54 protein-coding genes and 4 tRNA genes (1 of these 58 running past the window's edge) are annotated in these 55316 nt (G+C 70.1%); 30 read left to right on the plus strand and 28 right to left on the minus strand.

Annotated features, from left to right (window positions below):
• Positions 1 to 88: 88 nt before the first annotated feature.
• Genes ISU10_RS03980 through ISU10_RS03995 form a run of 4 tightly spaced genes read right to left on the minus strand, consistent with a single transcriptional unit; the run spans position 89 to position 2231 of the window.
• Positions 89 to 286 carry a ferredoxin gene (locus ISU10_RS03980; protein ID WP_194695084.1) on the minus strand — a complete coding sequence of 66 codons (198 nt, stop codon included), beginning with the start codon at positions 284 to 286 and terminating at the stop codon, positions 89 to 91.
• Between the two features lie 25 nt (positions 287 to 311).
• Positions 312 to 881 (minus strand): DUF8596 domain-containing protein, encoded by a 570-nt coding sequence (locus tag ISU10_RS03985; RefSeq protein ID WP_194695085.1) that lies wholly within the window; start codon positions 879 to 881, stop codon positions 312 to 314.
• Complete coding sequence (locus tag ISU10_RS03990) at positions 878 to 1807, minus strand: FAD:protein FMN transferase (protein WP_194695086.1); 930 nt, start codon at positions 1805 to 1807, stop codon at positions 878 to 880. The genes ISU10_RS03985 and ISU10_RS03990 overlap by 4 nt, the downstream gene beginning before the upstream one ends.
• Before the next feature lies 1 nt (position 1808).
• Positions 1809 to 2231, minus strand: a complete 423-nt coding sequence (locus ISU10_RS03995) for a hypothetical protein (RefSeq protein ID WP_194695087.1) — start codon at positions 2229 to 2231, stop codon at positions 1809 to 1811.
• Positions 2232 to 2362: 131 nt separating this feature from the next.
• On the opposite strand from ISU10_RS03995, the gene ISU10_RS04000 reads away from it, so the two are divergent.
• On the plus strand, positions 2363 to 2839 hold the full coding sequence (locus tag ISU10_RS04000; RefSeq protein ID WP_194695088.1) for a hypothetical protein: 477 nt from the start codon (positions 2363 to 2365) through the stop codon (positions 2837 to 2839).
• 30 nt (positions 2840 to 2869) lie between these two features.
• Here the strand turns inward: ISU10_RS04000 and ISU10_RS04005 are convergent, their stop codons facing one another.
• Positions 2870 to 4117 carry a sensor histidine kinase gene (locus ISU10_RS04005; RefSeq protein ID WP_194695089.1) on the minus strand — a complete coding sequence of 416 codons (1248 nt, stop codon included), beginning with the start codon at positions 4115 to 4117 and terminating at the stop codon, positions 2870 to 2872.
• Positions 4117 to 4809 carry a response regulator transcription factor gene (locus tag ISU10_RS04010; protein WP_194695090.1) on the minus strand — a complete coding sequence of 231 codons (693 nt, stop codon included), beginning with the start codon at positions 4807 to 4809 and terminating at the stop codon, positions 4117 to 4119. Before ISU10_RS04010 ends, ISU10_RS04005 begins: the two co-directional genes overlap by 1 nt.
• A gap of 50 nt (positions 4810 to 4859) precedes the next feature.
• Here ISU10_RS04010 and ISU10_RS04015 point away from each other — a divergent pair, with 50 nt between their 5' ends.
• On the plus strand, positions 4860 to 5441 hold the full coding sequence (locus ISU10_RS04015) for a hypothetical protein (RefSeq protein WP_194695091.1): 582 nt from the start codon (positions 4860 to 4862) through the stop codon (positions 5439 to 5441).
• A 50-nt stretch (positions 5442 to 5491) separates the two neighbouring features.
• On the opposite strand, the gene ISU10_RS04020 is transcribed toward ISU10_RS04015, so the two are convergent.
• Genes ISU10_RS04020 through thrS form a run of 3 tightly spaced genes read right to left on the minus strand, consistent with a single transcriptional unit; the run spans position 5492 to position 9228 of the window.
• A complete protein-coding gene (locus tag ISU10_RS04020; protein WP_194695092.1) occupies positions 5492 to 6046 on the minus strand; it encodes an HIT family protein in 555 nt (184 codons plus the stop codon).
• Positions 6043 to 7236, minus strand: coding sequence for an acyl-CoA thioesterase/bile acid-CoA:amino acid N-acyltransferase family protein (locus ISU10_RS04025; protein WP_194695093.1), 1194 nt, complete (start codon positions 7234 to 7236; stop codon positions 6043 to 6045). The genes ISU10_RS04020 and ISU10_RS04025 overlap by 4 nt, the downstream gene beginning before the upstream one ends.
• A gap of 3 nt (positions 7237 to 7239) precedes the next feature.
• Positions 7240 to 9228 (minus strand): threonine--tRNA ligase, encoded by a 1989-nt coding sequence (thrS, locus tag ISU10_RS04030; RefSeq protein ID WP_194695094.1) that lies wholly within the window; start codon positions 9226 to 9228, stop codon positions 7240 to 7242.
• Positions 9229 to 9407: 179 nt separating this feature from the next.
• Here thrS and ISU10_RS04035 point away from each other — a divergent pair, with 179 nt between their 5' ends.
• Positions 9408 to 11333: a DUF4012 domain-containing protein gene (locus ISU10_RS04035; RefSeq protein ID WP_194695095.1), complete on the plus strand. Its 1926-nt coding sequence runs from the start codon at positions 9408 to 9410 to the stop codon at positions 11331 to 11333.
• 3 nt (positions 11334 to 11336) lie between these two features.
• Here ISU10_RS04035 and ISU10_RS04040 read toward each other — a convergent pair whose 3' ends face one another.
• The 4 genes from ISU10_RS04040 to ISU10_RS04055 all read right to left on the minus strand — a co-directional run bounded on the left by ISU10_RS04040 (position 11337) and on the right by ISU10_RS04055 (position 14610).
• Positions 11337 to 11666 (minus strand): hypothetical protein, encoded by a 330-nt coding sequence (locus tag ISU10_RS04040; RefSeq protein WP_370864715.1) that lies wholly within the window; start codon positions 11664 to 11666, stop codon positions 11337 to 11339.
• A 102-nt stretch (positions 11667 to 11768) separates the two neighbouring features.
• Entirely contained in the window at positions 11769 to 12851 is a 1083-nt protein-coding gene (locus ISU10_RS04045; protein ID WP_194695096.1) for a zinc metalloprotease, read from the minus strand.
• Positions 12852 to 13582: 731 nt separating this feature from the next.
• A tRNA-Val gene (locus ISU10_RS04050) sits at positions 13583 to 13654 on the minus strand.
• A gap of 134 nt (positions 13655 to 13788) precedes the next feature.
• The gene (locus ISU10_RS04055) at positions 13789 to 14610 is read right to left on the minus strand and encodes an aminotransferase class IV (protein WP_194695097.1); all 822 of its coding nucleotides are present in this window, start codon (positions 14608 to 14610) and stop codon (positions 13789 to 13791) included.
• A 113-nt stretch (positions 14611 to 14723) separates the two neighbouring features.
• Between ISU10_RS04055 and ISU10_RS04060 the strand changes: the two genes are divergently transcribed.
• The 3 genes from ISU10_RS04060 to ISU10_RS04070 all read left to right on the plus strand — a co-directional run bounded on the left by ISU10_RS04060 (position 14724) and on the right by ISU10_RS04070 (position 15000).
• Positions 14724 to 14796 (plus strand) — tRNA-Gly (locus tag ISU10_RS04060).
• Positions 14797 to 14826: 30 nt separating this feature from the next.
• A tRNA-Cys gene (locus ISU10_RS04065) sits at positions 14827 to 14897 on the plus strand.
• A gap of 28 nt (positions 14898 to 14925) precedes the next feature.
• A tRNA-Val gene (locus ISU10_RS04070) sits at positions 14926 to 15000 on the plus strand.
• 107 nt (positions 15001 to 15107) lie between these two features.
• On the opposite strand, the gene ISU10_RS04075 is transcribed toward ISU10_RS04070, so the two are convergent.
• Complete coding sequence (locus ISU10_RS04075; RefSeq protein WP_194695098.1) at positions 15108 to 15683, minus strand: DUF7255 family protein; 576 nt, start codon at positions 15681 to 15683, stop codon at positions 15108 to 15110.
• Positions 15684 to 15856: 173 nt separating this feature from the next.
• Between ISU10_RS04075 and ISU10_RS04080 the strand changes: the two genes are divergently transcribed.
• Positions 15857 to 15994 (plus strand): hypothetical protein, encoded by a 138-nt coding sequence (locus ISU10_RS04080; RefSeq protein WP_194695099.1) that lies wholly within the window; start codon positions 15857 to 15859, stop codon positions 15992 to 15994.
• A gap of 53 nt (positions 15995 to 16047) precedes the next feature.
• Here ISU10_RS04080 and ISU10_RS04085 read toward each other — a convergent pair whose 3' ends face one another.
• Both ISU10_RS04085 and ISU10_RS04090 read right to left on the minus strand, forming a co-directional pair.
• Positions 16048 to 17139 carry a PGN_0703 family putative restriction endonuclease gene (locus ISU10_RS04085; RefSeq protein ID WP_194695100.1) on the minus strand — a complete coding sequence of 364 codons (1092 nt, stop codon included), beginning with the start codon at positions 17137 to 17139 and terminating at the stop codon, positions 16048 to 16050.
• Positions 17136 to 18428: a PDDEXK family nuclease gene (locus tag ISU10_RS04090; protein WP_194695101.1), complete on the minus strand. Its 1293-nt coding sequence runs from the start codon at positions 18426 to 18428 to the stop codon at positions 17136 to 17138. The genes ISU10_RS04085 and ISU10_RS04090 overlap by 4 nt, the downstream gene beginning before the upstream one ends.
• A gap of 215 nt (positions 18429 to 18643) precedes the next feature.
• Here ISU10_RS04090 and ISU10_RS24325 point away from each other — a divergent pair, with 215 nt between their 5' ends.
• The 9 genes from ISU10_RS24325 to ISU10_RS04135 all read left to right on the plus strand — a co-directional run bounded on the left by ISU10_RS24325 (position 18644) and on the right by ISU10_RS04135 (position 29133).
• A complete protein-coding gene (locus tag ISU10_RS24325; protein WP_442417785.1) occupies positions 18644 to 19144 on the plus strand; it encodes a hypothetical protein in 501 nt (166 codons plus the stop codon).
• An 87-nt stretch (positions 19145 to 19231) separates the two neighbouring features.
• Positions 19232 to 19903: a Type 1 glutamine amidotransferase-like domain-containing protein gene (locus ISU10_RS04100; RefSeq protein WP_194695102.1), complete on the plus strand. Its 672-nt coding sequence runs from the start codon at positions 19232 to 19234 to the stop codon at positions 19901 to 19903.
• Between the two features lie 158 nt (positions 19904 to 20061).
• Positions 20062 to 20151, plus strand: coding sequence for a K(+)-transporting ATPase subunit F (gene kdpF / locus ISU10_RS04105; RefSeq protein ID WP_194695103.1), 90 nt, complete (start codon positions 20062 to 20064; stop codon positions 20149 to 20151).
• 1 nt (position 20152) lies between these two features.
• Positions 20153 to 21814, plus strand: a complete 1662-nt coding sequence (gene kdpA, locus ISU10_RS04110) for a potassium-transporting ATPase subunit KdpA (protein WP_194695104.1) — start codon at positions 20153 to 20155, stop codon at positions 21812 to 21814.
• Complete coding sequence (gene kdpB, locus ISU10_RS04115) at positions 21814 to 23865, plus strand: potassium-transporting ATPase subunit KdpB (RefSeq protein WP_194695105.1); 2052 nt, start codon at positions 21814 to 21816, stop codon at positions 23863 to 23865. The genes kdpA and kdpB overlap by 1 nt, the downstream gene beginning before the upstream one ends.
• Positions 23866 to 23954: 89 nt before the next feature.
• Entirely contained in the window at positions 23955 to 24536 is a 582-nt protein-coding gene (gene kdpC, locus ISU10_RS04120; protein WP_194695106.1) for a potassium-transporting ATPase subunit KdpC, read from the plus strand.
• 31 nt (positions 24537 to 24567) lie between these two features.
• On the plus strand, positions 24568 to 27105 hold the full coding sequence (locus ISU10_RS04125) for a DUF4118 domain-containing protein (protein ID WP_370864757.1): 2538 nt from the start codon (positions 24568 to 24570) through the stop codon (positions 27103 to 27105).
• Complete coding sequence (locus tag ISU10_RS04130) at positions 27102 to 27794, plus strand: response regulator (RefSeq protein ID WP_194695108.1); 693 nt, start codon at positions 27102 to 27104, stop codon at positions 27792 to 27794. Before ISU10_RS04125 ends, ISU10_RS04130 begins: the two co-directional genes overlap by 4 nt.
• 502 nt (positions 27795 to 28296) lie before the next feature.
• Positions 28297 to 29133, plus strand: a complete 837-nt coding sequence (locus ISU10_RS04135) for an SCO6745 family protein (protein ID WP_194695109.1) — start codon at positions 28297 to 28299, stop codon at positions 29131 to 29133.
• Between the two features lie 112 nt (positions 29134 to 29245).
• On the opposite strand, the gene ISU10_RS04140 is transcribed toward ISU10_RS04135, so the two are convergent.
• From ISU10_RS04140 to ISU10_RS04150, 3 genes are all read right to left on the minus strand, one after another.
• Positions 29246 to 30382 (minus strand): RDD family protein, encoded by a 1137-nt coding sequence (locus ISU10_RS04140; protein ID WP_194695110.1) that lies wholly within the window; start codon positions 30380 to 30382, stop codon positions 29246 to 29248.
• Positions 30383 to 30498: 116 nt separating this feature from the next.
• A complete protein-coding gene (locus ISU10_RS04145; protein ID WP_194695111.1) occupies positions 30499 to 31437 on the minus strand; it encodes a PASTA domain-containing protein in 939 nt (312 codons plus the stop codon).
• A gap of 185 nt (positions 31438 to 31622) precedes the next feature.
• Complete coding sequence (locus ISU10_RS04150) at positions 31623 to 32033, minus strand: hypothetical protein (RefSeq protein WP_194695112.1); 411 nt, start codon at positions 32031 to 32033, stop codon at positions 31623 to 31625.
• A gap of 142 nt (positions 32034 to 32175) precedes the next feature.
• Here ISU10_RS04150 and ISU10_RS04155 point away from each other — a divergent pair, with 142 nt between their 5' ends.
• The 6 genes from ISU10_RS04155 (at position 32176) to ISU10_RS04180 (ending at position 36870) form a co-directional block, all read left to right on the plus strand.
• A complete protein-coding gene (locus ISU10_RS04155) occupies positions 32176 to 33156 on the plus strand; it encodes an NAD-dependent epimerase/dehydratase family protein (protein WP_194695113.1) in 981 nt (326 codons plus the stop codon).
• A 116-nt stretch (positions 33157 to 33272) separates the two neighbouring features.
• Positions 33273 to 33719, plus strand: a complete 447-nt coding sequence (locus ISU10_RS04160) for a hypothetical protein (RefSeq protein WP_194695114.1) — start codon at positions 33273 to 33275, stop codon at positions 33717 to 33719.
• An 11-nt stretch (positions 33720 to 33730) separates the two neighbouring features.
• A complete protein-coding gene (locus tag ISU10_RS04165; protein WP_194695115.1) occupies positions 33731 to 33970 on the plus strand; it encodes a hypothetical protein in 240 nt (79 codons plus the stop codon).
• A gap of 21 nt (positions 33971 to 33991) precedes the next feature.
• Positions 33992 to 34510 carry a hypothetical protein gene (locus ISU10_RS04170; RefSeq protein ID WP_194695116.1) on the plus strand — a complete coding sequence of 173 codons (519 nt, stop codon included), beginning with the start codon at positions 33992 to 33994 and terminating at the stop codon, positions 34508 to 34510.
• A 57-nt stretch (positions 34511 to 34567) separates the two neighbouring features.
• Positions 34568 to 35242 (plus strand): YcnI family copper-binding membrane protein, encoded by a 675-nt coding sequence (locus tag ISU10_RS04175; protein ID WP_194695117.1) that lies wholly within the window; start codon positions 34568 to 34570, stop codon positions 35240 to 35242.
• Entirely contained in the window at positions 35239 to 36870 is a 1632-nt protein-coding gene (locus ISU10_RS04180; protein WP_194695118.1) for a copper resistance CopC/CopD family protein, read from the plus strand. The genes ISU10_RS04175 and ISU10_RS04180 overlap by 4 nt, the downstream gene beginning before the upstream one ends.
• Positions 36871 to 36955: 85 nt before the next feature.
• Here the strand turns inward: ISU10_RS04180 and ISU10_RS04185 are convergent, their stop codons facing one another.
• Positions 36956 to 38260, minus strand: coding sequence for a TolB-like translocation protein (locus ISU10_RS04185; RefSeq protein ID WP_194695119.1), 1305 nt, complete (start codon positions 38258 to 38260; stop codon positions 36956 to 36958).
• A gap of 227 nt (positions 38261 to 38487) precedes the next feature.
• Here ISU10_RS04185 and ISU10_RS04190 point away from each other — a divergent pair, with 227 nt between their 5' ends.
• The 3 genes from ISU10_RS04190 to ISU10_RS04200 all read left to right on the plus strand — a co-directional run bounded on the left by ISU10_RS04190 (position 38488) and on the right by ISU10_RS04200 (position 40073).
• Positions 38488 to 39144, plus strand: a complete 657-nt coding sequence (locus tag ISU10_RS04190; protein ID WP_194695120.1) for an SRPBCC family protein — start codon at positions 38488 to 38490, stop codon at positions 39142 to 39144.
• Positions 39141 to 39524, plus strand: a complete 384-nt coding sequence (locus ISU10_RS04195; protein ID WP_194695260.1) for an ArsR/SmtB family transcription factor — start codon at positions 39141 to 39143, stop codon at positions 39522 to 39524. The genes ISU10_RS04190 and ISU10_RS04195 overlap by 4 nt, the downstream gene beginning before the upstream one ends.
• Positions 39525 to 39593: 69 nt before the next feature.
• Positions 39594 to 40073 carry a hypothetical protein gene (locus ISU10_RS04200; protein WP_194695121.1) on the plus strand — a complete coding sequence of 160 codons (480 nt, stop codon included), beginning with the start codon at positions 39594 to 39596 and terminating at the stop codon, positions 40071 to 40073.
• On the opposite strand, the gene ISU10_RS04205 is transcribed toward ISU10_RS04200, so the two are convergent.
• Genes ISU10_RS04205 through ISU10_RS24030 form a run of 3 tightly spaced genes read right to left on the minus strand, consistent with a single transcriptional unit; the run spans position 40061 to position 41528 of the window.
• Complete coding sequence (locus tag ISU10_RS04205; RefSeq protein WP_194695122.1) at positions 40061 to 40717, minus strand: SDR family NAD(P)-dependent oxidoreductase; 657 nt, start codon at positions 40715 to 40717, stop codon at positions 40061 to 40063. The genes ISU10_RS04200 and ISU10_RS04205 overlap by 13 nt on opposite strands.
• Positions 40714 to 41172 carry a PGPGW domain-containing protein gene (locus tag ISU10_RS04210; protein ID WP_194695123.1) on the minus strand — a complete coding sequence of 153 codons (459 nt, stop codon included), beginning with the start codon at positions 41170 to 41172 and terminating at the stop codon, positions 40714 to 40716. The genes ISU10_RS04205 and ISU10_RS04210 overlap by 4 nt, the downstream gene beginning before the upstream one ends.
• Entirely contained in the window at positions 41169 to 41528 is a 360-nt protein-coding gene (locus ISU10_RS24030; RefSeq protein ID WP_370864722.1) for a lipopolysaccharide assembly protein LapA domain-containing protein, read from the minus strand. Before ISU10_RS24030 ends, ISU10_RS04210 begins: the two co-directional genes overlap by 4 nt.
• Positions 41529 to 41629: 101 nt before the next feature.
• On the opposite strand from ISU10_RS24030, the gene ISU10_RS04220 reads away from it, so the two are divergent.
• The gene (locus tag ISU10_RS04220; protein ID WP_194695124.1) at positions 41630 to 44074 is read left to right on the plus strand and encodes a GNAT family N-acetyltransferase; all 2445 of its coding nucleotides are present in this window, start codon (positions 41630 to 41632) and stop codon (positions 44072 to 44074) included.
• A gap of 52 nt (positions 44075 to 44126) precedes the next feature.
• On the opposite strand, the gene ISU10_RS04225 is transcribed toward ISU10_RS04220, so the two are convergent.
• Together ISU10_RS04225 and pta are read right to left on the minus strand one after the other, a co-directional pair.
• The gene (locus ISU10_RS04225) at positions 44127 to 45329 is read right to left on the minus strand and encodes an acetate/propionate family kinase (protein ID WP_194695125.1); all 1203 of its coding nucleotides are present in this window, start codon (positions 45327 to 45329) and stop codon (positions 44127 to 44129) included.
• Entirely contained in the window at positions 45326 to 47398 is a 2073-nt protein-coding gene (pta, locus tag ISU10_RS04230) for a phosphate acetyltransferase (protein ID WP_194695126.1), read from the minus strand. The genes ISU10_RS04225 and pta overlap by 4 nt, the downstream gene beginning before the upstream one ends.
• A gap of 96 nt (positions 47399 to 47494) precedes the next feature.
• Between pta and ISU10_RS04235 the strand changes: the two genes are divergently transcribed.
• Both ISU10_RS04235 and ISU10_RS04240 read left to right on the plus strand, forming a co-directional pair.
• The gene (locus ISU10_RS04235; RefSeq protein WP_194695127.1) at positions 47495 to 48034 is read left to right on the plus strand and encodes a type 1 glutamine amidotransferase domain-containing protein; all 540 of its coding nucleotides are present in this window, start codon (positions 47495 to 47497) and stop codon (positions 48032 to 48034) included.
• Between the two features lie 8 nt (positions 48035 to 48042).
• Positions 48043 to 49137 carry a carboxylate-amine ligase gene (locus tag ISU10_RS04240; protein ID WP_194695128.1) on the plus strand — a complete coding sequence of 365 codons (1095 nt, stop codon included), beginning with the start codon at positions 48043 to 48045 and terminating at the stop codon, positions 49135 to 49137.
• A gap of 42 nt (positions 49138 to 49179) precedes the next feature.
• On the opposite strand, the gene ISU10_RS04245 is transcribed toward ISU10_RS04240, so the two are convergent.
• From ISU10_RS04245 to ISU10_RS04255, 3 genes are read right to left on the minus strand one after another with little or no spacing between them, the layout of a single operon-like run.
• Positions 49180 to 51141, minus strand: a complete 1962-nt coding sequence (locus ISU10_RS04245; protein WP_194695129.1) for a sensor histidine kinase — start codon at positions 51139 to 51141, stop codon at positions 49180 to 49182.
• A 2-nt stretch (positions 51142 to 51143) separates the two neighbouring features.
• Complete coding sequence (locus ISU10_RS04250) at positions 51144 to 52262, minus strand: potassium channel family protein (protein WP_370864725.1); 1119 nt, start codon at positions 52260 to 52262, stop codon at positions 51144 to 51146.
• Positions 52243 to 53340: a YihY/virulence factor BrkB family protein gene (locus ISU10_RS04255; RefSeq protein WP_194695130.1), complete on the minus strand. Its 1098-nt coding sequence runs from the start codon at positions 53338 to 53340 to the stop codon at positions 52243 to 52245. Before ISU10_RS04255 ends, ISU10_RS04250 begins: the two co-directional genes overlap by 20 nt.
• A 41-nt stretch (positions 53341 to 53381) precedes the next feature.
• On the opposite strand from ISU10_RS04255, the gene ISU10_RS04260 reads away from it, so the two are divergent.
• Together ISU10_RS04260 and ISU10_RS04265 are read left to right on the plus strand one after the other, a co-directional pair.
• The gene (locus tag ISU10_RS04260; protein WP_194695131.1) at positions 53382 to 55043 is read left to right on the plus strand and encodes an acyl-CoA dehydrogenase family protein; all 1662 of its coding nucleotides are present in this window, start codon (positions 53382 to 53384) and stop codon (positions 55041 to 55043) included.
• A 12-nt stretch (positions 55044 to 55055) separates the two neighbouring features.
• Positions 55056 to 55316, plus strand: the start of a protein-coding gene (locus ISU10_RS04265; RefSeq protein ID WP_194695132.1) for a hypothetical protein. Its footprint extends 405 nt past the window's final position; the window shows 261 of its 666 coding nt (coding positions 1-261); it begins with the start codon at positions 55056 to 55058; the stop codon falls past the right edge of the window.

A 55316-nucleotide genomic window follows, 5' to 3' on the forward strand; every position in this document is an offset into this window, starting at 1 on the left:
CGACGAAGCACGAGGCGCCCGCCCCGAGCGATCGAGACGGGCGCCTCACCCTGCCACTTGACAGGAATCGCCTACATATCAGCTGCGGTCACCGCTGGTCGAGCCTGAGCGCCAGTCGGGGGCACCCGCGGACTGCCGCACGAGCAGCGGGCAACAGGTCGTCGGACACCAGGTCCGCCACGATCGGATAGCCCCACTCATCCAGCGTGACGATCTCCGGCAGCAGCTCGCGGCACAACCCCCGAGCGCGGCAGGCCGGCCAGTCGACAAGCAGCGCGTGGCTCATGGCTCCAGCCCTCTCGGTGCCATGCTCACGCGACGCTCCGCACGGAGTGCGGGGGTTCGGGGCGACGAGCCCAAGAGGCACGCACGATGAAGGCCGCCAGCACGGCCACACAGCACCCGAGGGTGGGCAGCACCGCCAGCCCACCGGGCTGGCGCAGGTCTGTCCCGATGCCGATGCCGTGCACGACGGAGAGGCACCACGCGACCCATGCCGACAAGTGGACGGCTCGCCAGGAGCGATGACCCAGTCGGGTCCGGACCAGGCTCGTGACGACCAGGACGAGCAGGAAGTCGAAGGCCAGCGCACCCAGACCGAGCCACACCGGCTCGTAGGTCGCCCCGGCCGGCACCAGGGCCTGCCACCAGCGGATGTCCACGTAGCTGTCGACCACCGCGGAAGCGATGTGCACGCCCAACATGACGACCCCCAACAGCGCCAGGTTGCGATGGAGGTCCTGGGTCACGAACGCCGGCAGCCGGCGTCCGTGACTCCCGCGCACACTCAGCACGCCGAGCACCACCGTCAGCGTCAGCAGAAGCAGGAGTACGACGCCGGTGGCGCGGTTGACGTACCAGAGCAGCGGCCCGTCGGTCATGCCGCCCGCCTCCCCTCTGGCCAGGCCCCGACCCTGTGCACGGAGCCGTCGGCCGCCACCAGCCTCGCGCTGACGCCGCGTGACTCGAGCCAACCAGGTGCGGCGGTGCCGAGGACGACCGCTGCGGTGGTCGCCGTGTTCGCCGACGAGCAGGTAGCGCCTGTCGACGTCACGGTGCGCCACACCTCGGGGGCGGGACGTCCGGTGCGCGGATCCAGCAGGTGGTGGAGCCGCGCGCCCCTCAGCGTCCAGCGGCGTACGCAGGTGCTGGAGGTCGCCATGCCGCCCGCATCGAGGTGGACGACCTCGTCGGGAACGGACCCGGGACGCTCGGCGATGGCGATCGGCCACGGCTCCGGGTCCCGCTGCGCGATCCGGACGTCTCCTCCGACGCTCACCACGGCAGATCCACGCAGGTGCTCCTCGTACGCCGCCGCCACCAGATCGGCGACCCACGCCTTGCCGGTCGCCCCGAGGTCGAGTGAGGTCCCTGGCGGGATCCGGATCCCACCGGAGGGGTCGAGCCCGATCCGCTGCCAGGCGTCGAGATCCGACACCTCCGTCTCGACGACCTCTGCGCCGTCGCGATCCACGAGGGCCCCGAAGTCACGGTCGTATCCCAAGGCGACCAGCTGGCGTCCGAGCAGCGGATGGACCAGGCCGCCGGTCTCCCTCGCGGCCCCGATCGCCACGTCGACCGCCGCGACGAGGAGCGGGTCGACCTCGACCCACTCGCCTGGGTGCGCATTGACGCGCGAGAGGTCGGAGTCCGCACGGAACCGGCTACACGTCTCGTCGACGTCGACGACCACGCGAACGGCCAGACCTCTCGCCGCGGCCAGCTCGGCCGGGTCACGGACGGCGACGAACACGGTGCACCCCAGAGCCTCGAAGGTCGTGGTCGTATCGCTGGAGGCCGTGGACACGTCAGGACCCGTTCGACGGAGCCGGGGGCGGAGGCGGTTGTGGCGGTGCGGGTGGCGGGGCCGGTGCCGCGTGCGGCGCGGGTGCTGGTCGGGTCTGGGTCGGCCCCGCACTCACGGTTCCCCCCACGCCAGGGACTCCGGACGCGGCCGTGACGTAGCGCAAGGTGACCCGGGTCTTGATCGGCCGCTGGCGGAGCACCGTCCGAGGACGAGGGCCGCGGACGTCCGGGCTGGCGACCCGACCTGCGTCCCCCTGCTGTGCGGTGGCCTCGCTGGTCGCCTGCGTGGCCGCTTCCTCCTGTGCGTCCTGCGCCACGACCCCGGCCACCCACCCGGTTGCCGTGATCGCCGTTGCCCCGACGACCCCCGTCATGACACTGACCGTGCCTCGGTAGCGATCGCGGGTGCGGGCGTCGTAGCTCATGCTCGCCAGGATCATCGGGCCCGTGACAAGCACGTCTCATCGCCGCGTTAAGAGCTGGTCATGGAAAGTCTTGAGAGTTCCTTGATGTTCTCGCGAGGCACGCATATCAGGACACGTCCCATCGTTGGCTCATGAAGCTCCTGTCCGCCGGCGTCGCGTCGGCCGCACTCGTTGCCGGTCTTGCGGGATCGGTCGCCGCGTATCGCAGCCAGGTCCCCGACAGCGTCGAACGACCATCCGACTCGATGCAGCAGGCGGGCACCGTCGCCCCCGCCGCACTCGGTTCACGGGTGCGGTGGGCGCCGTGCCCGGACGGGACGCGGCTGCACCAGAAGGCCTGTGTCAGGCATGTCGTCCGCACGGTCGTCCTGCCCGCCGTGACCCCGGCCTCGGCCGCGGCCGCCGCGACGAGCACCGCCACCGGTCCGGGCGGGACCGTCCACGACACCGACCCCGGCGACGACGACCAGCACGGCGAGGACAGTCGCGACGACTCTCGCGACGATGCGCGCGACACGGACGACGGCACGGACGACGGCGCGCACGACGACGATGCGACCGACCATGCCGACGAGCACGACTCCGACAGCGAAGCAGAAGGTGACTGACCCGACCTCAGGCGTCCGTCACCGGCAGCCTCACCATACCTGGGCGCCGCCCGCGGCGCTCACACCGGTCGACAGCGTGCCACCGCAACCAGTGGCGGTGCGCAAGGCGATGTCGAGCCCCACACCGGTGCTCCCGGGCCGCTGGCGCCGCGGCCGGGAGGGCCAACCCGGTCCCGAGTCCGAGACCGTGATCACCGCCTGATCGCCCTCTCGCCCCAGCTCGACGCGCAGAGCGGTCCCCTCGGGAGTGTGGGCGAAGACGTTGTCCACCAGTACGTCGACGAGGTCACCGAGGTCCTCTGCCGCGAGCGGGACCCTCAGCTCCTCGTGGGGCAAGGACACTCCCAGCGCTCGCGCCTGGTCCTCTGCGAGCGGCTGCCAGAAGGAGAGCCGGTGGGCCACTGCGGCTCGAGCCTCACAGCTGGGCGACAGGTCGGTGCGCACCGGCCTGCGCGCCTCGCGCACGATCGCGTCGATCGCGCGCTGCAGTCCCGCGATGTGGTGCTGCAGGCGCTCGCCCAGCTCCGGGTCAGTCACGGCTTCGGCGTCCAGGCGGAGGGCGGTCACCGGCGTACGCAGTCGATGCGACAGGTCACCGACCGCGGCACGCTCACTGACCAGCAGCTCCCCGGTCCGTTCGGCCAAGCCGTTCAGCGCCCGCGCCAGCTCCTGGGTCTCGCCCGGACCACTGACCACGGCGCGCGCCTGCAGGTCGCCCTCGCGCAGCCGGTGAGCGGTGGCCGCGACCTCACGGAGCGGCTCGCTGATACGCCGGCCCAGCTGCCAGGCAACCGCTACAGCGAGGGCCAGCAACCCGACGCCGAGGCCGATGATCCCCGCCCAGGCCCCTCTCACGCCGCTGCGGAGGTCCTGCGGGGTCACGCTCGTGCGCACCACCGCTGTGCCGTCCTCGACGAGGACAGGCACCAGCACCCGCCCGCCCTTCTCGTCGACGACGGTGAAGGCCTCCCCGTCCAGCGCGCGCTGCACCTCGGGGTCCCCGGCGAGGCCAGGGCCCCCGCCCAGCTGGTGCCCGTCCGGCGTCAGCACGCCGGTCGTCGGCCTGCCCCTGCTGTCGATGTCTGCGACGAGCTCGGCCAGCTGCGGGTCGCCGTTGAGTCCGGCGACCAGGATCGCCACGTTGCGGGCCTCCTGGTCTGCCGCCGCCATGGCGCGGTCCTCGGCCAACGTGTCGACCAGCAGGCACAGCGGAACCACGAAGGACACCACCACCGCCGACGTCGTGGCGACGACCAGCAATGAGATCCGCCGCCGCATCAGGCGTCCTCGGCGTACGGGTCGACCAGGCGTACGCCGACGCCACGCACGCTGATCAGGTATCGCGGCTGGGCAGCGGACTCACCGAGCTTGCGCCGCAGCCACGACAGGTGCACGTCGACGGTGCGGTCGGACCCGCCGTAGACCTCCTGCCACACCTCGGCGAGCAGCTCCCGCTTGGTGACGACCTGCCCGGGTCTGGACGCGAGCAGCGCGAGGACGTCGAACTCCTTGCGCGAGAGCTCCAAGACGGTGCCGTCGAGGGTGGCCCGGCGTGCACCCTCGTCGACCACCAGCCCGCCCACCTTCACCACCGACGCAGCAGGGTCGCGGCCCACACGCCGCAGCACCGCCCGGATCCTGGCGGCCACCTGGTCGGTGCCGAAGGGCTTGACGACGTAGTCGTCGGCCCCGCTGTCGAGTGCCTTGACCATCGTCGGATCGTCGTCCTGGGCGGTGACCACGATGATCGGGACGTCGCTGGCGGCCCGGATCATCGCGATCAGCGTCAGGCCGTCGACGTCGGGGAGACCCAGGTCCAGCAGCACCACCTGTGGCTGCTCGCGAAGGATGTGCTCCAGGCACGCAAGCCCGCTGGCCACCGCGGCCACCGCATGCCCGCGCTCGCGCAGGCCACGGGTCACCGCGGTGCGGATCGCGTCGTCGTCCTCCACCACCAGGACGCTCGTCATGGCCGAACCGTAGCCCGCACGTCCTACCGCCCCGCTGGAAGGATGGCCTCATGAGCAGGGTCCGCGCGGTTGCCGCCGTCATGGCCTGGCTGGTCCTGGTCGGCGCGGCCTCCACGCTGGTGTGGGCAGTGATCTCGCGCGCCGGGGGCGAGGTGGTCGCCTCCCAACAGCCGCTCGCGCCGGCATCGGGAACCACCCTGGGGCGGCCCTCCGAGGACGTCTCGCCGGAGCCCTCCTCGGCCGCCACCGACGCGTCGACCGCGACGTCCTCACCGGGCTCCACGCCGTCGGACTCCCCCGACTCCTCCCAACCCCCGCCCGCCTCCCCGGCCGCTTCGCCACCCACGACACCGCGGGGCTCACCACCGACGTCCTCACCAGGGCCTGCTCCGCAGCGGCGCACCTGGCAGGGGCTCGGCGGAGCCGTCGTCGCTCAGTGTGAGCGGGCTGTGATCTCAGTGATCTCAGCAGCTCCGGCCGACGGGTTCCGCGCCGAGGTCAAGAACGGTGGGCCGGAGGAGCTGGAGATCGAGTTCGAGGGCCGCGAGGACGAGACGGGCCATGGCGCGACGGTCAGGGCGCGCTGCGTCTCGGGGGTCCCGGACTTCAGGGCAGAGGTGTCGGACGACTGACGAGGCGGCCCTCGACCGCGGCCACCGCTCGGCGAGCGGACGCGGACTCGTCAGTCCCACGCCTCCGCCAGCAGGGCCCGGGTGTCCTGTAGCAGCTGGGGCAGCGTCTTGGTGTGACCGACGACCGGCATGAAGTTGCTGTCGCCGACCCACCTCGGCACGACGTGCTGGTGCAGGTGCGCCCTGATGCCGGCCCCTCCGGCCGTGCCCTGGTTCATCCCGACGTTGAAGCCCTCGGCGTGCGAGACGGCGCGCACGGTGCGCATCGCGGCCCGCGTCAGCTCACCGATCTCGGCCGACTCCTCGTCGGTGACCTCCGTGTAGTCGGCGACGTGACGGTAGGGGCAGACCATCAGGTGGCCGGCGGTGTAGGGATACAGGTTGAGCACGGCGTACGCCGTCGCGCCACGTCGCACCACGAGTCCGGACACGTCGTCCCCGCGCGGGATCCGACAGAAGGGACACTCCGCCTCGGATCCGTCGGCCGGCTTGTTCTCGCCGCGGATGTAGGCCATCCGGTACGGCGTCCAGAGACGCTCCAGGCCATCGGGCCCGCCGACGCCGTCCTGGTGCCGGCTGTCGGGCCGGCTGTCGGGCCGGGTCATCGGATCGGGGCTCCCACGTGCTCGAGGATGCGACTCCACGCGTCCACCCGGGCGGCCTGGTTGCCGGCGCGGGTGCCGCCGGGCCGGAGCGTGGCCTCCCCGAGGTGCACCACCGAGGGCATGGCCAGCCCCGGCGGGGAGCCGACCCCATGGCCGGCGTCCGGGTAGGCCACGTGCACAACCTTCTCGCCGCAACCCTCGCGCTGCGCGCGCGCCTCGGCGATCCGGCTCAACCGAGCACTGGGCCAGAACCCGTCATCCTCACCGCTGAGCAGCAGCACGGGCCCGGTGGCCCGCTCTACAGGGATCTCCGCGGCCGCCAACGCCTCGGCATCGTCGAGCAGCGCGAGCGGGTGGTCCGGATCCTCGCGCAGCTGCGGCACCGGCTCGCCCTCGAACCGCCACGCTGCGACGTGAGCGCCGGTCTGCTCGTCGAGCTCGCCCCAGGCGACGCCGCTGCCGACCAAGCTGACCACCGGACCCACCTTGTCCGGCTCCAGAGCCGCCGCGAGCAACGCCAGCTCTCCCGACCTGGAGATGCCGATGACCGACGGAGGCCGGTCCTCGACCCCGGGCACGCGGCGCAGCCAGTCGCAGGCTCGCCCGACGACCTCCACGTCGATGTCGCGCAGCTGGTCGGGCACGCCCGCCCTGCCGAAGTACGCCAGGCTCAGGGAGGTGACGCCGTGTGAGGCGAGCAAGGCCCCCATCAACGGCCAGGCCATCCCGCCCTCCGACCCGGAGAGGAGCACGACGGCGCGCGAACCGCCTTCCTCCGCGGGCGCGAACAACCGTCCGACCACGCCCGTCGCGTCCACGACGTGGTCGGTGACGCCATCTCCCTGCACGCGGCGCAAGTACGACGCGTCGCAGACGAGGTCCTCGCAGGTCGCCCGCAGCGTGACGTTGAGCGGACGCACCGACTGCGGGTCTGGACGCCGGGGTACGTCGGCGCTCCAGAAGAGCCCGAACGGGTCGACGCCGTGGTAGCTGCCGCCCACACTGGCAGCACGCGCGGTGTCGACCTCCCCGTTGTCGTCGACGACATACTCGCCCACGCACGACCACGACAGGCCCGACAGCTCCAGGGACGCCTCGATCGTGACGCGCGCACGCGGCGGGGCGCCGGTGACAACGACGCCATCAGGGGTGTCGACGAGCGCACCCGCGCGGCCGGGACGCAGCTCCACGCGTCAGACCTGCTCGCGCGAGGCCACCGCGGCCGCGACCCGCTCGATCGCCTCCGCCACCGGCACCCCGTTGTCCTGGTGACCGTCGCGGTAGCGGAACGACACCGCGCCGGCCTCGACGTCCTGGTCGCCGGCGATCACCATGAACGGCACCTTCTGCAGCTGCGCGTTGCGGATCTTCTTCTGCATCCGGTCGTCGGAGTCGTCGACCTCGACCCGCAGCCCGCGCGCGCGCATCTGCTGTGCGACGTCGTCGAGGTAGTCGTTGTGCCGCTCTGCGATCGGGATCCCTTGGACCTGCACCGGCGAGAGCCAGGGCGGGAAGGCACCGGCGTAGTGCTCGACCAGCACGCCGATGAACCGCTCGATCGAGCCGAACTTCGCGGAGTGGATCATCACCGGCTGCTGGCGCGTGCCGTCGGCTGCTTGGTACTCCAGGCCGAACCCGGCCGGCTGCGCGAAGTCGTACTGCACTGTCGACATCTGCCAGGTGCGGCCGATCGCGTCCCGTGCCTGCACGGAGATCTTGGGGCCGTAGAACGCCGCCCCGCCCGGATCGGGCACCATCTCCAGGCCGGACTCGTCGGCGACCCGTTGCAGCACGGCGGTCGCGGTCGCCCAGTCCTCGTCGGAGCCCTTGAACTTCTGCTTGTTCTTGTCGTCACGGGTCGACAGCTCGAGGTAGAAGTCGTCGAGGCCGAAGTCTCGGAACAGGCCGAGGCAGAAGTTCAGCAGGTGCTTGATCTCGTCGGGCGCCTGCTCGGCGGTCACGTAGGAATGGGAGTCGTCCTGCGTCATCCCGCGCACGCGGGTCAGGCCGCCGACGACACCGGACTTCTCGTAGCGGTAGACGCCGCCGAACTCGAAGAGCCGAAGGGGAAGCTCACGGTAGGACCGGCCGCGCGACTGGTAGATGAGGTTGTGCATCGGGCACGACATCGCCTTGAGCTGGTACTTCGAGCCCTCCAGCTCCATGGGCGGGTACATCGTCTCGGCGTAGTACGGCAGGTGACCGGAGGTGTGGAACAGCCCGTCCTTGCTGATGTGGGGCGTGCCGACGTAGGAGAAACCCTCCTCGATGTGCCGCTGCCGGACGTAGTCCTCCATGACGCGCTTGATCACGCCGCCCTTGGGGTGGAAGACGACCAGGCCTGGACCGAGCTCCTCGGGGAAGGAGTAGAGGTCGAGGTCGCGGCCGATCTTGCGGTGGTCGCGTCGCTCCGCCTCCTCGAGGCGGTGCAGGTGCTCGGCCAGCGCGTCCTTCGACTCCCACGCGGTGCCGTAGATGCGCTGGAGCTGCTTGTTCTTCTCGTTGCCCCGCCAGTACGCCGCGGCGCTGCGCATCAGCTTGAAGGCCGGGATCCGCTTCGTGGTCGGCAGGTGCGGACCACGGCACAGGTCGGACCAGGCCACCTCGCCGTCGCGGCGGATGTTGTCGTAGATGGTCAGCTCGCCGGCGCCGACCTCTGCGCCGGCGCCCTCTGCGGCCTCCTCGGCCTGGCCGGAACCCTTCAGCCCGATCAGCTCGATCTTGTAGGGCTCGGCCTGGAGCTCCTCGATCGCCTCGGCGTCGGAGACCACCCGTCGGGAGAAGCGCTGGTTCTCCTTGATGATCTTGCGCATCCGGGTCTCGATCGCCTCGAGGTCCTCGGGCTTGAACGGCACCTCGACGTCGAAGTCGTAGTAGAAGCCGTTGTCGATCGGCGGGCCGATCCCGAGCCTCGCCTCGGGCCAGATCTCCTGCACGGCTTGGGCCATCACGTGGGCGGTGGAGTGGCGCAGGATGTCGTGACCGTCACGGGAGTCGATGGCCACGGCCTCGACCTCGTCGCCGTCGGCCAGCTCGTAGGACAGGTCCTTGAGCTGCCCGGAGACTCGGGCCGCGATCACGTCAGGCGCCTCGGTGAACAGCTCCCAGGCCTTGGTGCCCGTCGTGACCGCCTTCTCCTCGCGCGCACCGGCGGTGACGAGGGCGATCTTGATGTCGGACACGGGCCTGCTCCTTCCTTCGTTGGTTGAGGAGGGCGCGCTAGCGCCCGTCTCGAGACCACAGTGACAAGACTGCGATGCTATCGACCGCGTTCGCGATCGGTCGCGGCGGTTTCGTCATGCACCTCACCGGCCTCCCCCTATCCTTCCTGCGACGGATGCAAGCCGCACGAGGGGGCTCGATGGCACGCGAGAAGCGCGAATCCGGGAGCCGGCGCCGCCGCTGGCCCTGGGTTCTGCTGGGCCTCGGCGTGCTCTTCTTCGTGCTCGTCGCACTGGCCGTGCTGGCCCGACCCATGGCTGATGTCAAGCCCGAGGCCGAGGCGGCCAAGGCTGAGCTGGAGAGGGCCCAGGACGCCATCGAGGCCCAAGACGTCAAGACGGCCGAGACCCACGTCGCCTTGGCTCGTCAGCACGTCGACAGGGCCTCCGACCTCGTCAACGGCTTCGGCGGAGACGTCTGGCGCTGGGTGCCGGTCGCGGGCGGCGGCGTCAAGGACGTGCGTCACCTCGTGGCCGCTCTCGACCATGCGACCTCGATGGCCGAGATCGGCACGCAGGTCTACCCCGAGCTGATGCAGAGCGACGACCTGGTGCAGGGCAAGCGGATCGACCTCGACAAGCTCGACGGCATCCTCGCCGACCTCGAGCTCGCCGGCACCCACCTCCGCGCAGCCTCCGACGACCTGGCAGAGGTCAAGGGCAACACCCCCTTCGTGGGCGACGCCGTGGCCGATGCCCGCGACGAGGCGAGCGCGCGCATCGACCCGCTGCGCTCCACCTATGACGAGGCCGAGCCCGTGCTCGAGGCCCTGCCCGACGTGCTCGGCCAGGACCAGGAGAGCAAGTACCTCGTCGCGATCATGAACCCCGCCGAGCAGCGCTACTCCGGCGGCGCCACGTTGACGCTGGTGCCGCTGATGTTCGACAAGGGCAACATCGAGTTCGGTGACACGGTGACCAACGAGGACATCGTGGCCGACGGCCGCGGCCGGATCGGCTGGCCCAAGGTCGTGGGCAACCCGTTCCACCGCAAGGGCAAGGCGCGACTGGTGAGCGCGACCTTCTCGCCGTACTGGACGCAGTCGGGCGAGGAGCTGCTGCGCGCGTGGAAGGTGCGCTTCGACGAGGACTACGAAGGCGTCATCGCCGTCGACCTGGTCGCCCTCGCGCGGCTGATGAACCTGACCGGACCCGTGCAGGCCGAGGGGGTCGGCGAGCTCAACGCGGGCAACCTGGTCAAGGTGCTGGCCGGCAGCTACGACAAGTACGCCTCCGAGGAACAGCGCCGTGAGATCAACCGTGCCGTGGTGCCGGCGTTCAGGGAGAAGCTCTTCCAGGGCGGCAAGTTCTTCGAGAAGTTCCAGGTGCTGGCGCGAGCAGCAAAGGGCCGCCACTTCGCGCTGTACTTCCGCGACACCCGCCTCCAGACCGCCTTCCAGCACCGCCACCTCTCTGGCGACCTGAGCGGCACCGACCACGACTACCTCGGGGTGTTCAGCCAGAACACCAACTTCAGCAAGGCCGACTACTGGCAGGCCCGCACCGTCGACTCCGACGTCAAGCTCAAGACCGACGGCAGCGCGGAGGTCACCGTCAAGATCACCGTCGACAACGACTCGCCGCCGTTTACTCCCCCGTGGGCGCACGGCGCGGTGGCACCCGACTCCGAGGACCCCGGATGGGGCTACTTCACGCGCTACAACGGCAGTGCGGTGGCCCTCTTCATGCCTCGAGGCGCCGAGCTCCAAGGTGCGGTCGACGTCGACGGGGAGCCCTGGGACCCGGTCGTGCGCCAGGTTCTCGACCGCCCCTACATCTATCGCAACGTGACGCTCGAGCCGCAGGCCTCGACGGTGATCACCGTGAAGTACCGCGTGCCCGACGCGGCCGTGGTCGACGGCAGCTCGCTGCTCTACCACCTCGACATCGACCAGCAGGGCATGGTGACCAAGCAGAAGTACACCGTCACCCTCCACGTGCCCGAGGGCTACGGGCCGACTGCGACCCCCGAGGGTTGGAAGCTGGTCAACGGGCGAACGCTGAGGTTCAGCAGCGGCGACAGCGACGAGTCCAAGCGCCTCGAGGTCGACCTCGCGCGTCTCTAGGACTCACGCCTGAACCAGCGAAGCCGCCGGCAGCCACTCCTCGACCAGGATCCAGCCGCTGGGGTCGCGGACCGGGTGGACGACACGGCCCTGCCACCCCGACGCCGTACGGCGCCACTCGATCAGCAGGCCCGGCACCCGTCCGTGGTCGTGGTCGACCCAGCAGTGCCTCAGGGAGCCCGGCCCGCGCTCGCCGTGGGGTGCCGGAAGCTCGGCCGGCGTGGCCTCGCGGCCCGCACCTTCGGAGGCTGATGCGGCCGCCTTGGTCGCCGCGATGCGCTCGGCCATCGTGCCGTAGCCGTGTCCCCCGCGCTTGTTCATGCCACCCGCCACGCGGCCATTCTGACACGAATTCGAACAGGTGTTCGACAAAGGTCGAGCCCGGCACCCTTGGTGGGGTGCCGGGCTCGCCGGTCGTCGCGCGGGTTCCCCGCCTCAGGCGCGGTAGGTGTCCCAGGCGAACTGCATGCGGGCGGCCTGCTCGGGGGTGAACTCGGTCAGGCAGCCGTCGAAGGAGTAGTCCATGAAGTTGTTGATCGGGTCGAAGCCCGGGTCGTCGGCGCAGCTGTCCCGCGGCTCCTCGCTCGCGTCGGGGCACAGGAAGTTGGGCGAGGCCTCCGCAGGCGTATCGGCGATCTGGTCGCCGCCGTTGTAGCTCTCGCTGCCGGGGCAGCCGCCCTGGAAGGTGTGGTAGAGCTCGAACCAGTGACCGACCTCGTGGGTGAGGGTGTCACCCTCCTCGTAGGTGCCGTCGGGGTAGACGCGGGTGTCGCCCTCGGTGTTGCCCTCCGGGTTGGGCACCGAACGGAAGTCGATGACCACGCCGTCGAAGTACCGAGGCAGCGGGCCGTGGGTGGACTCGGCGAACTCCGTGAAGTCGGAGGGGAACCAGGCCCATCCCAGCAACGACTGGCCCAGTGACGCCGAGTAGACGTCAAGGGTCTGGGGGTCGTCGTCGGAGAGCAGCTTCTTCATGGCGACCTCCTTGCCGCCGCCACGGAACAGTCGGGGCTCGGCGCCGTTGGCGCCGATGAGGTTCCACCACTCGGGCATGACCGTCTCGGTGTTCTCCACCAGCTCGAACTGGAAGCCGGTGCCGGCGTAGCCGATGTTGAGCGCGTCGATCTGCGCGGCGATGCGCGCGTCGGACAGGTCACCCCCGCCGTTGCCCTTGGCCTTGAGGATCTCGTGGAAGCGCACCGGCACCACGACGTGGAAGTCGGGGTCCGGCACGGTCGGGATGGCCGCGGAGACGTTCTTCTTGCCGGCCGCCTTCGCGATCCGGGCGTTCTTCTGCGCCTGGAGTTTCAGCGGGTCCTGCTTGATGACGACCTTGTCGTCCTTCGGGATCGAGCCCTTGGGCGACTTGGGGACCGTGCCCTTGTAGTCGACGCAGTCGACGGACTTCTTCTCCTTCGCCGGCGCGCCCATGGTCGGAGCCGCGAGCCCGGCGATGGCCAGCCCGAGCGCCGCGGTAGCGACGCCGACCCGGCGTACCAGCATGCTGGTGTGCATCATGCCTTCCCCCCTCGGAAAGTTCACGTAGGCACCGGAGGCTACGCCGGGGTCGCTTCGCAGGTGAAGACCCGCAGGGGTTAAGCCTGGTCGCGTCCGGTCGTCGTGACCTTCTCGTGACCTCTCGACAGGGCTGCGTTATCTGTGTGTGACCCGGGCAGACGAAGTCCGGCGCGTGCCAGGTGCGGCGCTGGTCGCGACGTCAGTCGAGCGCTGCTCCGGCTGCTCGTAGCAGAGGCGGGAGCCCGAGCAGGACGGTGACCCACACCAACGCCAGCACGCAACGTGCCGTCACGAGGATGCGAGGCGTAGGCCGACGACCTCGGGGCCGACGAACCCATAACGGGCTGTCGTCGACGAACGCGTGGAGAGGTGGATGGTGGTGGGCGTGCCGAGTCACGAGCTTCCTCCTGGCCCTGTCGCTGGGGGGTGACGGCAGGACCTGCGAGCCGGGCCCAACCCGGGATCGCCATGACCACGCTAGATCAACCCGAGCAGTTTGTGTGGGTTTCGCCAACAAACATCAACACAGGGGTAACAATGGAGAGGAGCGACGCAGGCCTCGGGCACGGCATGCGAGCGCCGGCACGACGACCGAGGAGGAACCTGCGTGCGCGCGACCGAACCCGACGACGATCCCCTGCTGCGCTTGATCGAGTGGCACAGCGGCGGCACCGACACGGCCCAGCAGCCTGATGAAGAGCCGGCGGCTCCAGCCGGCGAGGAGAAGACGGTGGGCGATACTGGGTTCGAACCAGTGACCTCTTCGGTGTGAACGAAGCGCGCTACCACTGCGCCAATCGCCCGAGATTGCTGCCTCGGAGTCCCTCCCGGGACGAGGCGAAACCTTAGCGCACGACTCCGGGCGTCTTCACATCTGCAGTCCCGCGACAGCCGCCGTTCGAGGTGGCGCCTGGGCTCGGGCGCGGACGGGTGAGCCTCAGATCCCCATCAGCTCGTGCTCGCGGTGGCGCCAGGTCTCGAGCGCGTCCCGCGTGACGGGGCCCGGGGCCGTGAGGTCACGGTCGTCCCACCGCGAGACACCTTGGACGTCTCGGGTGGTCGACGCCAAGAAGATCTCGGTGGCTCCCGCGAGCGCCTCGATGGGCTCGTCGACCTCGCGCCCGCCGTACCACTCGAGCACCAGTCCCCTGGTCACTCCCGCCAAGCAGCCGCTCGCGAGCGTCGGGGTGCGCAGCTCGCCGTCGACGACGTAGAAGACATTGGTGCCGGTGCCCTCGCACAGGTGTCCGGCGAGGTTGGCGAACACCGCCTCCGTCGCCCCGCGTCGCCGGGCCTCGGCCAGCGCGACGACGTTCTCGGCGTACGACGTCGTCTTGAGGCCGGCGATCGCCCCGCGCTCGTTACGCGGCCAGGGCATCGTCGCCACGGTCGCACTCCCCGCTGCGGGATCCATCGGCGCAGCGACCACGATCAGGGTCGGCGGCTCATCTCCTCGACCCGAACCCAGGGGCGCCGGCCCTCCGGTGTAGGTGATCCGGAGTCGGCCGAGGGCCAGACCCGCCCCGTTCAGCACCGCCTCCACGCCCTTGCGTACGTCGGGCTCGTCGAGCTCGGGAAGTCCCAGGCCCTGGGCTGACCGCGCCAACCGCTCGAGGTGCAACGTCAGCGCGAACGGCTGGTCGTCGACGACCTTGACCGCCTCGAAGACCCCGTCGCCGACCGTCAGACCGTGGTCGCTGACCGCGATGGCAGGGGCTCCCGGATCGTCGAGAAGGCTGCCGTTGACCCACGCACGCATGCCCTCGACCCTAGGGCCCCGACCCCTGCGCCACGCCCGCCGGACCTCAAATTGGAGGGGGCTGGACCTTTGGGTATGGTTCTCTTCGTTCTGCCGGGCAACCGGTGTGACAAGCGGACGTAGCTCAGTTGGTAGAGCGCAACCTTGCCAAGGTTGAGGTCGCGAGTTCGAGCCTCGTCGTCCGCTCGGGAGTTGCCGGCCACGTGTGGCCTCCACGGTGGGTTGGCCGAGAGGCGAGGCAACGGACTGCAAATCCGTGTACACGGGTTCAAATCCCGTACCCACCTCGAACTAAAGATTCACCAGCACCACCACGGGCGATTGGCGCAGCGGTAGCGCGCTTCCTTGACACGGAAGAGGTCACTGGTTCAAACCCAGTATCGCCCACCAGATAACCGCCGGTCAGAGGCCCTTTCGAGGGCCTCTTTCCGTTTTCGGGAACATACGGCGAACAAGGAACCGGCCCTTCTGACCGGGTCCGACCGCTCCCCCCGGCATCACAGCAGCGCCTTCAGTTGCTCCCGAGCGCGCTCGTACGCCGCGGCGCCATCGCGGTCCGGAGCCGCGACGCGAATGATTGGCGGCCGACCCATCGCCGGTGTCACCAAGTCCCGGAGCGCGTCGTTGTACGCCCGCTGGCGCGGCCGGCCGCCCGGCCCGAAGGCTGCCGCCGCCTTGTGTGCGAAGTCCCGATCAGCCTTCGGCGAGAGCTCTCGGCAGAACGCTCGGTATTGCTCGATGTCGAAGCCCACGGTCGCCGCATTGGGGTACAGGTCCAACGTGACGAGTCGATGCGAAGTGAAGTGCTGGCGCTCATCCACCTCAATGAAGGTGCCAGACGAGGCATGGAGGAAGTCGCCAGAGAGCAGGCGCATTGGCTTGCCAGCGAGCTCATCAGGTCTGCCCTCGAGAGCGGCGAATATTGCGACCAGTGCGGCGATTACCCCGGGGTCGATGCCGCTCAATCCGAGGTGTCCCCTGCCATTCAGCCACGGCACGCTCGCAGGCACGAGAACGATGCCATCGGCGGCTGCCGCCTTGGCGAAGGCGTTCTGGCAATCCCGGACGGCCATCTATGCGGTGCCCCCTCTTCTCATGGGACGAGCATCGCACCCAGCCCACACGGTGCACCGTCCGGTCGGCCTTCCTCCTCAACTTCTTGACACTTGCCTCAGCGGCGCACGAGGCCCGCGAAGCTTTCGCATCAGTGTTCCCGAGCCTGCTCGGAATGACACTCTCGCGTCGGATGCCCGAGACAACCTTCAAGAAGATCATGAAGAAGGTCGCTGTTGCGGACTCGCTGGACGACGCGCGGCGCACCGCTGGCATGGCGCGCCTCGTCGCTCAACTGAAGAGCGACTTCGAGAAGCAGTATCTGAACTGATGTCTCAGCGGGGCCTTGGCCGGACCGATGCGAGCTCCGCCGGTCGATCGGGCTCAGACCCAGGTGTACGTGAGCCTAGTGAACACATCACGGGCCGACTCGGCGAACGAGCAGTCGGCCCGGCCCCACCACACCACGTACGGCGAGGACCGTGGGAGTTCGTCAACCAGGAAGCTCCAGTCCTGCCCGGCCAGCCGGTCCTCCGCAAGGGACGCGAACTCGTCGTTGGGGTAGTGCGATTCCAGCGATCCTCCGCGCACGACCCAGACGCCCAGCAGTTGTGACCCGTCTGCTGAGAGGTGCAGCAGCGCCTGGTCGGCCAGCGCGGGTGCGTATCGGTTCACGAAGGCCGCCCCACCGTCGGGGTGCTGCCGGGCGACCAACTCTGCGGGCATAGAGCCGGTCCACACGGTGTCGGTGTCGGGGAATACCTCGCGGAACTCCTCGAACCGTCGCCAGATCGTCGGGTGTCGCTCAGGGGCGCACACCGCGTAGACGACTCGGTCGAACTCGCCCACGGCGACCATCAACGACGCGAGCGCGAGGTTGCGCATTGGCTGGTTCCGTCCCTGGCGGGCCACGCAGCCGCCGTCATTCGACGGGCCGTTCGGGGCGCGCGGGAGCGGCAGGTGGTCATCGTAGAGGCGTCGACCCCGGCCGTGGTTCTGTAGTTGGAAGCATGTGCCCGGGTCGCTGCCGAACAAGCCCGGCGAGTCACAGGTGGCGCGGCTGGGGTTGTCTGGGCTCTCGAAGGCACTGCAGGGGCCGAAGTCGATCTCGCTCAGCTTGACCTCGATGAAGGCCGCGACCTGCTCGCCGTCCTCGGTGGTCCCAGTCAGAACCACGTCGACCTGGGTGCGATGCGGGCTTCGCGAAGAGGCCTCACCCAGCCGGTCCGCGAGGTCCTCGAACTCAAAGACCACCGAGCCGACCTCGGTAACCTTCAGACCCAGGTGGGCGAGCACCCGCTTGACGCCGCCCTCGGGCAGTGGAGCGAACAGACTCAGCGCGAACGCCTGCGAACTGCGCACGTGCCGCACCCACCGGTGTGTCAAGCCACGGTCACGCAGGTCGACCAACGCGGGCAGCGCCGCCGGCAGGACCGCAACCGCATCGTCGCGACTCACGATGGGGCGCCGCGTCATGCGTCGCCCCCCATCAGGGCGCGAGTCAACATCCCCGCCCACCGCGGGCCCTCGACAGGTCTCGCGACCATCGGGGCTACGGTCCAGAGATCCTTCGCCTGCAGCGGGCGGAGCTCCAGCGGCGACGCGTTGACGTCGGGCACCAGATGCACCTCGACACGGCAGTCGCCCTTCAACGCCTCGAGCTGCGGCGCGAGGTAGCCGTTGAACGCTATGCCCTTCGTGTCAGGCCCGAGCACCAGGTGCATGTGAAGGCGATCGCCGTTCGGGTCGGACTTGGGCTCAGCGACGTCGAGCCCGCTCTCGCGGAGGCGTGCCCGAATCTCGTCCTCGTTCGCTCGGACCCAGATCGCGTAGTCCAGCGCCTGCAGCACCACACGCGGGTCGTGCCCGATCTTGGTCTCCACCACGTGGAGGTGGCCCTTCGCGTCGACACCGAGGAAATCGATGTAGCCGGGGCGACCAACCCTCTTGGAGTCCGACCCGTCCAACCCCCGGTACGCCGGATACTCGCGGAGGAGGTGTACCAAGCCCAGGTCGGACGCTTGCGACCCGAGAGTGGCCTGCATCCGATGCTCCCGCATCTGCGAGGATTTGCTCTCCCCGTGCTCAACCGCCTCGGCGATCTCTGCGTTGATCTCAGCGATCTCCTCATCTGTCGGCCTCGCCATGAACGTCCGGTCGTAGGGCTTCGCAGTGGCGCTCTTGCCGGTGTACTGGACGCCGGCCTGGATCCGGAGACCCTTGCGGGTGTTGCTCACCTTCAGGACCTGCAAGCCTTGGTGGTGCCAGGACAGATAGCTCCGGTCATGAGCCTCCAGACCGGTGGTATCGACCCTGGCCAGCCACGATTCCTGCTGCGGGGTGAGGTCCAGCCTCTTCGAGACGCGCCCCGGCAGTGCTCGCAAGCGTTCGAACACGTCGATCCGCGCCAGCGTGCGGACCTGACGAGGCTCGCCGCCCTCGAATCCCCAGACTCTGACCGGGGTCTCGATCCATGGAAGCCGGGTCAACGTCCCGGCCAGCATCGACGGCGGCAGCACCAAGTGAAGATCACGATTGCGCTGCCAAGCCAGCCCGTAGGCCAGCACCTCGTCGACGATGATGTGCTTCTCAGCCGGGGATACCACCGCGATCAGGACGGAATCGTCGGCAGTCACGAACCAGTGCGCGTGCTTGCTCATCCGCGAGCCCGGTGCAAACCCCCGGATCGGGTCTTGCACGGTCGCAGCTGCCGCCCTCTCGGCGGCGATGGCGAAGTCCTTCCTCGCCTGTTTGATGTCGTTCATGGGATGAGTCTTGCGTCTGGGTCCGACGGAACATAGCGCGATCGACCGCTGCGTGCGTCGGCCACAGCGCCACCATCAGTACCCTGAGACCTGTCGACGCGCCCATTCCGTGAACGCCTGAGAGGATCGTCCGCATGGCTGACGCGCGCCGCATCGGGAGTTCAGGTGCGTAGAGGCTGATCGGCTTCTCGTTCTCGAGGTAGGACCGCGCGTAGGTGAAGTCCAGACGATCGGCGCCCACGCGGTCAACTGCTCCGGCGATCACGGGTGCCGATTCATCGAGCAGCCACGTCCAGACGAAGACTCGTGCCCGGTACGGGTCAGAAGTCATCGTCGGGCTCTGTCCTCTTCCTCGGCTTGTCCACCCGAGTGGGCAGCAGCGCCAGGCGGTCTCGTCCCTCTCGACGCAGACGCGCAAGCTCGGCGCGGTCCTCAGCGCCGAACAGCGGGACCCTGAGGGTGTCGGCAGCGTTGAACGCATTGCCGAGCGAAACGCCCGGGTCCCCCGCTTCGATCGCGGCGACAGTGCGGCGGTCGACGCCGATGCGCTCGGCCAGCTCGGCCGCCGTCCACTTGCGCGCGATGCGGCCAGCCTTGATCTGCTGGGCGACTGCTCCTGGACCAACTCAGACCGGCCGAGTGCTGAAATCTCATCGCTGGGGCCCGGCGTCGAGTGGCCCCGGGTGCGCTCGATACTGAGCGAGCGCCTGCTGTAGACAGTCTTTCCTGTTCAACTCCGATGAGCTTCGCAGTCGCCCGCGGTCTGCAGGCCATATCCAGTGGCACTCGATCTTGGAGGCGTCTTGAAGCTTCTCCTCACGTCCGGCGGCATCACGAACACCAGCATCCGCGATGCGCTGGTCGACCTGCTGGGCAAGCCGGTCGGCGAGTCGAGCGCGCTCTGCATCCCGACGGCGCAGTGGGGACACCCGATGTGCGGGCCGGTGTCTGCCCGGGGCTTCGTCAGCGGCCTGCCCCCGTGGGGTGGCATGACCTCCATGGAGTGGAAGTCGCTGGGCATGCTCGAGTTGAGCGCGTTGCCCACGATCGGTTCGGAGCGCTGGATCCCTTGGGTTCGGGAGGCTGACGTGCTGCTGGTCGACGGCGGCGACGCGACGTACCTGTGCCATTGGATGCGCGAGTCCGGTTTGGCCGACCTCCTGCCCTCGCTGCCCGACACGGTCTGGGTGGGCGTCAGCGCCGGCAGCATGGTGATGACCCCGCGGATCGGCGATGACTTCGTGAACTGGCCCTCGGCGCCGGACGACAGAACCCTCGGGCTGGTGGACTTCACGATCTTTCCGCACCTGGACGTCTTCCCGACCAACACCATGGCCGAGGCGGAGCGCTGGGCGACCGGCGTCGGCCACCCGGCGTACGTCCTGGACGATCAGACCGCCATCAAGGTGACCGACGGCACGGTCGAGGTGGTCTCCGAAGGTCACTGGAAGCTGCTCTCGCCGCAGTCGCGTTAGGACTCGTCAGGGCGGCGTTAGGAGAGCGTTAGGGCCGCCGTTGAGCGGCTTTCCCGGCTGTTCCATGGACTCGTGAACCTGTCCGACCTCCTGTACCTCGCGATCACCGTCGTGTTCTTCGCGCTGTCGTACGTCCTCGTCAAAGGGCTGGAGAAGCTGTGAGCGGCGAGCAGTGGACCGGGCTGGTCCTCAGCATCTTGCTGCTGGGCTACCTGATCGCGGCCCTCCTCTTCCCGGAACGGTTCTGACATGTCCGACACCTCGGCCGGCCTCCTCCAGGTCGGTGCGCTGATCGCAGCGCTCGCGTTGTGCTACCGGCCGCTGGGCGCCCACATGGCGCGTGCCTTGTCGAGTGAGCACGACCTACGCGTCGAGCGTCTGGTCTACCGCCTCGTGGGCGTGGACCCACGGGCCGACCAGCGGTGGACGGTGTACGCCGTCTCGGTCCTGGCCTTCTCCCTCGCCAGCGTGGCTGGCCTCTACGTCCTGCAACGGGTGCAGGGAGGCCTGCCGCTGTCGGTCGGCCTTACCGGCGTCGAACCTGCCCTCGCCTTCAACACGGCCGCGTCGTTCGTCACCAACACCAACTGGCAGGCCTACTCCGGCGAGACCACCATGGGGCACCTCACGCAGATGGCCGGGCTCGCCGTACAGAACTTCGCCTCGGCCGCTGTTGGCATCGCCGTTGCCGTGGCCCTGGTCCGCGGGTTCACGCGCTCGTCGACCGACAGGGTCGGCAACCTCTGGGTGGACCTGACCCGCTCCGTCGTCCGCATCCTGCTGCCGCTCTCGGTCGTCGCCGCTGTGGCCCTGATCCTCATGGGGGCGGTGCAGAACTTCTCCTCAGGCACCGACGTCACGACCCTGGTCGGCGGTCACCAGACCATCCCGGGCGGACCAGTGGCCTCGCAGGAGGCGATCAAGGAGATCGGCACCAACGGCGGCGGCTTCTACAACACCAACTCGGCCCATCCGTTCGAGAGCCCCAACCCGTTGTCCAATTTCGTCGAGAACTTCCTGCTCCTGCTCGTCCCCGTCAGCTTCACGCGCACGTTCGGCATCCTGGTCGGCGACCGGCGCCAGGGATACGCGCTCCTCGCGGCGATGGGCGCGATCTGGGCGAGCCTGGTCGTGGCCGTCACGGCGCTCGAGGTGAACCTCAAGGGCTCCGCGCTGCAGGCCGCAGGCGCCGCGATGGAGGGCAAGGAGACCCGCTTCGGCGAGTGGGCCTCCACGCTGTTCGCCGTGTCGACGACAGGTACGTCGGCGGGTGCGGTCGACTCGTTCCACTCGTCGTTCAGCGGGGTCGGGGGCGGGCTGCTCATCCTCAACATGGGTCTGGGTGAGGTGGCTCCCGGCGGGGTCGGCTCCGGCCTGTACGGGATGCTGATCCTGGCGATCCTGGCCGTCTTCGTGGCCGGCCTGATGGTCGGACGCACACCGGAGTACCTCGGCAAGAAGATCACCAGCCGCGAGATGAAGCTGGTGTCGCTCAACGTGCTCACCATGCCGCTGGTGGTCCTGATCGGCACGGCGGTCGCCATGTCGTTCGCGTCCACCAGGGCCTCGATGCTGAGCGGTGGCACGCCGCACGGTCTGTCCGAGGTGCTCTACGCGTTCACCTCGGCCGGCAACAACAACGGATCCGCCTTCGCCGGCCTCTCGGCCAATACGACCTTCTACGACACCGCGCTGGGACTGGCCATGCTCGTCGGCCGCTTCGTGCCCATCGTCTTGGTGCTGGCTCTCGCAGGCAGTCTCGCCCGCCAACAGTCCGTGCCCCGCACCCCCGGCACGCTCGCGACGCACACCCCGCTGTTCGTCGGTCTGCTCATCGGCGTGACCGTGATCGTTGCCGGCCTGACCTTCTTCCCCGTCCTGTCCCTCGGTCCTCTCGCGGAAGGCCTGTGATGGCCACCCCTTCTCCCACCAAGGTCGCCGCGGGCCTGCTCGACCCCCGGATGCTGCTCACCTCGCTACCTGACGCAGTGCGCAAGCTCGACCCGCGGCAGATGTGGCGCAACCCGGTGATGTTCGTGGTCGAGATCGGCGCCCTCCTCTCCACGGTCACGGTGGTGACCGATCCCAGCACCTTCGCCTGGGTCGTGGTCGTCTGGCTCTGGCTGACGGTGGTCTTCGCCAACCTCGCCGAGGCCGTGGCCGAGGGTCGTGGCAAGGCCCAGGCCGCGACGCTGCGCCGGGCCACGACCGAGACCGTCGCCCGCCTCGTCGACGGCAGCGAGGTGCCGGCCCCGCAGCTCAAGGTCGGCGACCGCGTCGTGGTCGTGGCGGGTGAGGTCATCCCCGGTGACGGCGACGTCGTCGAAGGTGTCGCCAGCGTCGACGAGTCGGCCATCACCGGCGAGTCCGCGCCCGTCATCAGGGAGTCCGGTGGCGACCGGTCGTCGGTGACCGGCGGCACCAAGGTGCTCTCCGACCGGATCGTGGTCCAGATCACCGCACGGCCAGGCGAGAGCTTCATCGACCGGATGATCGCGCTCGTCGAGGGAGCCAGCCGCCAGAAGACACCCAACGAGATCGCCCTCAACATCCTCCTGGCGAGTCTGACGATCATCTTCCTCGTGGCCACCGCGACGCTGCAGCCGTTCGCGGTGTACGCCGGCGCCGAGCAGTCCGTGGTCGTGCTGGTCGCCTTGCTGGTCTGCCTGATCCCCACGACGATCGGCGCGCTGCTGTCGGCCATCGGCATCGCCGGCATGGACCGCCTCGTGCAGCACAACGTGCTGGCCATGTCGGGGCGGGCGGTCGAGGCGGCCGGTGACGTCAACACCCTGCTCCTCGACAAGACCGGCACCATCACGCTGGGCAACCGCCAGGCCCACGAGCTGATCCCAGTCGGCGGCGAGGCACCCGAGCAGCTGGCCGACGCCGCCCAGCTGTCCAGCCTGGCCGACAAGACGCCCGAGGGACGCTCGATCGTCGTGCTCACCAAGCGCGGCTACGGCCTGCGCGAACGGAGCGAGGGTGAGCTGGGCCGCATGTCGTTCGTCCCGTTCACCGCCGAGACCCGCATGTCCGGGGTCGACCTGCACGACGCGCCGGGCGACCGGCAGATCCGCAAGGGTGCCGCGTCTGCGGTGATGAAGTGGGTGCGCGACAACGGCGGTCACCCGACCGGCGAGGTCGGGCAGACCGTGGACGCGATCGCAGCCAGCGGCGGCACCCCACTGGTCGTGGCCGAGCGGGTCGACGGCAGCGCTCGCGCCCTGGGCGTCGTGCACCTCAAGGACGTCGTCAAGCTCGGCATGCGCGAGCGCTTCGACGAGATGCGCCGCATGGGCATCCGCACCGTGATGATCACCGGCGACAACCCGCTCACGGCGCGCGCGATCGCGGAGGAGGCGGGCGTCGACGACTTCCTCGCCGAGGCCACCCCAGAGGACAAGATGGCGCTGATCCGCAAGGAGCAGGAGGGCGGCCGGCTGGTCGCGATGACCGGTGACGGCACCAACGACGCCCCGGCGCTCGCCCAGGCGGACGTCGGCGTGGCCATGAACAGCGGCACCTCGTCGGCCAAGGAGGCCGGCAACATGGTCGACCTCGACAGCAACCCCACCAAGCTCATCGAGATCGTGGAGATCGGCAAGCAGCTGCTGATCACCCGCGGCGCCTTGACGACGTTCTCCATCGCCAACGACGTGGCCAAGTACTTCGCGATCATCCCCGCCATGTTCGGCGGGGTGTACGTCGGACTCGACAAGCTCAACGTGATGCGGCTCAGCAGCCCGGAGTCGGCCATCCTCGCCGCCGTCATCTTCAACGCGCTGATCATCTTGGCGTTGGTCCCTCTGGCCCTGCGCGGCGTTCGCTACCGGCCCTCGTCGACCTCGCAGATGCTGCGTCGCAACCTCGCCGTCTACGGGCTCGGCGGCATCCTGGCCCCCTTCGTCGGCATCAAGATCCTCGACCTGCTGGTCTCCCAGATCCCCGGCATCGGCTGAGTCATCGGCTGAGTCATCGGCTGAGTCATCGGCTGAGTCATCGGCTGAGTCATCGGCTGAGTCATCGGCTGAAAGGCAGGAGAAGCACCATGAACGCCACCGCCGCCCAGCTCTGGGCGGGCCTGCGCATGCTGGTCGTGATGACCGTCCTGGTGGGCCTGGCCTATCCCCTGGTCCTGACCGGCTTCGCGCAGTCCGTCGTCCCGGGCCGCGCCGACGGGTCACTGCTCGAGCAGGACGGGACAGTCGTCGGCTCTGCCCTGATCGGCCAGTCCTTCACCGGCGACCCGGCGTACTTCCAGAGCAGGCCGTCCGCCGCCGGCGACGGCTACGACCCGCTGGCCTCCTCGGCCTCCAACCTCGGACCCGAGTCGCCCGACCTGCTCCAGCTCATCGCCGAGCGCCGAGCCGACGCCGCTGAGCTCGACGGCACGTCACCGGCCGCCGTCGCCCCGGACGCCCTGACGGCCAGCGGCTCGGGACTCGACCCGCACATCAGCCCGCAGTACGCCGCGCAGCAGGTCGCCCGGGTGGCTCGCGAGCGCGGCATCGGCGAGGACGTCGTACGGCGGCTGGTCGAGCAGCACACCACCGGTCGCAGCTTCGGCTTCCTCGGCGAGCCGCGGGTGAACGTCCTCGAGCTGAACCTCGCGCTGGACGCGCAAGACTGATCCCATGGCGGGCAGGCGAGGACGGCTCCGGGTGTACCTCGGTGCTGCCCCCGGCGTGGGCAAGACCTTCGCGATGCTCGGCGAGGCGCACCGCCGCGCCGAGCGCGGCACCGACATCGTGGTGGGCTTCGTCGAGACCCACGGCCGGCAGCACACCGCCGAGCTGCTGGAGGGTCTGGAGATCGTCCCGCGCCGGACGGTGAGCTACCGCGGAGCGGAGTTCGAGGAGATGGACCTCGACGCGGTCCTCGCTCGGCGACCCAGCGTGGCGCTGGTCGACGAGATGGCGCACACCAACGTGCCCGGCTCGCGCAACGCCAAGCGCTGGCAGGACATCGAGGAGCTCCTGGTCGCAGGGATCGACGTCATCACGACCGTCAACGTCCAGCACCTCGAGTCGGTCAACGACGTCGTCGAGAAGATCACCGGGGTCCCCCAGCGCGAGACGGTGCCCGACGCCGTGGTCCGCGCGGCGGACCAGATCGAGCTCGAGGACATGACGGCCGAGGCGCTCCGCCGGAGGCTGGCCCACGGCAACGTCTATCCGCCGGAGAAGATCGACGCCGCCCTCTCCAACTACTTCCGGGCCGGAAACCTCACTGCGCTGCGCGAGATCGCCTTGCTGTGGACGGCGGACCGTGTCGACGAGGCCCTCCAGCTCTACCGCGAGCAGCACGACATCACCTCCACCTGGGAGACCCGCGAGCGCGTGGTCGTGGCACTCACCGGAGGCCCGGAGGGCGAGACCCTGATCCGCAGGGCCGCGCGCGTCGCGACCCGGTCCAGCGGCGGCGACCTGCTGGCCGTGCACGTCGCCCGGTCCGACGGGCTGGCCGGCGCCAGCCAGGGAGCCCTGGCACGTCAGCGCCAGCTCGTGGAGTCCCTCGGCGGCACCTACCACCAGGTGCTCGGCGACGATGTGCCCGAAGCGCTGCTCAGCTTTGCCCGCGCGGAGAATGCGACCCAGCTCGTGCTCGGCGACAGTAGACGCCCGCTCCTGGCGCGGGCTCTGTCGAGGGGCACGGCCGGCGAGGTGATCCGTCAGTCGGGCGACATCGACGTGCACGTGGTCAACCACCAGCACGCCGGCCTCATGCCGACGCTCCCCCGCGGACGCGGCAGCCTGTCTCGGCGACGACGACGCCAGGGCTTCGCGCTCGCGGTGGTGCTGCTGCCGCTGCTGACGGCGGTCCTCGTGCCCGCCGGTCCGGAGCTGAACCTGGTCAGCGACATGCTGCTGTTCCTTCTGGCCACCGTGGTCGTCGCGATCGTGGGCGGCCTGGCACCGGCCATGGTCGCCGCTGTGCTGGGGTCGCTGCTGCTCAACTACTTCTTCACACCTCCCCTGCACACGCTGACCATCCGCGACACCAACAACACCCTGGGCCTCCTGGTCTTCATCGTGGTCGGCATCCTGGTCAGCTCCGTGGTCGACATGGCGGCGCGACGCACGCGCGAGGCTTCGAGGGCCGCCGCCGAGGCGCGCACGCTGGCCAACCTGGCGGGCAGCGTGCTGGGCGGCGAGGAGGCCCTGACCTCGATGCTCGAGCGCGTTCGCGAGACCTTCGCCCTGGCGTCGGCGACCGTGCTCCAGAAGGCCGATGGGGAGTGGACCGTGCTTGCCCATGCCGGGCCGGCCTGCGCCGCACCCGGCGAGGCGGAGACCGACGTACCCGCCGGGCGGGACCTCGTGCTGGCGCTCAAGGGCCGCCTGCTCGAGGCCGAGGACCAGCGTCTGGTCGGCGCGTTCGCGGCCCAGGTCGGCGTCGTCGTCGACCGGATCAGGCTCGCCGCGGCGGCGGCCGAGGCCGCTCCTCTCGTGGCGGCCAACCAGATGCGTACGGCGCTGCTCGCCGCCGTCGGACACGACCTGCGCACGCCGTTGGCCGCCGCCAAGGCCGCGGTGTCGAGCCTCCTGGTGGGCAGCGAGGGCATGCTCAGCCCCCAGGACCGGCACGAGCTCCTCATCGCCGCCGACGAGTCCCTCGACCGCCTGGCCAAGCTGGTCGACAACCTGCTCGACATGAGTCGCCTCCAGGCCGGCGCGCTCACCGTCAGCGTGCAGCCCACGTCCGTCGACGAGCTGGTGGCCCGCAGCCTGGACGACCTGGGCGACGACGCGCTGCACGTGAGGGCAGACGTTCCCGAGGACCTGCCTCCGGTCCTGTCGGATCCCGGTCTGCTCGAACGCGTCATCGTCAACCTGCTGGCCAATGCCCTGCGCTACTCCCCCGCGGACGCCCCGCCACACGTCACGGCCAGCCGGCTGGAGAACCGCGTCGAGGTCCGGGTCGTGGATCGCGGTCCAGGCATCCCGACCTCCGAGTGGGAAGCCGTCTTCCGGCCGTTCCAGCGACTGGGCGACACCGACAACACGACGGGGGTGGGCCTCGGCCTGGCACTCGCTCGTGGGCTCACCGAGGCCATGGGCGGCACGTTGGAACCCGAAGAGACGCCCGGCGGTGGCCTCACCATGGTGGTCGCACTGCCGGTCGGCGACGACCAGACGATGGGCGCCCCCGGCCTGCGCGAACGACAGGCCGCCGCTGTCCCTGGAGGCAGGTCATGAGCCGGACCGCGACCAAGGTGCTCCTGGTCGACGACGAGCCACAGCTGGTGCGGACGCTCGGCATCAACCTGCGCGCGCGGGGGTACGACGTCTCCACCGCGGCGACCGGACGCGCCGCCCTCGACGCCGCCGCCGAGCACCCACCGGACATCGTCGTCCTCGACCTCGGCCTACCCGACATCGACGGCGTCGAGGTGGTCGTGGGACTGCGCGCCTGGACCGCCGTACCGATCCTTGTCCTGTCCGGTCGCTCCGACAGCGCCGACAAGGTAGAGGCCCTCGACGCGGGCGCCGACGACTACGTGACCAAGCCCTTCGGCATCGACGAGCTGCTGGCCCGGCTGCGCGCGATGGCGCGCCGCAACCCGTCCCCCGAGGACCAGCCGATCGTCACCATGGGCGAGGTCATCGTGGATCTCGCCGACCATCGGGTCCGCAGAGGTGACCAGGACATCCGCCTCACCCCGACGGAGTGGCACCTGCTGGAGGTGCTCGTGCGCAACCCGGGCAAGCTGCTCAGCCAGCGCCAGCTCTTGCAGGAGGTATGGGGCCCGGGCTACGAGACGGCACAGGGCAACCTGCGCCTCTACATGGCGCAGCTGCGCAAGAAGCTCGAAGCCGACCCCGCTCGGCCTCGACATCTGCTCAACGAGCCCGGCATGGGGTACCGGTACGAGCCGGGCAGGTAGGCAGCGGCGCATCAGGATGCTCATCGCAGCGTGTGATGGGGCGGCGTCTCGCCGGTGTGAGGACCAGGCGAGACGCCGGAGGCGGCCACCGCCCCCCAGCGTGGCCGCGTCAGCGCAAGGCGCCCCGGGCCGAAGCGTAGGCGGCACTGCACCGCAGGAAGCCAGCGATGGGACCAGGCGTCTGACCGGACTAGTGGACTAGCCAGCACAGGCAAATCGCGGCAACTTCGCCACGGACGATGTGTGCGCGCGTCTATGGTCTGTCTCGAGGCTCTATACCCCCCCCCAAGAACCTCACCGCCCCGCCACGACCCCCCAGTGTGGCGGGGCTTTTTCGTGTCCTGGTTCGCTGCTGTTGCCGACATCTGGGGCGTCGCCAGCAATGTCGCCGGCAATGATGGGCGGCGCGCCGAGCTTCGTGTCGGATGCGGGTCGACCTCTTCGTAGTACTGACGTAGGCCGCTCACCAGCAGCGCCGTCACGACCACAGGAGATGACCCACATGCCGCACTCGGAGCCCGTCGCCCGCCTTCTCTTCGAGCTCACCGAGCCGATCTCGCTGGTCAACTTCTTCTCGGACGAACCCAACGAGTCGATGACGGCACTCGGGCTCCGCGACAACTACTGGGACGGCTACTTCGCAGGACGTTCGGCCCCCCTCGGACTGGTGCCGGCCGAGGTCGTCCACGCGGCCTTCTACAACTTCGCCGACGGCGAGGCGGCCCGCCACATCCCGAGGGTCTGGGAGGTGACCACGCCCGAGGCCGCACACGCTGCGCGCCAGGAGGGCTGCGTGCAGGCACTGCGCAGGATCCTGGCCGACTTCATCGGCACACCCGGGCTGGCGCGAGCCGCCGAGCTCCTCGCGAAGGCCTCGACCAGTGCGCCCACCGAAGGGCGGGTGATGTACGCCGCCCTGCGCTCGCTCCCGATGCCCGAGGATCCGATGACTCGGCTCTGGCACGCGGCCAACATGCTGCGCGAACACCGGGGTGACGGCCACATCGTCGCTCTCATCGCCGAGGGCATCGGCGGAACCGAGTCCCACGTGCTCAGTGCGCTCGACATGGACATCTACCCGGCCGAGACCTTCGGCCGGATCCATCACCTCCCCAAGCCGCGCCTGGCAGAGGTCATGGACGGACTGCGCAGCCGTGGACTTCTCGATGAGACCGGTCACCTCACCGAGGCTGGGCGCGCCACCAAGGGCAGGATCGAGTCACTGACCGACACCTTGGCGCAGGCGCCGTACGACGGGCTCGAACGGCACGAGCTCGACGAGCTGATCGCGGTGCTCACGCCCCTCTCCCGAGCTCTCTCGGCCACAGGGTCGCAGTAGCCAACTGCGCGGCGACGGCATCGAGGAGATCGTCCTGCCGGGTGGGGCCGGGGCCGGTCGTCGTGGTCACCGGCAGCCCTGAGTTCCTTGCCGAGGTCACCGGGCTGCTCGGCTAGCGACGCGTGTAGTGCTCGCAGTCGTCGACCACCAGCTCCACGCCAGGGCACACCTGCAAGGTCTGGTCGGCAGGATCCTCGCTGCCATTGAAGTAGAGGCGGAAGATCGCGGGAGTCTGCATGACGCAGGCATCGCTGCCTGCGGCGGACGAGCCGGGATAGACGATGCCGTCGAAGTCGATGTCGCCGGGGAAGTCCCCATGGAATTGCCATCTGATCTCGTCGGCCTTGAAGGCGCACCCCAGGGGCTGCTGGTAGTCGTTGGCGTTCCTCCCGACGTACGACGCCTCCGCACCGGTTGCTGTCACGACGATGACGCGGTTCGTGTCCACGACGCCCCAGGTGCCCACCGGAGTCACCTCCGACGGGTCGACAGCAGCCGGGCCACTGGCGGCGACCGCGATCACCGTCACCGTCGCCACCGTGACAGCACCGGAGCCGGCCGCCACTGCGGCAGCAGTCTTCGTCGACAGGCTCGCGGCGCCGGCGTGGGCCTGCCCAGCACCACCGAACCACGACGAGACCTGGGTGAGGAGTTGCTGCAGGCCGTCGAGGATCTTCTCCAGGCCGAGTGCGCCCGTGACCATCCACTGCCACAGGGTGTTCAGGCGTCGAGGTGCCTCCTGGGCTTCTCCCACAGCACGCGAAGCGTCCTCGCGCCGGGTGGCGAAGTCCGACAGACGCTTGCGCATCTTGGGCAGTGCCCACTCGGTCTCCCCGCGCAGGACGACGCGGCTGCCGAACACCATGTCGTGCAGGCAGCGACGCTCGGTGTTGCGCCGGGGCAGGGCGACGAGCACGCCGAGGCCCAGCATGTCCACGAGGAGGTAGCCGATGCTGGACCGACCCAGAGTCCACGCCAGACCCATCGCCGTCCGCTCGAACGCACGACCGTCGATGCGGCGGACCTCGAGGTTGGCGATCGCCTTCCCGATCGTCTGTCCAGTCAGCCAGACCAGGGCGGTGTGGTAGGCGACGAAGACGCAGAGGATCCGGAACCAGCCTCCCCCGACGACCAGGCCCACGAGCAGGACGACGACCAGGTCGATGCCGAACGCGACGAGTCGACCGCCATGTGGCGCTGCCACCTGCGCGCCTGGGCGTGAGTCTTCGTGGTGCGAGACATCGGCCATCTCGACTCCTCCGTGGGCGAGACGCTACTCGCGCGCGGCCGAAGAGTCATCGGGATTGACAGTGCCCTTTTGCGCTCCCGGCAACAACGCGATGGCAGTCCATGACGGTGGCCTGCTCAGCTCTCGCAGGCCAGCCCGTCGCCGTCACGGTCGAGGTCATAGGGGTCGGAGCCGGAGACGTGGACGAACCCGGTGTACTTCGGGCCGTCGCCGGATCCGCCCACACAGTCGTAGTCGTAGGCGGGCGCGAGGCACGGCGTGTATCCGGGGGTGCAGTTCGACGGCGCCGGTGGGGCAACCGGCCGGACCACGGAGGTGACGACCAGCGTGACGACGGAGTGGGGCTTGGCCCGATGGGCCCCGGTGGGCGACTCTCGCAGAACTACGCCATCACGTCCTGAGGTCACCACTTCCTTGGTCACCTGCACCTCGAAGCCCGCGGCACGCAGGCGCTTGGTCGCGACGGCTTGGGTCATGCCCGCAGTTCCTGGGACCTTCGGATACGGCACGGCGACGACCAGGCCGACGGAGGTTCCCTCACGGAGGGTCGCACCTGCGTTGCGGAGCTGGCGAAGCACGGTGCCCGCGGGTCGCGGGGACGGGACCTCGCGTGCGACGAACGCCACCAGACCGACGGCCGCGAGCGCCTGTTGCGCCTCGTCGCCGCCCAGGCCGACCACTCGCGGGACCTCGGCCTTGCGAGGCTTCGGCGCCTGCGACTCGTCGTCAGCCCGGGGCGTGGAGTCGGTGGTGTCACTGCCCGGCGTGGAGTCGTTGGGGGCGGTCTCCGCCGACGGGTCATCACCGTCGGGCACGAGGAGGGCCAAGACGAGCAGCGCGGCAGCTGTCAGGACCCACCACCGCCTCCACCAGGGCTTGCCCGGGCGCGGGCCAGCAGGGACACCGGCCATCGCAGCAGCCGGCGGCTGGCCCCACCCGACGGGCTTGGGTGCGGGTTGGGTCGACCACCGGGCGCCGTCCCAGTAGCGGATGAAGCTCGGGTTGCGCGGGTCGTCGTACCAGCCGGGAGGCGGCAGCTGCGTCGGGACGGTCATGAAGTTCCCCGTGGTCGAGATGTGTGGCCTGTGCGGACCGTAGGTCGCGGTCGGCGCCGTGTCCGGGGAACGACGAGGAAACCATCGCCCCGCCCGCAGAAATGGCCGATCGGCCAGGTTCAGCGGGACACGGTGCTGCCTGCCAACGCCATCAGCCGCTCCCGTGGGTCGCGGTTCGTCCTGCCTCAGGCCCTGCGCCCGCCGGCCAGCGAGGCCCACTGCCCGGCGTACCACCGCTCGAAGCGTCGCGGCTGCCGGCGCTCGAGCTCGTCGAGGATCGCCGCCCTCAGCCTGAGGTAGGAGAGGACGTGGTGAAGGTTCGCCGAACGGCCGACGAGCCGGGTCGTGGTCTCCCAGATCTCGAGCAGCTCCTCCCAGGTCAGCTCTCGCACGAGGCGCGCGGCCAGGACCGACGTGAACGATGGGTGCCGAGCAAGGGCGAGGGTGCGCGCGCAGGCCCCGGGCACGCGTTCGTACGGCGGGGGTTGGTCCGGAACCGAGCCCGCAGGATGAGCACCCGCCCAGGTGGGCGAAAGGCTCGCTGCGGCGAGTCCAGGCCAGAACAGTGACCAGGCGCCGGCCCATCGTGGTGTCATGCCGGTACCTCCCTCGCGTCCGGCCTCTCCTCACAGCATGGATCGATGCGACATCGCCGCGTCACGGTCGCAAGTCCGGAGTGCACGCGACGTGGGTCCCGTGTCCTCGGGCCCTTGGCCCCTTGGCTCTAGGCTCGGCAGGGTGAGGATCCTGATCATCGGTGGCACCCGGTTCGTCGGCTACGCGATGGCCGAGTCGGCCCTCGGGGCAGGTCACGACGTGACGTTGCTGCACCGCACGGCGACCGACGAGCTGCCTGGCGCCACCCACCTGCTCGCCAACCGCGACGGGGACCTTGCCGTTCTCGCCGACGGTCGATGGGACGCCACCATCGACGTATGTGCCTACGTCCCGGAGCAGGTGGCGACCATCCACGACGCGCTCGGCGACCGTGGCGGGCACCACGTGTTCGTCTCGACCGTCTCGGTGTACGCCGATCAGGACGCCCCGGGCGCCGACGAGGATGCTCCGCTCCTGCCCGAGCCCGCACCCGGCACCAACGAGGTCACCAACCAGACCTACGGCCCGCTGAAGGTGGCGTGCGAGCGCGTCGCCCGCGAAAGGTGGGCCGACACCGGACTGACGATCGTCCGCCCGACGTACGTCGTGGGGCCGCGCGACCTGACCACTCGCTACCCGTGGTGGGTGCTGCGGGCGGCCCGCGGCGGACGGATGATCCTGCCCGGCCCCGCAGATGCGCCGATGCAGTGCATCGACGCCCGCGACATGGGTGCGTGGACTGTCCGGCTGGCAGAGGACCGCATCGCCGGTGTGTTCACCGCCGCTCGGCCGGCGACCACGTTCGGGAGGTTCGTGGCTGACACCGTCGACGTCGTGGGTCGCGACGTGGAGCTCGTCTCGGTGGACGGTGCCTTCCTGACCGAGCAGGGCATCGACGGCGCCGACCTGCCGCTCTGGTCCGAAGGCGTGCCCGACCAGCTGCTCGCGATGAGCACGGCACGAGCCGAGGCCTCGGGGCTCACGCACCGGGCCTTCGAGGAGACCGTCCGCGACACCCTGGCCTGGGCACTGGCTCATCCCGACCAGGCCGTGCGGGACGGGGTCGGGCTGGCAGCTGAGCGCGAGCAGGAACTGCTGGCGCTAGCTGGCCAGACGGCCTGACTCGCGGCTGTCCACAGGCTTGCAAGAGGCGGTTGATCCGAGGGTCGCCAACTGAGAGGTTTCCGGTCGTCGAGCTCAGCGGCTCGTCGGCTGACACTCTCGGGAAAGGCCCCATCTTGTTCAAGCGATCCCTCGTGGCCGTCACGGCCCTCCTGGCCGTCCTGGCCGTCCTTACCTGCTCTCCGGCATTCGCCGCAGAGCAACGTGGCGCGACGCCAGACGCTGCGAAGCCCGCGACCACGGCCCCAGGCCCGGAGGTCGTGCGAGTCTCCAGCGTTCCGTCGTGGGTCCAGGTGGCCAACGCCAACGCGGACTGGAAATGGCTCAAGGGTGGTTGGGAGATCAAGTTCACCAAGCGCGAGACGCTGGCCATCTCGATCAACGCGGGACTGTGCAGCGCCGTCCTGAGTCTCTTCTCCCACCCGGTCTTCAGAGTGCTGGCGGCAGCGTGCGGAATCCTCACGTGGTACTCCTCGACCCTCGTGGCCAAGGGTCGCTGTCTCAATGCGTTCGTGCCACTGGGCCTCACCGGACGCTTCTCTCTCGGCTCCCGAGCCTGTTGAGGGGGACGACCGTGTCGCTGCCTGCCTTCGTGGTCGCCGGACTCCTCCTCGGCTTCGTCAACGACTACACGTTCGTGAGGTTCGGTCCGAAGGCCGCCGTCTTCGTGATCGCCTCGGTGTTCGTCGTGGTCTACGCCTGTCTCTTCATCGGCGAGATCGACCAGGTCTGCTTGGTACTCCTCGTGGTGGCCTTCATCTCGACGCAGTACGTCGCCAGACCGCTGCTCAAGAGATGTCTCGGTCGCTCGTGACGACTCGGTGATAATGACGCCGTGCCCGGGCCTGCCAGACCTTCCCTGACCGCAGGCCATACGGCCCGCGCGTCGGTCGAGGTGTGGGCACTGACAGTCGTGGCACACACGATCGCTGGTGGCGCACTCCCTGACATCCCGTGGCTGGTCGGCCTCGCCGGCCTGGTGGCCGGGGCGACAGCGGTCGTACTCCGCAACCAGGCCCGGCCGTGGCTGCTGGCGCCGGTGCTCGTCGCGAGCCAGCTCGGGCTGCACGCGCTCTTCGCCTCGCTCGCGTCTTCGGGGCACGCGAGCCATCACACCCACCAGGCCATCGACCTGTCGCCCCGGATGCTCGCAGCCCACGGAGTCTGCGCGGTGCTGACCGCAGTTGTCTGGTGGGTACGCCGCTGGGTGGTCGAGGTCGTGCTGCAGCTGGCCGCGTCGGTCCACGTCGCTCCTCGACCCAGCGCGCCCCCGGCACCTTCGGCCGGGTGGGCCGCGAGCACGAAGGTCTGGCTGGTGGGCGACCCCGGTCGGGCGCCGCCGCTGGCGGTGTGAGGCGACGTCGTCCCTCCTCCACCAGCGACCCGACCATCCGAACCTCAAGGACCCCGCATGTCTCGACGTACCCTGGCGCGCCTGGGCGCCGTACCTCTCGCGCTCGGCGCCACCCTGGCCCTCGCCGCACCTGCCAGCGCACATGTCACGATCTCGGCCTCGTCCACGACGGCAGGGGCGTTCACGGTCCTCACCTTGAGCGTGCCCCACGGCTGCGAGGGCTCGCCGACCACCCGGCTCACCGTGCAGATCCCCGAGGCGATCACTGCGGTGACGCCGACGCGCAATGCCCTGTGGGACGTCGACAAGGAGGTCGAGAAGCTCGACCCGCCTGTGACCGATGCCCACGGAAACGAGATCACCGAACGCGTCGCGACCGTGACCTACACCGCCAAGGCGCCGCTTCCGGACGGCTACCGCGACGCCTTCGAGCTGTCGTTGCAGCTGCCCGACGAGGAGGGCAGCACGCTGGTCTTCCCCACCATCCAGACCTGCGAGGAAGGCGAGGCGGCATGGATCGAGGTTCCTGCCGACGGGCAGAGCGAGGACGACCTCGGGCTGCCCGCGCCGTCGGTGACGATCACCGGGGCCGAGGTCGACCACCACGGTTCGGAGGAGGCCGAGGACGACTCGGGTGAAGGCCACGACCTCGGCGCGTGGGGGTTGGGCGCCGGCGTGCTGGGCGTGCTGCTGGGTGGCTTCGCCCTCGTCCAGGCGCGCCGACGTCCGTGAGACTGGTCCGTCGTTGGTGCGGGCTCGTCGCCATCGCGACGATCCTGGTCCTCGCGACCGCAGTGCCGGCGTCGGCGCACGCCGAGCTGATCGACACCGATCCCGACGAAGGGGCCGTGCTGGCGCAGGCGCCGGACGTCGTGAGGCTCAGCTTCAACGAGCCCGTGCGCGGCGTGCCCGACGGCGTCGCCGTCTTCGACGCCGAGGGTGAGCCGATCGCGTCCTCCTCCCGCACCCGCGACAAGGAGCTGCTCGTCAGCCTCGACGAAGCAGTGGGCAACGGGAGCATCGTGGTCGCCTGGCGGGTGGTGTCGGCCGACGGGCACCCGATCTCTGGCACGCTGACGTTCGCGATCGGAGCGCCGAGTCCCACGGTGCAGGCGCCCGATGTCGATGGCGGCGACGACGTACCTCTCGCACTGAGCCTCACCAGGTGGCCGGCGTACGCCGGGTTGCTGATGGCCGTGGGCCTCGTCTGGTTCGTCGCGATGCTGGCGCCCGCTGGGCTCGACAAGCTCGACCGGGCGCAGCGGCGACTTCGAGGCGCCGCGCAGGCAGCCGCAGTCGCGGCAGCCGTTGCCTGGCTGGTCGGGCTGCCGTTGACGGCGCGCTACCTACGCGGCGGCGGCAGCCTGACCGAGGCCGCCACGTGGAGAGCGTTGCCCGCCGGAGAAGTCGCGTTGCCGCTCGTGACCGCTGCGGCGGTCCTCGCGGCGGCCTGGCTGCTCCCGACCCAGCGACGCCAGGTGCGCCCGCGTCAGCTACCCGCTGTCGTCGGCCTGCTCGCCCTGTCTCCTCTGCCGTTCTCGGGCCACACCCGCGCCGAGAGCGATGCCGCCTTGGTGATGGCCGTCGACGGCATGCACCTGGTGGCGGGCTCGGTGTGGCTCGGGGGCCTCGTCGGACTCGCCATCGTCCTGCCGGGCCTGGCCGGTCGACGAGAGCTCGCAGCGGCGCTCGTGAGTCGCTTCTCGACGACCGCCGCAACGGTGCTCGCCGCCCTGGTGCTGTCAGGAGCCTTCCTGGCCTGGCGCATCGTCGGCTCGTGGTCCGGGCTGGTCCACAGCGGCTACGGGCAGCTGCTGCTGGTCAAGGTCGCCGTCGCCGCCACCGCGGCCGCGCTGGCGGGCTACAACCGCTTCCGGTTGCTCCCCCTCCTGGAGGGCGCGAGAGGGTTCCACGACCGGCTGGGCGCGGGCCGCAGCGTGACGCGTACGGCGAGCGCCGAGGCGGTCGCGCTCGTCGGCGTACTCCTCGTCACCGGGTTCTTGGTCCAGAAGAGCCCGCCCCGCGAGAGTCTGGCAGCGTCCGCGGCTGCGCAGACCGCCCGGTCCGAGCTCGGCGACCTCGAGGTGTTCGTCACCCTCTCCCCCGGCGTCACCGGGATGAACACCGTGACGATTCGGCTGCGTGATGCCACCGGCGACGCGGCCCCCGCGACCGAGCCGCCGCGAGTGCGGATCACCAGCGCGAACCTGGGCGGCGACGTACCTCTCGCACCCACCGGGTCCGGAACCTTCGAAGGTCGGGTCGTCGTGCCGAGCAAGGGGCTGTGGCAGGTGCAGGTCTCACTGCGGTTGGGCGAGTTCGAGAACCCGGTCGCCAGCCTCGACTTCCAGGTCGGCTAGCCGCGGACCGCCCACGCACCAACGGGTCGTGTGCCTGAGGCAGCGCTACAGCGCCGCGTCAGGCACACGACCCGAAGGAGGCCGGTCAGGAAGCGGCCCGCCAGACGAAGGTCTCCTCTTCGTCGAAGCGGTCGCCGGGGACCAGGTTGTCGGCGTAGGACGTGTAGACCAGCGACTGGCCGTCGGCGCTGATGGCGGCAGCGGTCGAGGCGCTGACGTTGTTGGCACCGACCCCGCCGGCGTTCTGCGAGGCACGGACCACGGTGCCGGCGACCATGTCCGCGACGAACGCGTCGGTCTGGCCCTCGTCGTCACCCACGACCAGGTCGGAGGCCTCGGAGCCGAAGCCGACGTACCGGCCGCTGCGCGAGAGGCTCGGCAGGAAGGAGTGGCCGTTGCCCTGCCCGTGGACCGCGACGATCTCGCCGGTGGTCAGGTCCTTGCGGTAGATGTCGACGAACGCGCCCGTCTCACCCGGGAGCGAGGCGGCGCACGACGAGAACGCGACGTACCGGCCGTTGCCGGAGATCACCGGGCGCCCGGAGCTGCCGGTCGGGAAGGACTGGCAGGGCGCCGAGGCCGGCTCGGAGTGGAACAGGGTGGTCCTGCCCGCAGCCATGTCGCGCACCCACAGCTTGGTGTTGCGGCCGAACACGACCTTCGTGCCGTCGTCGCTGATGTCACCGTTGAGCATGGAGCCGGGGATGTCCTTGTTGGTGCCGGGCGCCAAGGAAGCCTGCTTGGTGGTGCCGTTGAGCAGGTCGCGCACGTAGACGTCCTCCTTGGCGTCCTGGTCCTTGGCCGAGAAGCTGCCGAAGGTCTGGAAGGACACGAAACGGCCGTTGCCGGAGATGACCGGCGAGAAGCTGTTGCGGCCCGTCTGCTGCTCGTTGGACTTGACCGACACCCGGCGGATGGCGCCGGTCCGGAGGTCCTTGACGAGGACGTCGAGCGTGGAGCCGTTGGTGTCCTTGGCCAGGTTGGTTGCCCACGTGGTGAATGCCACCCGACGGCCGTTGGAGGAGATCGTCGGCTCGAAGCTGTAGTCGTTGCCGGCCTTCCCGCCCCGCTGGCTGACCAGCAACGTGGTGCCGTTGACGGTGTCGCGACGGTAGACGTCGTCGACGCCGTTCTTGTCGGCCGGCACGAGGGCGGCGTCGGTCGAGAACACGACGTACCTTCCGTCGGCGCTCGCCACTGCCGCGGTGCCGTTGATGTGGCTCTTGTTGGACAGCTGCTTGTCGCTGCCGTTGACCAGCGCGACCTGCTCGTTGTGGGCTGGCGCGAGGGCGGCGTACGCCGACTGCAGCGGGAGAGCTGCAACGGCGAGACCGGCGATGACGGCGTAGGACCGTCGGTGCGAGGCGAAGTTCTCCCGAAGGCGGGTCATGGCGGTTCTCCTTGGTAAGTGTCGGCGTGACGGGCGGAAAGAGGGTGACCATCGCTGGTCACACCGTCAAGACGCAGAGGCCGGGCCCGAGGTTGGAATCCGTGTCGCCCTCTTTTCACCCGCACCCGATCGGCGCGATCGAGACGGCCGACCCGACGGTCGCCGTTGCGTCGGGGGCCCTTCACTGGTTGAGTGGTTCATAAGTTTTCACTTATGAAAGGACAGGCATGTTCGACCCCATCGAGTCCGCGAGCCTGGTGACCCGCGAGGTCCGCACCAGCGAGCGCGACGGCCGGCAGGTCCGGACCGCGGTGGCCCGGCGCACCTACCCGACCGACCGCGACGACCTGTGGGACTGCCTGACCAACCCCGAGCGGATCCCCCGATGGTTCCTTCCCATCGAGGGCGACCTGGTCGAGGGCGGCAGCTACCAGCTGCAGGGCAACGCGGGCGGCACCATCGAGCGCTGCGCAGCGCCGGAGGCGTTCTCGGTGACCTGGGAGTTCGGCGGCATGGTCTCCTGGCTGACCGTCTCGCTGACTCCCGGCGACGGCGGCACGACCCTCGAGCTCGTGCACACCGCGGCGGTCGATCCGCAGATGTGGGAGCAGTTCGGACCCGGGGCCGTCGGGCTCGGTTGGGACCTGGGACTGGTCGGGATCGGCATGCATCTGGACTCCGGCGAGGACGTCGATCCCGAGGTGAAGGCTGGTTGGAACCTCTCGCAGGACGGCCGGGCCTACCTCGAGGTCGCCGCCGCTGGATGGGCCGATGCCGCCGTGGCCGACGGCGACTCCCGCGACGCGGCCGACAGCGCCGCGAGCGCCGTCTTCGACGCCTACACGACCGTGCCCCCGGCTCCGGACGACGAGCTGCCGGGTTGAGCGGCATCTTCGAGGCGCTCGGCGACCCGACGCGGCGGCGCGTCCTCGAGCTTCTCTCCGAGGGTGAGTCGACGGTCGGTGCGCTGGTGGCGGCCCTGCGAGCCGACGTACGCATCTCGCAGCCGGCGGTCTCCCAGCACCTCAAGGTGCTGCGCGATGCGGGGCTGGTCACGGTGCGCGCGGAAGGCACCCGGCGGCTCTACGGGATCGCCAGCCCCGGGCTCGCCGCCGCTCAGGCGTGGCTGGCCGCTGTCGCCGACCCGCTGGTCGAGTTCGCCCAGCCCCTGGACGCCCTGGCGACGGAGGTGGCGCGTGGGCGGCGTACGAGCAGACGTGAGGCGAGTCGGTCACCAGCGCGGGCACAACGCATGACGTCGTGACGCCGGTTCAGGGTCGACTCCGGGGTCATCCCCCTTCGGTACGCCGGCTGTGCGACGCACCGTGGAAGCATGCACCGCTCCCCCACGCTCGTCGCCCGCCTCACCGGACCCGGACTCCTCCTGGCCGCTGCCCTGATGCGCTGGGCTGACGGTCGCCACGGCGACCTGGGGGACCAGCCGTGGACGGCGCTGGCCCACCTCGCGTTCGGCGGCGCGCTCCTGGCGTTCGTCGCGGTGGCTGCCGGCGTACGCCGCGTGGCCGCGCACCGCCGGATCGTCACCGTGGCTGTTGTGGGAGCTGCCCTCGGTGTGCTGGGCGTGGCGCTCGGCACGCCCGGCGGCTTCGCCGTGTTCGTGCTGGGTGTGGTGGGCACCTTGGCCGCACTCGCCGCGGCCCGTCAGGTGAGCTGGCTCGAGCCGGCCCTGGCGCTTGCGGGGTTCGCGGCGGTCGCGGGTGACCTCGATCTCCTCGCGCTCGGCGCGGCCCTGCTCGCAGGAGCCTTCGCCCAGGCACCGGCGCCTGCTCGACCAAAACCTCAGCCGGTGTAGGGCACCTCGGTGCGCCACTCGGACTCGTCCTGGTGGGCGGCCGCCCAGATGGCATCGGCCACCCGGTCGGGGGTGAAGGGCCCCTCCTTGCCCAGCGTGCCCCGCACCGTCAACGACACGGCCCTGATGCCCTGTGGCTCGAGAGTGGTGTCGATACTGCGGATCAGGTTGCGCAGGCCGGCCTTCTGCACACCCAGGGAGGCCGCTTCGTTCCACGGGCTGTCCGCGGCCATGCTGCCGGTCGCGGTCACCCGCGCACCCGGCTGCAGGAGTGGATGCACTGCTTGAAGTGCGGTGAGCAGCGCGCCGACGCCGAGGCCGACGTCATCGAGCAGCTCGGCGGAGGTCAGCGACAGCGGGTCCTTGTGCCTGAAGGCGCTCGGGTTGAAGTGGAGCCAGTCGACGCGGCCATGGCCGTGCGCCAGTCCGCGCACGGCAGCAGTGGCGACCGCGGCGTCGGTCACGTCGGCAACGGCGTGGCTGACGGTGGCACCGAGCTTCTCGAGCTGACCGCCCAGCTCGACGAGCGCCTCCTCCTGGTGACCGACCAGGGCCAGGTCGTAGCCCTCTCGCGCCATCCGTCGCGCCAGCGAGCCACTCACGCCCGGTCCGGCGGCGATGATCACGGCGACGGGTCGGGTCACGAGTCCTCCTCGTAGGGAGCGCCGCGGAAGCGCCGGTAGCTGTAGGCGATCATCGCGATCGCGAAAAGTCCCGACAACACCAGCGTGATGCCTGGCGCCCAGCCGCCGAACAGCCACCACTTGTCGTCGACCGGCCACCAGCCCGGCGAGTCAGGCTGCAGCAGCCACAACACTCCGAAGCCCACGATCGCCAGAGCGCACAGGTTGGCGATCACGATGCGCGGCCAGGTCTGCACGCTGTCGGAAGCGCCCTCGAGAGCCCTCTTCTTCACCGGCTCCACGCGGCGCTCGGCCCATTCGTACTGCTGCGACAGGATCACCAGGCCGGCAAAGATGGCGAGCAGACCTGGACCGGGCAGCACCAGCGCTGCGATGCCCGCCACCACCAGGGTCCATCCGATGACCTCGAGCAGCACCCGTTTGCTGTGCTTGGCAACGGCCCTGGTGCGGCTCATCGACGCTTGACCCGTCGCCGCAGCTGGATGATGCGCAGCGAGCCAGCGATCGCCGTGATGGCGATGCCTCCCGCGGCCGCGATGAGCAGCGCCGCGGCCAGCGGTGGGGTGCCCTCCCACCAGAGGAAGGAGACGGTCACCTGCTGGGTGTTCTGGAGGATCAGCACCACCAGGAGGACGAGTACGACGCCGAGGCCGATCGTCGCCAACCACAGCACGCTGGTGCGAGAGCGCCGCAGCGGGTCGTCGTCACGGCTCGCCCGCCGGACCGGATGATCCTGGTGCGTCACCGGGTCCGGCGCGGCGGGATCGGACGGTGACGCCTCCTCGGGAGGCAGCGGCTGCTCAGTCGACACCGGGCCAGCCTAGGCGGCGGCCCGCACCGATGGCTCACCCCGACGACAGGCCGTGGCGACGACCCTCGCACCAGGACCGACGAGAACGGCAGGATGGGCCCGTGCCCACGTCGCAGGCCTCACCCAACGAGTGGGTCGTGGGGCCCTCCGACGTCCTGCTCGCCGACGGCTCCATCGCGGTGATCCGCTCGCTGCGTCCTGAGGACCGCGAAGCGGTGCTCGACCTGCACGAGCACGTGTCGGAGGACACCTTGCGCCTCCGGTTCTTCACCGCCAGCAGGGAGGCCGGCCGCCGGTACGTCGACCGGTTGTTCGACCCGGCGCACACCGACCAGTTCGCTCTGGTCGCGCTGGTGCGGGGACGGCTGGCCGGACTGGCCACGGCCGAGGTCTTGTCGGCCGAGCAGGCCGAGGTCGCCTTCCTGGTCTCCGACCAGGACCGCGGCAGGGGCCTGGGCAGCCTTCTGCTCGAGCACCTCGCGGCGGTTGGCCGTACCCATGGGCTGAACCGCTTCGACGCCGACGTGCTGGCCGACAACTACGGGATGCTGCGTGTCTTCCGCGGCGCTGGCTTCGCGGTCTCACGCCGCGCGGAGCACGGCGAGGTGTCGGTCGAGCTGCGCACCGACGTGAGCGCCGCGGCGCTCGACGCCTCCGACCGACGCGAGTGGCGCTCCGAGGCGCGTTCGCTGCGCCCACTGCTCGCACCCGAGAGCGTCGCGGTGGTGGGCGTACGGCGGGCCGCCGGTGGCATCGGCCGCGCGGTGCTCGACGCGATCGCCGCTGGCGACTACTCCGGCCGACTGTGCGTGGTCCACCCGGCTGCGGTCGAGGAGGGGCACGTGATCGCGGGCCTCCCGGCGTACGCCACGATCGCCGCGATCCCCGAGCCCGTCGACCTCGCAGTCGTCGTGGTGCCGCCCCGCGAGGTGCACGACGTGGTGGCCGACGCGTGCGCGGCCGGCGTGGGCGCCGCGGTCGTCGTCTCGTCCGGCGTCACCGGTGACGGTGAGCCTGTGGGTCGCGACCTGGTTGCGATGGCCAGGGCCCACAGCGTGCGCCTGGTGGGGCCCAACTCCCAGGGCGTGCTCAGCCTGGGAGCCGTCGGCACCCTGAACGCGTCGTTCGCGCGGACCCTGCCGGTAGCCGGCGGGCTGGCGGTGGCGACCCAGTCGGGCGGCGTCGGGTTCACGGTGCTCGACCTGGCTCGCGGCCAGGGGGTCGGCGTGCACTCGTTCGTCTCCCTCGGGGCCAAGCTGGACGTCTCGAGCAACGATCTGCTGGCGGCGTGGGGAGACGACGAGCGGGTGACGGTGGCGGCGCTCTACCTCGAGTCCTTCGGCAACGCCGTGAAGTTCGCCCGAACCGCGCGGCGCTTCGCCGAACGCAAGCCGCTGCTGGCCGTCGTCGGCGGGACTACTCCGGGAGGCAGCGTCGGCGTCCCCGCCTTGTTCGCCCAGGCCGGTGTCATCTCGTGTCGCGGCGCTGCCGACATCGCCGAGGCGGCAGCCGTGCTCACCCAGCAGCCGCTCCCCGAGGGCTTCCGGGTCGCGGTGGTCAGCAACGCCGGCGGCATGGGCCTGCTCGTCTCCGGCATGGCCGAGGGCGAGGGCCTCTCGGTGCCACGCCTGTCCGACCAGGCGCAGTCCTCCTTGGAGCAGCTCGCGCCGCTGGTGGCAGCGGCCAACCCTGTCGATGTCGGAGCCTCCGTCGACCCTGACGCGCTGCGCTCCGTGGTCGGCGCGCTCCTCGGTTCGGGTGAGGTCGACGCGGCCGTCGTCGCTCTGGTGCCGACGACCTTGGCCGATCCGGTCGCCCTGCGCACCGCTGTGGCCGAGGCCGCTCTCGTGGCGGCCAAGCCGGTCGTCGTGGTCGCCTCCGACGCGGCTCCCGACCAGGCCATGCCGGGGCTCACGGTCTTCCGCACGCCGCTGGTCGCCGTCATAGCGCTGGCCCGCGCGACGCGCTACGCCGCCTGGCGCAGGGTGTCCTCGGAGGACCAGGCGCCGGTTGACACCGCCCGCGCGAGCGATGCCCGCACGTGGGCTACCAAGCGCCTGGCCGAAGGAGGCGGTAGCCCCGCCTTGCTGACCGGCCCGGATGCCGGGCCACTGCTGTCGCCGTACGACATCGAGACCGCCCACGCCGAAGGCGGTGTGGAACTGGCGGTCGAGGCGTTCCGAGACGACGCCTACGGGGCGCTGGTGCGCATCGGAGTCAGCGGGCGGGCTGGCGACATGCTGCAGGACGAGGTTCACCTGCTCGCGCCGATCGCCCCGTCCGACGCGGCCCGGGCCCTGCGCACCCTGCGCATCTGGCCACTGCTCGACGGGGTCCGCGGTCACGAGCGCGTCGACGTCGAGGCCCTCGAGCGACTGCTGGTGGCGGTGGGCCGGCTGGCTGCCGACGTACCCCAGCTCGCCCACCTCTCCCTTGACCCCGTCCTCGCCCGCCCCGACGGCGCGCCCTGCCTCGCTGTGACCGCCCTGCTCTCCCCCGCCGAGTCAGCCGACACCGGGTTCCCGCGGAGATTGCGGCCGTCATGATCGCCGTCCGTGACGTTCGTGCTGTCCCAAGTGACTTCAGACAGCACGTTCGTCACTGACGGCGAACCACGGCCAGGGCCTGGCGGGCGATCTCGTACTCCTCGTCAGTCGGTACGACGAGCACGGCCACGGCAGAGGAGTCGCTCGAGATCCGCGTGGGACCGGAGACCGGGCCGGCGTTGCGGCCAGGGTCGACCTCGATGCCGAGGGCGGTGAGGCCGGACAGGGCGGCGGCGCGGACCTCGGGTCCGTTCTCGCCCACACCGGCGGTGAAGACCACCGCGTCGACGGTGCCGAGCACGGCGGAGTAGGCGCCGACGTACTTGCGGATCCGGTAGCAGTAGACGTCGAAGGCCAAGGTGGCGGCCTCGTCGCCCTCCGCACGCAACCGCTCGATCTCCCTGAAGTCGTTGGCGCCGGCCAGGCCCTTGAGCCCCGACTCGCGGTTGAGCAAGCGGTCGATCTCCTCCAGCGACCACCCCAGCGACCGGTGCAGGTGGATGTGCACAGCCGGGTCGAGGTCGCCGGAGCGCGTGCCCATCACCAGCCCCTCGAGGGGCGTCAGACCCATGGAGGTGTCGACCGAGAACCCGCCGCGTACGGCGGCGGCGGACGCCCCGTTGCCCAGGTGCAGGACGATCACGTTGACGTCCTCGACGCGACGCCCGAGGGCTGCGGCTGCGGTGCGTGCGACGTAGGCGTGGGACGTGCCGTGGAAGCCGTAGCGGCGGACGTGGTGGTCGGTCAGCCAGGACCGCGGTACGGCGTAGGTGTAGGCCACCGGCGGCATCGTCTGGTGGAAGGCCGTGTCGAAGACCGCGACCTGCGGCAGCTCGGGGAACAGCCTGCGAGCCACAGCGATGCCCTCGAGGTTGGCCGGGTTGTGCAGCGGCGCCAGCGGGACCAGAGCCTCGACGGCGGCCACGACCTGGTCGTCGATCAGCGTGGGCTTCGAGAACCGCTCGCCGCCGTGCACGACCCGGTGGCCCACCGCGACGACGCCAGCATCGGCCAGCGAGGGTCCGTGCTCCTCGAACGCGTCGAGTGCCGCCTGGAGGGCCTCCTCGTGGTCGGCGAACGCACGCTCCTCGGTGTGCACGGCGTCGCCCACGGTGTGCTTGAGCCGCCCGCTCGACTCACCGATCCGCTCGACGATCCCGTCGGCGGGAGCCTCGCCGGTCTCGCCGTCGACGAGGCGGTACTTCAGCGACGACGAGCCTGCGTTGACGACCAGGACGTAGGACGGGTCGCTCATCTTCGCTGGTCACTGGCTTGGGCCTGGATCGCGGTGATCGCCACGGTGTTGACGATGTCGCGCACCGACGCGCCTCTGGACAGGTCGTTCACCGGCTTGTTGAGGCCTTGCAGGATCGGCCCGACGGCCAGCGCCCCTGCGGATCGCTGCACCGCCTTGTAGGTGTTGTTGCCGGTGTTGAGGTCGGGGAACACGAAGACCGTGGCCCGGCCCGCAACCTGGCTGCCAGGCAGTTTGGTGCGCGCGACCGCCGCGTCGATCGCCGCGTCGTACTGGATCGGTCCCTCGACGAGCAGCGAGGGCGCACGTTCGCGCACCATCGCCGTCGCCTCGATGACCTTGTCGACGTCGGAGCCGGCACCGGAGCCCCCGGTCGAGTAGGACAGCATCGCCACGCGCGGCTCGATGCCGAACGCCGCGGCCGTTCGCGACGACGCCAACGCGATGTCGGCGAGCTGTGCCGCCGTCGGGTCGGGATTGACGGCGCAGTCGCCGTAGACCAGCACCTGGTCGCGCAGGCACATGAAGAAGACCGACGACACCACCGAGACGTCCGGCGCGGTGCGCACCACCTCGAGCGCCGGCCTGATGGTGTGCGCGGTGGTGTGGGCGGCGCCGGAGACCATGCCGTCGGCCAGGCCGAGCTCGACCATCATCGTGCCGAAGTAGCTCACGTCGATGACGATGTCGCGGGCTCGCTCGAGGTCGATTCCCTTGTGCTTGCGGCGTTGGTGGTACGCCGCGGCGAACCGCCCGCGCAGCTCGGGGTCCGTCGGGCTGAGCAACCGGGCCGCCGAGATGTCCACACCCAGCAGGGCTGCGCGCTGTCGGATGGCCTGCGCCTCGCCCAGGATCGTCAGCTCGGCGATGCGGCGCCGCAGCACGATGTCAGCGGCCTGCAGGATCCGGTCGTCGTCACCCTCGGGCAGCACGATGTGCCGTCGATCGGCGACCGCCATGTCGATGAGCTGGTGCTCGAACATCAACGGGGTGACGGCGGTCGTCCGGGCGACCTCGAGCCGGTCGAGCAGCACGTCCCCGTCCACTCGCTCCTCGAAGATCCTCAGGGCGGTCGCGACCTTGCGCGGCGAGTCCTTCTGCAGCCTGCCGCGTACGGACGTCAGAGCGCGCGTGGTCTCGCTGGTGTCCATCGAGGTCGCCACGATCGGCATCGTGGTGCCGAGTCCGTCGATGAGCCGGGTCACCTGCTCGGGCAGCTCGAAGCCGCCGTTGAGCACGATGCCGGCCATCTGCGGGAAGTTGGCGCTGACCTGGGCCGTGAGCACACCCAGCACCACCTCGGGCCGGTCGCCGGGCGTGACGACGACCGCACCGTCGAAGAGACGGTCGAGCACGTGCGGCAGCGTCATCGCCGCGACCAGGATGCCGGTCGTCTCCTGGGTGAGCAATGACTCCTCGCCGTGGACCAGGTGGCCGTGGCAGGACCTCATCAGGTCCGCCATCGACGGCGCGCTCAGGAGCGGCTCCTCCGGCAGCGCGAAGGCGGGCGCACCGATTCCTTCCAGGCCCTTCACGACGCCGTCGAGGTCCTCGGCGTCTGCCCGGTTGGCCACCACCGCGAACAGCGTGCCGTGGTTGCCCCGCAGCTCGGTCAGCGCGAGGTCGGCCGCGGTCCGCACCTCCTCTGGAGTGCGATGGTGGGCATTGAGCACCAAGAGCACCGGACTGGCCAGGTTGGCGGCGATCTTGGCGTTGAACGAGAACTCCGTGGGTGCGCCGACGTCGGTGTAGTCGCTGCCCACCACCACGACCGCATCGGCCTGCTCGGCCACCTGGTGGAACCTCTCGACGATGCGGTCCAGGGCCGCCTCGGGGTCACGGTGCAGCTCGGCGTACGTCACGCCCGCGCACTCGTCGTAGGTCAGATGCACCGCCTCGTGCGAGACCAGCAGGTCGAGCACGTAGTCGGTCGCGGCATCGCCCCGGACCACCGGCCTGAAGACGGCGACTCGCTCCACGCGACGCGAGAGCTGCTCGAGTACGCCGAGGGCGACCGTCGACTTGCCCGTGAAGCCTTCTACGGCGGCGACGTACACGCTCGTGGCCATACAAGTGACAGTAGTCATGCGGGGATCGCGCGGGGAGTGGTCGTCCCACCCCTGCGAGTGATGTCCGGGCCGGCCGCCCGGCCTAGCGTGGCCAGCATGAGCAACCTCACGGGAAAGAAGATCGCGTTCGCCGTGGCGAGCGAGGGCATCGAGCAGGTCGAGCTGACCTCGCCGTGGGAGGCGGTCGAGGAGGCAGGCGGACAACCGGTCCTGGTCTCGATGGAGAAGGGCAAGGTGCAGGCGTTCAACCACCTCGACAGGGGCGACACTTTCGAGGTCGATGTCACCTTCGCCGATGCCGACGCCGACTCGTTCGACGGTCTGGTCCTCCCGGGTGGCGTCGCCAACCCTGACGCGCTGCGCCTGGACCAGGACGCGGTGGCGTTCATCAAGAGCTTCTTCGCGAGCGCGAAGCCCGTCGCCGCCATCTGCCACGCGCCGTGGTCGCTCGTCGAGGCCGACGTGGTGCGTGGTCGCACGCTGACCTCGTGGCCGAGCCTCCAGACCGACCTGCGCAACGCCGGGGCCACCTGGCAGGACAAGGAGGTCGTCGTCGACGGCAACCTCGTGACCAGTCGCAACCCCGACGACCTCCCGGCATTCAACGAAGCGGCCCTCACCGCGTTCGCGGGCTGACGGCCTTCATGGGGGCACGCACGTTCGGGGTCGAGGAGGAGTTCTTGCTGGTCGACCCCGATGGCGGTCGGGTCGTCGAGCGCGCGGCGGCCGTGCTACGCAAGGTGCCCGCCGGTCACGACCTCGTCGACCACGAGCTGCTCGAGCACATGCTCGAGACCCGCACCGAACCCTGCACGGAGATGGCCGATGCCCGGCAGCAGCTGGTCGAGGCTCGTCGGCTGCTGGGTGAGGCCGCCCGCGAGGTGGGCGTGGCGGCCATCGCCTGCGGCACCGCTCCGTTCGCCGTCGAGGACGTCGAGATCTCGCCCAAGGACCGCTACCGCGACATGGTCAACGAGTTCGGCGCCACTGCCCGCAACGCCGGCACGTGCGGCATGCACGTCCACATCGGCATCGAGTCTCGCGAGGAGGGCGTCGGCATCATCGACCGGCTACGCCCGTGGCTCCCGATCGTCCTCGCGCTGAGCGCCAACTCGCCGTACTCCGAGGGTCACGACAGCGGCTACGCATCGTGGCGTGCCCAGGTCTGGAGCCGCTGGCCGACGGGCGGTGCCACCGAGCTGTTCGGCGACCCTGCGACCTACGACGAGCTGGTCGAGGGCCTGATGGCCACCGGGGCGGCGAGGGATCCGGGGATGGTCTACTTCGAGGCGCGTCTGGCCGCCGAGTGGCCGACCGTCGAGATCAGGGTCGCTGACGTGTGCACAGATCCCGACGACGCGCTCGTGATCGCTGCGACCACCCGTGCGATCGCCACCACCGCGGCCCGCGAGTGGGCAGAAGGGGAACCGCCGCGCCCATGGCGCAGCAAGCTGTTGCGGGCAGCGGCGTGGCGGGCCAGTCGCTATGCCCTGGCCGGCACCTTGGTCCATCCCGTCGAGCGCGCGCTCGCACCGGCCCGCGACGTGCTCGCCTCGTTGGTCGAGCGCATGGGTCCAGCCCTCGAGGAGGCTGGCGACCTCGATCTGGTGACAGCCGGCTACGAGCGACTGCTCGGCGCGACCGGCGCCACCCGTCAGCGCGGGGCCTACGAGCGCACCGGCACGATCGAGGGCGTCGTGACCGACCTCGTCGAGCGCTCCGAGGCGGTCTGGCGCTAGCCCGTGTCGCAGGCAATGCCAGCGGCCTCGGTTCGGTGCGCATCAGTCCGGCGCGGGCAGCGTGAACTCGAAGACCGCACCCCGACCGTCGTTGTCGCGAGCGACGATGGACCCGCCATGTCGCTCGACGATGCGGCGGCAGATGGCCAGGCCCAGACCGCGGCCGTCATAGGACGACGCATGCGCACGCTGGCGTTGCTCGAAGATCCGCTCGTGCGACCCCTCGGGCAGCCCGACGCCCTCGTCAGCCACGGTCACGGCCACGGTCCCCGAGTCCGTGCGCCGACCCGTCACCTGCACGCACGGGTCGCTCCCGGGCGGCACGAACTTCAGCGCGTTGGCGATCAGGTTGTCGAACAGCTGTCGGACGAGCGCGGGGTCGGCCTGGGCGTCGGGGATGTGTCCGACCCGCACGTGCCCGTTGGCCGAGTGGTCGGCCGCCACCTCCTTGACCACCGCCTCGAGGTCGACGCGGCGCAGCTGCAGCGTCGCGTCGTGGGTGGCTCGGCCCAGCAGATCCTCGATGAGCGCCTTCATCCGCCGGGTGCCGGTGCCGACCCTGTCGACGTAGTCCCGCACCAGGGCGGGCCCGGCCGTTCCGTCCCCGAGCTCGACCGCCATCATCTCCGTCCAGCCCTCGACGGCGGCGAGCGGGTTGCGCAGGTCGTGGGCGACCACCTGCGCGAAGGCGGTGAGGTCGACGCGCCGCGCATGCTCGATGGTGGCATCGCGGAAGATCAGCAGCGCTCGGGCACGCCCGGTGACGCTGTCGCGCGGCAGCGGCGTGGCCGAGACGGCCAGGATCCGGCCAGCTGCAGGCGGATCGGCCACGCGGATCTCCATGTCGCGCACGGTCTGTCCGGCCAGGGCACGAGCCAGCGGATCCTCGGGCCCGGCCGCCGCGGCGAGCAGAGCACGCAGGTCTCCGGGGAAGCCGCCCACCTTCGTGGCTGCCGCGTTGCGCAGCAGCCAGCGGCCCGAGTCGTCGACGACGGCCAGACCCTCGGCCATGGAGTTCACCACCGCGTCCGTCAGCTGCGCCTGGTAGGCCATCTCCTCCGCGTTCTGGCGCAGCTCGGAGTGGAGCCGGGCGCGTTCGTCGAGGCCGGTGGACAGCGCCAGTCCCGTGGACGCCGTGGCGACCACGAACAGCTGGACGAGCACCGCGTTGGTGATCCGGTCCTGCTCGGTGAACGGGCCCGACCCCTGGAACGTCGCGTAGATCGCGAGGTACCCGAGCGCCAGCATGTGCAGGGAGTTCATCAGCGTGCTGAACCGGACCCCGCACCAGATCAGCACGCCGAGCACGAGGAAGAGCAAGGACTCGGAGCCCACCACGAACACGACGAAGTAGACCGCCACGCCCGCCAGGCAGGCAGCGAGGAACTCCAGCGTGCTGCCGTCCCACAGCCTCTCCCGGGGGCGTGGCTGCGACAGGCGTTGACCGATGAGCAGGCCGGCCGTGGTGACCAGCAGGATCCCGCAGATGTTGCGGCCCAGCCACATCAGCACGTCCAGCCCGACGTCCGGGTCGTCGGCCACGGACCACACGACCGCGATGAGGGCAGCGCTCGCGAGGACTCCGCCCCCGATGCTCGCCAGGTAGCGGGCGAGCAGCCGGGGCGAGTCCAGGGCCCGGGTGCCGCCGCATCCCCACAGTTCGGGGACGAACCTACGCATCAGCTGGACGATCACCACCGTCTGGAGCGTGTGGCACAAGGCGACCGAGGCCGCCATCCAGGTGGGCACGTCGATCAACAGTCCGAAGCCGAACATCGACCCGAACAGCAGCGCGGTGTCGATGCTGATCGCTCGCGCCTGCCTGACCAGCAGCCACAGCACTGTGATGCCGGCTGACGGCCACACGGCCGCGAACTCGGCACCCGGCACCAACATGGTCCGTGCCATCACGCCGAGCAGGCTCGCGACGACGAGGAACACCAACGCGACCGGTAGCCCGGGGCGCGTGGGTGCGACCGCCCGGGGCGCCGCCAGCGCTGTCACTGTCAGGTCTCCTCCTCGGCCAGTTCCTCGTCGTGGGTGCCCGGCCGAGGCGCCCACGGGAGGTCCTTGGCCGGCCGTACGACGATGAGCCGGTCGCCGCGCGCGAGCTGGGTGACCACGGGGTCGAAGTAGCGGTAGACCTTCTCGTCACGCACCACGGCGATGACCTGGTCGGGAAGCTGCTGGGGCTGCTTGCCGACCTCGGGGACGAGCAGGGCGCGCTCGGCAACCTCGAGCCCCTCGCCGTAGGTCAGCAGGTCCTCCATCACCGAGCCCAACGTCGGTGACAGCGTGGAGAGGCCTAGCAGCCGGCCCACCGCGTCAGAGGACGTGATGACGGAGTCCGCGCCCGACTGCTTCATCAGCGGCACGTTCTCCTGCTCGCGCACGGCCGAGACGATCCACGCATCCGGGTTGAGCTGGCGCACGGTCAGGGTCGCGAGCACGTTGGAGTCGTCGCGGTCGGTGGTGATGATGACGTGGCTGGCTGTCGACACACCGGCGCGTTGCAGCACCTCGCGACGGGTGGCATCGCCCGTCACGACCGCGAGACCGTCGGCGTGGGCGTCGGCGAGTGCCGTGGACCCCTTGTCGACCACCACGATCGCCTCACGGTCCTGGCCGTTGTTGACGAGGGTCTCGACGGCACTCCGGCCCTTGGTGCCGTAGCCGACGATGATGATGTGCTCTCCCATGTGCTTCCTCCAGCGGGCGACCCGGAACATCTCCCGGCCTTGTGAGGCCAGCACCTCGAGTGTGGTGCCGATCAACAGGACCAGGAACCCGATGCGAGCCGGCGTGATGACGAACGCGTTGATCAACCGGGCCCGGGTAGTGACCGGTGCGATGTCGCCGTAGCCGGTCGTGCTGAGCGTGACGGTCGTGTAGTAGATCGAGTCGACGAGGTTGACCCCGTAGCTCGGCGGGTCGTTCCCGTCGCGGTAGCCGGTGCGGTCGAGGTACACGATCAGCACGGTGCCGACCAGGATGATCATCGCCGCCAGCAGCCGGCGGCCCAGCTCCCACCAGGGAGACCGCACCCGGTCGGGCAGCGCGATCCGGCTGACGCCGAGATGGGGGTCGACCAGCAGGCGCTGCTGGTCAGTCGGCTCGTCCGGCACGCCCCGAATCTAGACCCTCGCCCGGCGTCTTCCCTGGCGACTCGTCGCCGTCGGCCGCCTGATCGTCAGGGTCGTCGGGCTTGTGGCCGTAGCTCTCCAGCGCCATCCGGCTGCGCAGCCGCTGCACCAACTCGAGCCGCGCGGACGTGGTGGCCTTCTGCGGGAAGACGGAGTCGAACGACGCGTTGACGGCCGCTCCGATGAGCACGGCGATGGAGAGCAGGTAGAGCCAGAGGAGTACGGCGATGGGTGCGGCCAGCGGTCCGTAGATCGAGCGCGAGTCGGCGGCGGTGACGGTGAGGAACCACCGCAGCACGAAGGAGCCCACGATCCAGCAGGCCAGCGAGAACGTCGCACCCGGCAGGTTGAAGGTCCAGTTGGTCCGCACCGGTACCGAGACGTGGTAGAGCGTCGCCAGGAAGCAGATGCTCATCACCAGCACTGCCGGCCAGTAGGCCCCCATCAGGAACTCAGCTCGCTCCGGCAGCCACTGGCGCACCAGCGAGGGACCGGCGACCAGCAGCGGGAGCGAGACGATGCCCGTCACGACCGCCAGCAGGTAGAGGCCGAAGGAGAGCGCTCGGGTCTTGATGATGCCGCGGTGCCCGCCGAGCCCGTGCATGATCGTGATGGTGTCGACGAACACGTGCAGTGCCCGCGACCCCGACCAGAGAGCCAGCACGAACCCGACCGAGATCACGTCGAAGCGCCCGCCCTCGAGCACGTCGTTGATGGTCGGGGTGATGATCGAGTTGACGGCTCTCTCGGTCAGGCCCCGGGAGGCGAGCTCGATGATCGCCTTGCGCACGTCTTCGACCTGGGCCGCGGAGAACTGGTCGGAGACGTAGCCGATCGACCCCGCCAGCGCGAAGATCAGCGGCGGCACCGACAACACCGCGAAGAACGCCGCCTCGGCCGCGAGTCCGGTCACCCTGTGGCGCATGCACGAGCCCACGGTCGCGACGACGACCCGCCACAAGGCCGCGGCGCTGCGCTGCCACCAGGGGTCCACGGCCACACGCCCGGGTCGCGCGCGCGACGCAGCCTCGCCGCTGGCACGGTCGGGGGCGGCGCTCATGCGCCTACGGTAACGAGCGCAGGTCCCTCTACCGTGACTCCATGGCGTCGCAAGAGTTTCCGACGAGCAACCGCGTCGCGGTCAACCAGCCGCCTCCCCTCGTCGGCCACGATGTCGTGAGCAGCGACCTCGCCCTGGTCGACGCGGTCGTCCGCCATGCCTCGGCCGAGACCGTCGAGGACCTGGTCGAGCTCGGGCGGGAGGCTGGAGGTGCCGAGGCGCGTGAGCACGGGATGCTCGCCAACCAGCAACCACCACGGCTGCGGGCCTTCGACCGCTACGGCAACCGGGTCGACGAGGTCGACTTCCACCACTCCTGGCACTGGCTGATGACGCGCGCGGTCGGTCACGGGCTGCAGGCGGCGCCGTGGGAGCGCTCCGATGAGGGCGACGCCCACGCGCACGTACGCCGGGCGGCGGGCTTCCTGGCCTGGTCACAAACGGAGCCGGGTCACGGTTGCCCGATCTCCATGACCTACGCAGCCGTGCCGGCCCTGCGCGTCGACGAGGCCGTTGCCCAGCAGTGGGTGCCGTCGCTGGCCTCGACGGTCTACGACCCGGGCATCCGTCCGGTCGCGGACAAGGCCGGTGCCCTGGCAGGCATGGGCATGACCGAGAAGCAGGGTGGCTCCGACGTGCGCGCGAACCTCACCGAGGCACGACCCACCGGTGTCGACGGCGAGTACACCCTGCACGGGCACAAGTGGTTCACGTCCGCCCCGATGAACGACGTGTTCCTCGTGCTGGCCCAGGCCGACGGCGGGCTCACCTGCTTCGTGGTCCCGCGCGCCCTGCCCGACGGCAGCCGCAACCCGCTCGACGTGGTCCGGCTCAAGGACAAGCTCGGCAACAGGTCCAACGCCTCGTCGGAGATCGAGCTGGACGGGACGCTCGCACGCCGACTCGGCGACGAGGGCCGAGGCGTGCGCACGATCATCGAGATGGTGGCCGCCACCCGGCTCGACTGCGTGCTCGGGTCGGCTTCGCTGATGCGACACGCCCTGGCCGAGGCGTCCTGGCACGTCGCCCATCGCTCCGCCTTCGGCTCGAGGCTCTCCGAGAAGCCCCTGATGCAGAACGTCATCGCCGACCTCGCCATCGAGTCGGAGGCGGCTACGGCTCTCGCGATCCGGCTGGCCGCGGCGGTCGACCACATCGACGACCCTCACGAGGCCGCTCTGCGACGCATCGCGCTGCCCCTGGCGAAGTTCTGGGTGTGCAAGCGCACCCCGGGCTTCGTGGCCGAGGCCCTGGAGTGCCTGGGGGGCAACGGCTACGTCGAGGAGTCCGGATTGCCCCTCCTCTACCGCGAGGCACCGCTCAACTCGGTGTGGGAAGGCTCGGGCAACGTCAACGCGCTCGACGTGCTCCGCGCACTGCGACGCGAACCGGAGGTCCTGGCCGCCTGGATCACCGAGGTCGGCGCCGCCCGCGGCGCCGACGAGCGCCTCGACCGCACCGTCGACCAGACACTCGCCCTCCTGGGCGACCAAGGCTCCCACGAAGCCGGAGCCAGGAGGCTGGCGGGCCGGATGGCCGCGTGCCTCCAAGGCGCCCTCCTGGTCCGACATGCCCCTGCCGAGGTGGCCGACGCCTTCTGCGCCTCCCGCCTCGGCTCGTCCTACGACGGCACCTACGGTGCGCTCTCGACGTCCGGCTCCGAACTGAGGACCATCGTCGAGAGGACGACGCCCGTCGTCTGACGGAGGTGTCAGATGAGCGACCCCGTCTCGGTCCCGCCAGCCCTGCGCGCCCAGCTGCTCGGCATCGAGCACAGCAGCCTGTTGTCGACCCGCGCGATGACGTGGAGCGAGGTGATGAGCCGGATCACCGCCCAGCTCACGTTCACCTCGGCCGTGCTCGTCGTGCTCGCCCTCACCGTGAACAACCACAACCTCCAAGAGTCCTTCCGCCCGCTCGCAGTGGGGTTGGGCTTCGCGCTGCTCCTGACCGGCACCCTGACGACGCTGCGGGTG

This window comes from Nocardioides agariphilus, from assembly GCF_015352445.1.
GTDB lineage: Bacteria > Actinomycetota > Actinomycetes > Propionibacteriales > Nocardioidaceae > Nocardioides > Nocardioides agariphilus.

Coding starts and splice junctions, on each gene's coding strand:
- ISU10_RS03980 (WP_194695084.1), bottom strand. CDS start 286: ATGAGCCACGCGCTGCTTGTCGACTGGCCGGCCTGCCGCGCTCGGGGG.
- ISU10_RS03985 (WP_194695085.1), bottom strand. CDS start 881: ATGACCGACGGGCCGCTGCTCTGGTACGTCAACCGCGCCACCGGCGTC.
- ISU10_RS03995 (WP_194695087.1), bottom strand. CDS start 2,231: ATGAGCTACGACGCCCGCACCCGCGATCGCTACCGAGGCACGGTCAGT.
- ISU10_RS04000 (WP_194695088.1), top strand. CDS start 2,363: ATGAAGCTCCTGTCCGCCGGCGTCGCGTCGGCCGCACTCGTTGCCGGT.
- ISU10_RS04005 (WP_194695089.1), bottom strand. CDS start 4,117: ATGCGGCGGCGGATCTCATTGCTGGTCGTCGCCACGACGTCGGCGGTG.
- ISU10_RS04010 (WP_194695090.1), bottom strand. CDS start 4,809: ATGACGAGCGTCCTGGTGGTGGAGGACGACGACGCGATCCGCACCGCG.
- ISU10_RS04015 (WP_194695091.1), top strand. CDS start 4,860: ATGAGCAGGGTCCGCGCGGTTGCCGCCGTCATGGCCTGGCTGGTCCTG.
- ISU10_RS04020 (WP_194695092.1), bottom strand. CDS start 6,046: ATGACCCGGCCCGACAGCCGGCCCGACAGCCGGCACCAGGACGGCGTC.
- ISU10_RS04035 (WP_194695095.1), top strand. CDS start 9,408: ATGGCACGCGAGAAGCGCGAATCCGGGAGCCGGCGCCGCCGCTGGCCC.
- ISU10_RS04045 (WP_194695096.1), bottom strand. CDS start 12,851: ATGATGCACACCAGCATGCTGGTACGCCGGGTCGGCGTCGCTACCGCG.
- ISU10_RS04055 (WP_194695097.1), bottom strand. CDS start 14,610: ATGCGTGCGTGGGTCAACGGCAGCCTTCTCGACGATCCGGGAGCCCCT.
- ISU10_RS04075 (WP_194695098.1), bottom strand. CDS start 15,683: ATGGCCGTCCGGGATTGCCAGAACGCCTTCGCCAAGGCGGCAGCCGCC.
- ISU10_RS04080 (WP_194695099.1), top strand. CDS start 15,857: ATGCCCGAGACAACCTTCAAGAAGATCATGAAGAAGGTCGCTGTTGCG.
- ISU10_RS04085 (WP_194695100.1), bottom strand. CDS start 17,139: ATGACGCGGCGCCCCATCGTGAGTCGCGACGATGCGGTTGCGGTCCTG.
- ISU10_RS04090 (WP_194695101.1), bottom strand. CDS start 18,428: ATGAACGACATCAAACAGGCGAGGAAGGACTTCGCCATCGCCGCCGAG.
- kdpA (WP_194695104.1), top strand. CDS start 20,153: ATGTCCGACACCTCGGCCGGCCTCCTCCAGGTCGGTGCGCTGATCGCA.
- kdpB (WP_194695105.1), top strand. CDS start 21,814: ATGGCCACCCCTTCTCCCACCAAGGTCGCCGCGGGCCTGCTCGACCCC.
- kdpC (WP_194695106.1), top strand. CDS start 23,955: ATGAACGCCACCGCCGCCCAGCTCTGGGCGGGCCTGCGCATGCTGGTC.
- ISU10_RS04130 (WP_194695108.1), top strand. CDS start 27,102: ATGAGCCGGACCGCGACCAAGGTGCTCCTGGTCGACGACGAGCCACAG.
- ISU10_RS04135 (WP_194695109.1), top strand. CDS start 28,297: ATGCCGCACTCGGAGCCCGTCGCCCGCCTTCTCTTCGAGCTCACCGAG.
- ISU10_RS04140 (WP_194695110.1), bottom strand. CDS start 30,382: ATGGCCGATGTCTCGCACCACGAAGACTCACGCCCAGGCGCGCAGGTG.
- ISU10_RS04145 (WP_194695111.1), bottom strand. CDS start 31,437: ATGACCGTCCCGACGCAGCTGCCGCCTCCCGGCTGGTACGACGACCCG.
- ISU10_RS04150 (WP_194695112.1), bottom strand. CDS start 32,033: ATGACACCACGATGGGCCGGCGCCTGGTCACTGTTCTGGCCTGGACTC.
- ISU10_RS04175 (WP_194695117.1), top strand. CDS start 34,568: ATGTCTCGACGTACCCTGGCGCGCCTGGGCGCCGTACCTCTCGCGCTC.
- ISU10_RS04185 (WP_194695119.1), bottom strand. CDS start 38,260: ATGACCCGCCTTCGGGAGAACTTCGCCTCGCACCGACGGTCCTACGCC.
- ISU10_RS04190 (WP_194695120.1), top strand. CDS start 38,488: ATGTTCGACCCCATCGAGTCCGCGAGCCTGGTGACCCGCGAGGTCCGC.
- ISU10_RS04200 (WP_194695121.1), top strand. CDS start 39,594: ATGCACCGCTCCCCCACGCTCGTCGCCCGCCTCACCGGACCCGGACTC.
- ISU10_RS04210 (WP_194695123.1), bottom strand. CDS start 41,172: ATGAGCCGCACCAGGGCCGTTGCCAAGCACAGCAAACGGGTGCTGCTC.
- ISU10_RS04225 (WP_194695125.1), bottom strand. CDS start 45,329: ATGAGCGACCCGTCCTACGTCCTGGTCGTCAACGCAGGCTCGTCGTCG.
- pta (WP_194695126.1), bottom strand. CDS start 47,398: ATGGCCACGAGCGTGTACGTCGCCGCCGTAGAAGGCTTCACGGGCAAG.
- ISU10_RS04235 (WP_194695127.1), top strand. CDS start 47,495: ATGAGCAACCTCACGGGAAAGAAGATCGCGTTCGCCGTGGCGAGCGAG.
- ISU10_RS04240 (WP_194695128.1), top strand. CDS start 48,043: ATGGGGGCACGCACGTTCGGGGTCGAGGAGGAGTTCTTGCTGGTCGAC.
- ISU10_RS04255 (WP_194695130.1), bottom strand. CDS start 53,340: ATGAGCGCCGCCCCCGACCGTGCCAGCGGCGAGGCTGCGTCGCGCGCG.
- ISU10_RS04260 (WP_194695131.1), top strand. CDS start 53,382: ATGGCGTCGCAAGAGTTTCCGACGAGCAACCGCGTCGCGGTCAACCAG.